Source organism: Shewanella sp. S1-49-MNA-CIBAN-0167 (assembly GCF_040310145.1).
GTDB classification, from domain to species: domain Bacteria; phylum Pseudomonadota; class Gammaproteobacteria; order Enterobacterales; family Shewanellaceae; genus Shewanella; species Shewanella psychromarinicola.
On the sequence record NZ_JBEOPO010000019.1, the window covers coordinates 1 to 57,671 of the forward strand.

The window sequence follows — 57,671 nt, forward strand, 5'->3', positions numbered from 1 at the left end:
TTCATAGCAAATCTCACTTCTAGTCTTGATTTATACTATAAGAATAAGCCAAAACTGACTCAGATGCATAGGCATGTAAGTTTTTATTGATGTCTGCCATCGACAAGCCTTGATCTTCAAGTAACACAATTAAGTGATACATTAAATCAGACGCTTCATTGACCAACTCTTCTTTATCATGGGTGGCTGCAGCAAGGGCGGTTTCAAGGCCTTCTTCACCGACTTTTTGTGCAATACGCTTTGTACCACGTTCAAATAATGATGCTGTGTAGCTTGAATCAGCACTTTGACCTTTACGTGAAATAATCAGCTTAGTCAGGTTATCGATAAAAGGATGGGCGTTGCCATCTGGCCAGCAGCTTTCTGTGCCGGTATGGCAAGTCGGGCCGTTAGGAATAACTTGTACTAAAAAGCTGTCATTATCGCAGTCTTTATCGATAGCAATTAAATCAAGTGTGTTGCCAGAGGTTTCGCCTTTGGTCCACAAACGCTGTTTTGAGCGGCTAAAAAAGGTGACTTGGTTAGTGGCTAAGGTTTTGGCTAAGGCGGCTTTATCCATGTAACCTAGCATAAGCACTTTACCGGTCAGGTGATGCTGCACGACCGCTGGAACTAATCCCGAAGTAGCGCCTTGTTGTTTGTCCCAGTCCACGCTTGTGCTATCAAATACAATATCAGTCATAGGTGTTCTCTTTTTTTTGCAAAATTATAAACGAATTGCGATGCTATTGGCGTGCAGATATTGCTTGAGTTCACCAATATCAATAATGCCTTTATGGAATACGCTTGCCGCTAATGCAGCGTCGACCTTGGCAAGTTCGAACACTTCTTTGAAGTGCGCCATGGTGCCAGCACCGCCAGAAGCAATTAACGGTACATCGCATATTGCCCTAACCATGCTTAATTGCTTGATATCGTAACCGCCGCGCACGCCGTCTTGGTTCATGACGTTAAGTACTATTTCACCACAGCCACGCTTTTGCACTTCTTCAACCCAATCTTGAGTATACCATTGGGTGTCTTTAGTGGCGGCTTGATCACCGGTAAACTGTTTGACTTTATAGCTGTCACTGGCAGCATCATAAAATGAATCAATACCAATAACGATACATTGGCGGCCAAACTCGTCTTGCAAACGGGATATCAAGCTAGGGTCACTTAATGCTGGCGAGTTTATCGAGATTTTATCGGCACCAAAAGCCAATTTTTCACGTGCTTGTTCGATGGTTTTAATGCCACCGGCGACGCAAAAGGGGATATCAATTTGCTCCGCGACGCGGCTGATCCAAGATTTATCAATCACCCGATCGTGAGCACTGGCAGTAATGTCATAAAATACTAATTCATCAGCACCTTCAAGGGCGTAACGAGCCGCCAGCGGCACTATGTCACCGACAATTTCGTGATTGCGAAATTGTATTCCTTTAACCACTTTACCTTCGCGTACATCAAGACAAGGAACTATGCGTTTGGCCAACATTGGATTGCCTCCTTAACGGTAAATTGGTTAATTAGCAGTGCTTTGCCGATAATAATCCCCGATGCTTTACTGTCGCGTACTGCGGCGACATTGTCTAGCGTGGCAATACCACCAGAGGCTTGCCAAAGGATGTCAGGATACGTGGAAGCAAGTTCAGTATAGAGTTCAGTGTTAGCGCCAGTTAGGGTGCCATCACGGCTAATATCGGTCACTAAAGCATGTTTAAGGCCGACAGTTTCAAATTCAGCCACCAGTGATTCTAGTGACTTACCGCCACCAGACTGCCAACCCGATACCGCAACGATTTTTTCACCGGCGTCGTTAATGTTGACATCTAGCGCTAAACAAATTGCCTCAGGGCCGTATTTGTTTAGCCAGCTTTTAACCCGTTCAGGCTCTTTAACGGCAAGCGAGCCAATGACCACGCGCTTAACTCCGATAGCTAATAATTCCGCGACTTGCTCTTCAGTTCGAATACCGCCGCCGACTTGAATATCAACATCAAGCCCCGCAGCAAGTTCAGTAATTAATTGGGTTTGACGATTATTAGGATCTTTTGCACCCGTTAAGTCAACAATATGCAACAATTTTGCCCCTTGGGCTTGATAAGACTGCAATTGCGCCAATGGGCTTAAGTCAAAGGTGGTTTGCTTGTCGTAGTCACCTTGGTATAAACGCACCACTTGGCCGTCAATTAAATCAATGGCAGGAATAATCACTGTGGTGTCCCCATATTTAAAAAGTTTTGTAAAATCTTTGCACCCACTTTGGCACTCTTTTCTGGGTGGAATTGCACCCCAAAAAAGTTACCTTTACCAATAGCGGCACTGAATGATTCGCCATAGGTGCTGCGGGCTAAAGTGTATTCACTGATTGGCGCGCGGTAGCTGTGAACAAAATACACGTAGCTGCCATTTTCTATCCCAACAAACAAAGGATGATCGCTGACCTCAATTTGATTCCAGCCCATGTGAGGTAAAGGCAAGCCTTTGCTGTCTAAGTCGCCGATGTCAGTGGGTACTAGGCCTAAGCAAGTGATACTTTGCTCGCTGCGACCGCCATGTTCATTCGATAAAGATGCCAGCATTTGCATGCCAAGACACACGCCCATCACAGGTTGAGTTAAGCTTTTAATCAGCTCGACTAAGTTTTTTTGTTTTAAGGCGTCCATGGCCGCACCTGCGGTGCCAACACCTGGCAATACCACTCGTGCCGCGCTGCGAATAACATCAAAGTCAGCACTGACAATGACATTAGCGTTAAGACGCTCAAAGGCAAACCGTACTGAGCTTAAATTGGCGCAGCCGGTATCTATAATAACGGTAAGGTCATTGGCCATGCTTGTCGAAGCCGTAGTAGACGTGCTTGATGAAACCGATAGTTCTGTCATATGAACTCCTTACAGCACGCCTTTGCTTGATGGCAGTATGTCACCTTCGACCTTCACCGCTTGGCGAAGCGTACGACCGAGTACCTTAAACAGTGCTTCTACTTTGTGGTGATCGTTATCGCCTTTGGAGCCAATGTGTAAGGTGCAGCGCAGGCCATCGGCAAACGAGCGGAAAAAGTGTGGCACCATCTCAATGGCCATTTCGCCGACCATTTCACGCTCAAAATCAGCATTAAATTTAATAAATGGGCGACCTGAAATGTCCATTAGGCATTCGCCGCTGGCTTCATCCATGGGTAAACTGAAACCGAAACGGGCGATGCCGCGCTTGTCGCCTAATGCCTGGCGAATAGCATCACCAATGGCTAGGGCGGTGTCTTCCACGCTGTGGTGATCGTCGATGTCTAAATCGCCATCAACGTGCACGTCCATTTTAAAATTACCGTGGGTTTGAATTTGATCTAACATGTGGTCAAAAAATCCAATGCCAGTTTCAATCTTACCCTTAGTTTGACTGTCTAGGTCAATGGTGACTTTGATGTCTGTTTCTTTGGTGGTGCGTACCACAGTTGCAATACGGCCTTTGCTAAGCAATACATTAGCAATGTCATCCCAATTCAGCGTTTGACGATTGTATTTATAGCTTTTAATACCCATAGCATTGGCAAGCTCAACGTCGGTTTCGCGATCGCCAATCACCGCTGAAGTGGTAAAGTCCACTTTGCCTTGAGTCAGGTAGTCTTTTACTAAGCCCAGTTTCGGTTTGCGGCAGCTGCAATTTTCATCATTAAAGTGCGGGCAAATCACCACATCGTCAAACTTCACCCCTTGGCTTGCAAATATTTGCATCATCATATTGTGCGGAGCATCAAAGTCAGCTTTTGGAAATGAATCGGTACCCAAACCGTCTTGATTGCTGACCATCACCAAGCGAAAACCCGCATTTTGTAATTTAAGCAGCGCTGGGATCACTTGTGGCTCAAACACTAATTTAGCCAAACTATCGAGTTGTTTATCGATTGCCGGCTCTTCAACTAAAGTGCCATCACGGTCGATGAATAATATGTTCTGTTTCATGTTCAATGCCTTCAATAGGGTGTAATTTTATTCGTTTTAATCTATTAATGTTAATCTATGTGCCTATCAATTTGTTCATCAGGTTATCTATCGAAGCGACTTTTGGCCCACTTCTGCTACCGACTCAGACAGGTTTTTTGTAAACAAAGAGATAATTAAATTTGTTTGTTGTTCATTGGTAAAGCTAAAGCGAATGGCATCAGCAAGACGCGGATCTTTATAGGCGCGGGCGACTACACCTGAATCACTTAAGCGTTTAGCGGCAGCGCTGACATCGGCAAATTTAGCCAGCACATAGTTACCGTTTGCCGGTAACACTTTGGCGCCATAGGCTGTAAGTGCATTGCTTAAGCGTTTTCCTTGCTCAACTAAGCTAGCCACTTGGGCTTGCATAGTGTCGATACCCGCTGCGCTTAAGGCTTTTATCGCAAGGTCTGATACTGGCAATGGCACCGGATAAGGGGCGATGACTCGCATCACTAAATCGATAATGTCATCACTGGCAAGCATAAAACCACAACGGGCGCCCGCTAAGGCAAACGCTTTTGATAGAGTGCGCAGCACGACAAGGTTAGGGTACTTACCCAGTAAATCGACCACGCTGTAGTCAGGGCAAAATTCAATATAGGCTTCGTCTACCACCACAATTGAATTTGGCGCCGCTTGAATTGCTTGTTCAATTTTGTCTTTCGCTATCACAGTGCCAGTTGGGTTATTTGGGTTACAAATAAACACAATTTTGGCATTGCCGATTTGTGCTGGCCAATTTTGAGGTAACTGATAGTCATCCGTTAAGCTTAGTGCGTTGACGCCAACATTAAAGGTCGCCGCGCTAATGGAGTACATGCCGTAAGTCGGTCCAAAACAAACAATGTTGTCGACACCTGGAATACAAAAGGTGCGGATCAGTAATTCAATCGCTTCATCAGCGCCACGACTGGCAATAATGTTACTTGCTTTTACGCCTGAATACCGGCTGTAAGCATTGATGAGTTCAGGTGGCTGGCATTCTGGGTAACGATTCACTTTATCAAGCGGGCTATTATTAAATGGCGACTCGTTGGCATTGATCCAAATATCCCCTCTGCCGCCGATACGTCTGGCACTTTGATACGGTGTTAACGTCAGTAACTCGGGTCTGGCCAACGTGTTTGGATCAAAAGGCGCTACTTGGGTCTGACTCATGGCTGTGTTCTCTACTTTCTACGCTATAAAGGTGTTAACTCATCACTTCTGTTCTAGATCAAAGCTTAGACAATAACAACTACTGCAAACTGGCTAAACGAATGGCGATAGCATTTTTATGCGCATCTAACAGTTCATTTTCAGCTAATACCATTACACTTTGGCCTAAGGATTGTAGTCCTTGCTTGCTGAGTTCTTGCACCGTAAAGCGGCGGCTAAAATCGGCCAATGACAAGCTGGATACCGAACGACTATAACCATATGTCGGTAACACGTGGTTGGTGCCACTGGCATAATCACCGACAGATTCTGGTGTGTAAGCCCCTAAAAACACAGACCCCGCACCGCGCACATGTTTCAGTACTTCACGAGGCGCTGCAGTTTGAATAATTAAATGCTCTGGACCATATAAGTTAGACACCTTGGTGGCTTGCCCCATATCACTGACAATAATACTGCGGCTGCATTCTAGTGCTTGCGCGGCGATGTCTTTACGACTCAATTGGGCTAATTGTTCAATTAAAGCTTGGTTTACATCTTCGGCAAGAGTTAATGAGTCAGTGACTAACATCACTTGTGAATCAACGCCGTGTTCAGCTTGCGACAGTAAATCGGACGCCACAAAAGCAGGATTAGCATCTTTGTCGGCAATCACTAGCACTTCAGACGGGCCTGCTGGCATGTCAATAGACACGCTAACACGGCTGTCTTGTGACACTAAGCGCTTGGCTTCGGTCACATAGCGATTACCTGGACCAAATATTTTGTCTACGTTTGGTACTGATTCAGTACCAAACGCCATTGCCGCAATAGCTTGGGCGCCGCCGACTTGGAAAATATCGGTAATGCTGCACACATTGGCTGCATAAATAATCGCATCATTAATTGGCGGTGGGCTGACCAATACGCGTTTGCCACAGCCGGCTATTCTTGCTGGCAGGGCGAGCATCATTACCGTTGAGATTAATGGTGCTGTGCCGCCAGGAATATATAAGCCGACACGCTCGATAGGTTCGCTTCTAAGCTCGCAACGAATTCCCGCTTGAGTTTCAATATCTACACCCTGAAACACTTGCGCCTTGTGAAAGGTTTCAATGTTATTGACTGCTTGCGCTACAGCTTGCTTAACGTCGTCACCCACTCGCGCACAAGCGGCGGCAATAGCGTCAGTTGATAACGCTAACTCTGTCAGTTCAACACCGTCAAATTTTTTGTTATAAGCCAATAACGCGCTATCACCTTGAGCGTTAACTTGCTCAATAATGTCGCGAACACCTTGCTCTACACTGGCATCACCAATCAATGGCGACCGTGCTAAGGTTTGTCGTTGCTGCTTGGTCGATAAAGAGGCCCAATCGAGAATTTGCATTTGTGTTACCCCATCATTTTTTCAATAGGCATGACTAGAATTGAGCTGGCACCTAATGCCGTTAGCTCTTCCATTGTGTCCCAGAATAAATCCTCTGTACTCACTGCGTGAATGGCAACGCGATTAGTGTCGTCATTAAGAGGTAATACTGTTGGGTTTTCTGCGCCTGGGAGTAGGGCCACGATTTGATCTAAGGTTTCAATTGGGGCGTGCAATAAGATGTACTTACTTTCACGGGCACGGATAACGCCATTAATACGCGATAAGATTTTGTTGATGAGTGCCTGTTTTTCAGTAGATTGAGTTTTACTTGATTGAATGATGCAAGCCTTTGAGCGGTAAATCACTTCGGTTTCATACAAGCCGTTAGCTTCAAGGGTGGCTCCGGTCGACACCAAATCACAAATGCCGTCAGATAATCCAGCTCGTGGTGCTACTTCAACTGAACCTTTTAACATACAGTCGCTGTAGTTAATGCCTTTTTCTTGCATAAAGCGGCGCAGTAAGTTGGGGTAAGAAGTGGCGATACGCAGACCTTCAAGTGAGTTAGCATCTTGGTATTTAAACTCATTGGGTACCGCTAATGATAGACGGCACGAACCAAAATCTAATTCACGTAATTTAGTACATTCAGCGGGTTTGTTTGCTAGTTGGCGCTCAATTTGCTCTTCTTCTAGCACGTTCTCACCGATAATCCCGAGGTCAACAACACCATCCATTACCAAGCCTGGAATATCATCATCACGAACACGTAATAAGTCGATTGGCATGTTGTCAGCGTGGGCAATCAGGCGTTGCTCATTAACGTTAAATTTAACGCCACAGCTTTTCAATAACTGTTGAGACTCTTTTGATAAACGACCTGATTTCTGGATGGCAATACGTAAACGCTTTGATTCACTCATGTGATACTTCCTTAATGTATTAACTATAAAATAGTGTAAATTTAACAGCTTAAATAAAAATATAAATTTAGAACAACAAAAAACCCCTGAAATTCCTTCCAGGGGTTTATGTGAAATATTGTTCACCACCAGAAGGATATCGTCCTTCGGCAGTTAGCATCCGAAGGCTACCGCATATGGTGATGATGGTGGATTGTAGTCACTTGGATGTTCATGGTAATTCTCTTTATGTAATCTTATTTAATTAGTTTAATGAGGAATTATACTCTCATTGAATGTCGTGTGTATCGACTTGCAATTAACTTAACCGCATTTATGCTAGTTTGCAAGCGCGGATAAAGCATTTATATTATTTAATGAGCATATTAATGGCATAAGTTATGCTTTGTTATTTTTTTATGCTCAATAAAGCCAACAACATGGTCATGGATTACGGATAAATTATACTCTATAAAGTGAATGGTACCTTGGCTTAAATGATAATGTAATATTTTTTGCTTACCACTGAAGCATTTAATTCGTTCGAGGGCTGCACATCTATCATATTGACCCTAAACATTAACGGTTTGAATAACAGAGTCTAATGACATCGCTGCATCGGTTATTTCCTCAGCAAGGCTGAACGCTCGATCCGCATCAGTATGACTCGTTCGAGCTTCGCTTTGTCTGTAGGCGATGTTTTTATGGTCGTGAGCAGAATGCTAATAGAATAAATCACTTGTGCTGTTTGTTCATTCAATGGATAAACTACACTATAACTAATACAAGGTTAATTCTCAGGCCTTTCCTCATCGATATGAATAAATGATATTCCCATAAGTCGTTGAGTTTATTTTACTCTGCTTATAAGCTGGCATATATTAGCCTTTAACAATAAATCTAACTTCTCGAGGTATGCACTGTATGAAGACCATTGACTTAGTGGCGCTTAGAGATGTTATGGATTTAATGCTTGATGCAGTTTGTGTCGTTGATAGAAAAGGCTGTTTTGTGTTTGTCAGTGCTGCGTTTAAAGATATTTTTGGATATTCTCCTGACGAAGTGATAGGCAAACCAATGATTGGCTTTGTCTATCCCGAGGATGGCATAAGAACGCTTAACGTTGTTGACACACTAATGAGTGGGAAACTTCAACCTCGGTTTGAAAATCGCTGGGTCCGCAAGGATGGAGAAATCGTCGACATTCTTTGGTCTGCTCGATGGTCAGAGTATCACCAATTTAGAATCGCGATTGCTCACGATATTACTGAACGCAAGCAAATGGAACGGCAACTGCATTACATATCAGGACATGATCCATTAACAGAATTGCCGAACAGGACATTATTGTTTGGGCGCTTACAAACTTCACTTGGATTAGCGCGCCGCGAAGGCACTGATCTTTCCTTGTTATTTATCGATATTGATGGGTTTAAGCATGTAAATGATAGTTATGGTCATCTTGTCGGTGACAAGCTACTCAAGAATATAGCTCAACGTTTGCGCGATTGTGTCCGTAAATCGGATACGGTTGGGCGCTTTGGTGGGGATGAGTTTCTAGTTGTGTTAAATGGAATTGATTTATTTGATGATGTGCTTGTTATTGCTGAAAACATACGTATTGAGCTTGAGAAACCTTATCAATTTGACAGTCTTAATTTGCAACTGTCACCGAGTATTGGCGTTGCTCGTTACCCTGAAAACGGTGATGATGAGCAGCAATTAATTCAACATGCAGATCAAGCAATGTATAGAGCAAAAAATGCTGGCGGAAATCGAGTCAATGCAAGTTGAGATAATCTAAAGTCGTTTTATTGCTTAGCCATTGTCTTAAACTTGAACAATGCTCTTGCTAGTAAAATAGTGGGTTATAATTAACCCCGATTGAGATAATAAGGTTAAGTAGTGTCATTGTTTCCGATATTTTATCTGCATAAAAACAATGCGCTAAATATGTTTTAACAAGATGATTTATTAGCTTAGCCTCAACTCGGGATATAGAGATGGGATAGACGGATAAAAATCAGTCTATCGTTAAGTCATCAATATCAAGCTGGTCTTTTGTGTTGCTATCGAGGCGTATTGACGCGTCAATAGCTGGCCTATTGAACGTTAATGTAAGGCAGATAGAGAAACAAAAGGCTGTTTGATAACCGCTTATTATCCCGAGATGAGGTTAGTTATACTGACTTAGGAAGAACATTTTTAGTATGCGTAAAATTGACAAAAAAAGAGACAATCAATTAAGAGAGGGATTAACCTCTGTATGCCAACAAGCAATAGCGGCCTATCCAGGTTTTGCGTGGATTACCCATATGGTTGATTATGCTATATTTCCTAAAGGTTTACGGATTATTTGCATATTTGATACTGAATCACAGCTAATGCAATTTAATCAACGCGGTGATAAAGCGATATTGTTAAGCTTAATTCAACGCACCCTTGCTCAATACGATATTAACCTCAAAGACATCAATCAGCATGTTAGCTTTGATACCGAAACTGCCTGCGAGCAGCAACATCAGGGTAATTGGGCGTTGCGGTTAAGTGAAACTAATAGCATGGCAAACAATGGTCGCTCTAAGCTGCACTCAATGTCGCGTGGAGGCTGATTTAACCTGCTAATACTTATCTCGTTCTAAATTAACGAATCTCAACTGGGGATGTGAGATAGAATAAGTAATTTAGAATCATACTATTACACCTAATATTATATCAAAGTTGGCATTGGTTTTGTTCGTAAGTCAATACAAGATAATTAACAGGGAAAGGCTGTTTGATAACCGTTTATTATCCCAAGCAAAGATTAACGACTAACTGACTTAGGTAAAAGTTTGCTGGTGATTATAAAAATGTAATACATGGGCAAGTTCGTATTCTGATTTAGTTAATGCGCCATAAGCAAAGTGTGGCTTGAGTTCACCCTCATATTGCTGAAAATCACCTAAGGATTGTATCAAACGGTTCAAGGCGACGTTAACGTCGACATGTTCATCTAGTATTGGTGCCGCGGGAATAGATTCACTTAAGCTATGCGACATCGCCCCTTTAGTGGCAAAAACCGCAAACGCTAGTGTGCCAACCGTGTGCTTAAATACGGCAGATTTATGTTGCGGAAACCCGGTCATCGAAAACTCAACACTTTGGGCACAGTGGCTGAATACCTGGGCAGTGTTCCATTGGCCAGTACTTAGGCTTGCTAATTGCTCTGGCGGTAATAATGACATTTTATTCAGGATCGATAACAATGCGTTTAAATTAAGTAGCTTAGTATCCTTGCCTTGGTTTAACCACATCACACTCGCCCCCCCTAAGCCGATGGCTGCGCTCGCTACACCCACTTTTAAAAATTGTCTACGTTGCATTGTTTAGCCTCAATTTTTGATAGTTGCATGTGCATTATTGACGTTTAAGACAACCCAATTAGGATCTTTGTTGTCGATACATTTTTATAAAATATTCAATCTTATTTCAATAAGTATAACAACGACAAGCTGCTCATGATCTTTTATAACGATCTGTAGCCTAACTAATTCGTTGCTATTCATTGGCATATCAGGAAATGAAATTTGATCCATTTCTGTTTCAGCTTTGCATATCGCTGTTTAGCGCTCACGGTTATTTGTTCGCAAATACTAATGTGGTTATGTTTACTCAGTAATGCCTCATTAACTGAAATTGGGTGACCTGAGTTGATCATTAATGCAGTCTCGATAAAATCGAGATCTATGTCTTAAATTTTATCTGAAAAATCAGTTATCTTAAGCTTAAGCGATTTCTTGAGTATTTTATTTATGTTTCAAATCTTTTCTGATTTGGCATCTTGGCTTATTTACAGTGTATTGGGCTTGTCGGCAGAGACAAAGCTCGGTGATGCGCTGCATTTCTTTGTTGAAGATGTCACTAAAATTTTTGCATTGCTCTTAGTGATGATTTATCTCATTGCCCTAATGCGGGCGTCGTTAAATGTGGAGCGAGTCAGGGATTATTTAGCCGGTAAACATCGAGGCGTAGGTTACTTGATGGGAGCTGGATTTGGTGTCGTCACCCCATTTTGTTCCTGTTCGAGTATTCCGGTGTTTTTAGGCTTCACGTCTGCGGGGATCCCTTTGGGGATCACCATGAGTTTTTTGATCACTTCGCCCTTAATCAACGAAGTGGCAATATTACTGCTGATGAGTTTATTGGGGATAAAGTTTACTCTTTTGTACGTCGCCGTCGGCATGAGTGTGGGCATGTTAGGAGGGTTATTTCTTGACACGATTAAAGCGGAACGTTGGTTGCAATCGTTTGCGGCAGAAGCGTTAAAACGTGGTCAACAAAAGGGCGGCGAAGATAAGGTTGATGATGGCGTCAGTGCAGACCCCTTGTCTTTGCCACAAAGGCATCAATTTGCCAAAACTGAGATGCTGGATATTTTTGGCCGGGTATGGAAATGGGTCATTATTGGTGTCGGTTTAGGTGCTGCATTACATGGTTTTGTTCCCGACGGTTGGATTGCGGCGCATTTGGGTGACGGACAATGGTGGTCTGTTCCTGCCGCTGTGTTGCTGGGTATTCCTCTTTATTCCAATGCGACAGGGGTTATTCCTGTGATGGAAAGCCTGATTATCAATGGTCTACCTATAGGCACCACATTGGCATTTTGTATGAGTACAGTGGCGGCAAGTTTTCCTGAATTTATTTTGCTAAAACAAGTTATGCAATGGCGCTTACTGGCGATATTATTCTGTCTTTTATTAGTCGCGTTTACACTGGTCGGTTGGATTTTTAATGCACTAGCGCCAACCTTGTCATCTTCAATTTAAAAAATTAATTATTAAGGAATAAAAATGAAAATCATTAAAGTATTAGGCTCTGGTTGTAAAAAATGCCTTGAAACTGCCGAATTGGTCCAAGCCGTTGCAGATGAAAAGGGTGTCGCAATCAAAATCGAAAAAGTGACCGAGATGGCGCAAATTATGGCTTATGACGTTATGAGCACGCCAGCGGTGGTGGTAGATGAAAAAGTGGTTCATAAAGGCAGTAAACCCACTAGAGATCAAATAGCCGAGTGGATATAATTTGCCTCTGTAGCGATAAGTTGCTTGGGGCTATTGGCAGTAAATAAGCCGATAGCCTCTTTGGCATTGTGCTAGATTGTTATTGACTCTAGCGGACAGAGACATTGAAATCTTGCCAGTAACGTTTCTTTCCTCATGTTTATCTAAAAGCTTAAGGGTCATCAGTTCGGATCCTTCGCAATCGAGTGCCATTTGAAATAATAAAAGGGTGGACGAATAAGTCGCCGACAGGCTTTTATTGTAATGTTAATGCACCCTCAGTGCATGTGATCATGTCGATGATGACATTAATGACATCATCGATTGCTGAATTTAACCACCATCGCGTTGAAATCATGACTCAAACATTAGCAAAGGTGCAATTAAAGGATAATAAAGGCTTACGCCCATAAAAGGACTTATGTTTTCATTGGGCGACGGTTATCACAATCCTGATACCGCATCTCAGTTGATTGTCATCGGGCGTTTTACTAGTGATCGTAAGGTGACGGATTGGACATTCTCGTTTGATTTATTTGGTCAATCGCCAGCAGGAAAAGTCATCAGTATGACGGAAAAATGTAAAGCGACAGACCCCAAAAGGGTGTTTCAACTCTCCTTTGAGAATGCTAGGCAAATAATCCTTCCCAACGAGTTTCCCCCAATAACCATAAAGCAATGATCCCTTTATGTTGCTCGAATAAATGCTGAGTCACACAGGTTCCAGCATATTTTAATGCTCGGTTTACAATAATTGAATCCAGTCGTCATTGCTGTTACATCGACATCCTTTTGTACTTTTGATGATAAACAGTTGGAACATGAAGCTGTTATAAGCATAATAGCCCAAACCATATCACATCAGCATTAGCGCGATAATTTGAGGATGCTTTGAGCTCGACACTTACCCAATCCGTTACCCACGAATTTAGCGAGCGCGGTGCGTTAGCAAAACATGTACATCATTATCACAATCGCCAGACCCAAACAGATATGGCGGTTGCGGTGAGTGAGGCTATTGCTAAAAAGCATAATCTGATTTTAGAGGCGGGTACGGGCGTGGGCAAAACCTTCGCGTATTTAATCCCTGCCTTGCTCAGTGGTAAGCAAGTGGTCATCAGTACTGGCAGTAAAAATCTTCAAGAACAGTTATTTCTCAAAGACTTACCTGCATTGCTAACCATGCTTGATATTCATGTCCCTGTTGCATTACTCAAAGGGCGTAATAATTATTTATGCCAATTACGCCTTGAAAAACAGATGCAAATGGCCAATAAGTTTACTGAATTTTACATTGATGATTTATTAAAAATTAACCAGTGGGCACATTTAAGTAAAGATGGCGATATCGGCAATTTAACCTCGGTGGCTGAACATTCTGAAGTGATCCCCACCGTCGTCAGCACCAAAGAAAGTTGTACCGGTAAAAAATGTGATCATTATGATGTGTGTTTTACCCGTAAAGCACGCATTAAAGCTATGGACGCTAAAGTGGTAGTGGTCAATCATCATTTATTTTTTGCAGACCGATTATTGAAGGACTCTGGTTTTGCGGAGTTATTGCCGGACCCAGATGTTGTCATCTTTGATGAAGCCCATTTAGTGCCTGATATCTGTATCAGTTACTTTGGCAGCCACATTTCAAGTCGCGAAATTGATAAACGACTCAATGCGGTGATCAAACTGCATAAAGAAGTGATCCGCGACAGCATTCAACTTGAACAACTGGCTCAGCGTGGCTTAATTGCCCTCAGTGAATGGCACAACTTGATGTTTGAACATCAAGTCTCTGATTGGCGCAAAGTGCTTGCCCATAAAACACTTGCCAGCACATCTTGGAGCTTACACCAGGCGCTTGTCGATTTAGCCAATAATATGCAATATCATCTGGGTCGAGATGATCAACTCGATATTGCCTTTGAGCAATTACAGGCGCTGGCTGAGACATTACGTCATTATTTTGAGTGCCAAGACCTGCAAGCGGCTTACAGCGTAGAACTTGGCCCTCGGTTTATTATGCTTCGCATGAGCCCGATTAATGTCGCCAAACAATGTCAGCAATTGTTTGTTAAGGATACGCGTTGGATATTTACTTCCGCGACATTGCAAGTGAATCGCAGCTTAGCGCATTTTGCTAAAGAGTTAGGCTTGGCTGACTCAAAGCAACTCATTTTAGACAGTCCATTTGACTATCCCAATCAAGCCGTATTTTGCGTACCTCGTCATTTAGGCAAGGTGGGGCAGTCGCAACATTCAGCAAAACAACTGGTTGATGTGTGTGTTCAAGCCATTAATGCCGCACAAGGACGGACATTTATTTTATTTACCAGTCATCATATGCTGCAACAAGTCGCCGTAATGTTGCAAGGTAAAGTCAAGTATCCGCTTTTAGTGCAAGGGCAGGCCAGTAAACAAAGTTTATTGAATAAATTTCGACAACTCGGTAATGCGGTGTTGTTGGGAACCAGCAGTTTCTGGGAAGGAGTGGATGTTCGCGGTAAATTACTCAGTTGTGTGATTATTGATAAATTACCGTTTGTGTCTCCAGATGACGCATTATACAAGGCTCGAGCGGCTAATGCTGAGCGTCAAGGACTCGATCCTTTTGCCACTATTTCATTGCCGCAAGCGGTGATCAGTTTAAAGCAGGGCGTAGGGAGATTAATCCGTGATGAAAAAGATCGTGGTGTGCTTATCTTGTGCGATAATCGGATTGTGAATCGCGCATATGGGCAAGCGTTTATTAATTCATTGCCGCCAATGCAGCGAACTCGCGACTTAGAGCACGCATTACAATTTTTAAAACAGATCCCTTAAGCTTTTTAAAACATCGCCCATCAGTTATCATAATGGGCTTATTTGTCGTGATTACCGAGTAACCCATCAAAATGCCTAAGCAGTTACATATCCTCGCGCTTGATACTTGCACTGAAACTTGCTCAGTAGCATTAACCATTAACGGCGACGTTTATGCTCGTATTGAAGATGCTCCGCGCGAACATAGCCAACGTTTGTTACCTATGGTCGACGCCGTCTTAGCTGAAGCTAAAGTGACACTAGCCGATATTGATTTAATTGCTTATGGCCGCGGCCCCGGCAGCTTTACCGGTATTCGTATTTGTACTAGCATGACCCAAGGTTTAGCACTGGGGCTAGATTTACCCGTTATTGGTATTTCTACGCTTACTGCCATGGCGCAAATGGCGATTGAGCTCGGAGCTTCACAGGTATTGTGTTGTATTGATGCCCGCATGAAAGAAGTGTATTGGGGACAATATATTGCCAAAGATGGTATTGCCACCTTAGTGGGTGAAGAACACGTTAGCGCGCCAGAAGCGATTGAATTGACACTCGATACTCAACAAACCATTAGTGTTTGTGGCACAGGATTTGAAGCCTATCCACAATTATTGAATATTGCGCCGCACATTACTCCATGCAGTCAAGCAACTTACCCAGATGCAAAAGCCATGATCGTGCTTGCGCAGCAAGGTTACCAACAAGGTTTACATACCTCTGTCGATGAACTTTCGCCAGTGTACCTTCGTGATACGGTTACATGGAAAAAACTTCCTGGCCGAGAATAGCCATTCGGCGTTATTTGACATAAAGTATAAGAGACAAACATAGGTAAACGGTATCGTTAATGACGATAAATGCAGCATTATTAATGGTCAATAATCAATCAGGCCCTATCAGTCTGAGTCAAACTGTTGCCGGAAATCGACCGATCATTGCGGCCCGCGAACCTATTATTATCAACCCTTTTGCTTCAGACCGTGAAGTTAAAGGCATTGAAACCCGTAACTTGGTCATTGTTGATGATTTAACCTTGTCGGCTAAACAGCAGGCACGTGTTGAATATGATCGTGATACCCATAGTCAACGTGGTGCCATAGCGCAATATTTGTCTACACAGCATTTTGTTAAAAGAGACGAAATTCAACAAATGGTTGGTATTGATTTATATGCCTAATGTATCGTGGTCTGCAATACCCAGTCGCAGCCGTTTTATGATTGAATTACTGCTGGCTTTTTTATTAACTCGATTTCCGTATATCTCTATTCCTTTTAAATGGTTTGAAAGCTATTTCCATGAATTATCTCATGGCATCGCGACGTTAATGACGGGTGGCTCGGTCAGTCATATTCAATTATTTCCAAACGGTGCAGGCCTTTGTTTTAGTCAAGGCGGCAGTAGCATATTAATTGCTTATGCCGGTTATTTTGGTGCCGCATTGTGGGGATATACAATCTTCCTCATGGCTACTCAAAAACAGACTATCCGGTTTACACTCACCCTGTTAGCCATAACAGTGGCGGCTTCGTTACTTTTCTGGGCTCGTGATCTGTTAACAATTATTATTCTTAGCGTCTTGATAATACTTTTTTTGTTACCACTTAAATTAAAAAATAGTAGCCTATTAAACACCTTGCTGCGTATATTAGGCCTGATGATTATTTTAAACGCCATGGCCAGTCCAATGGTGTTATTGGGGTTAAGCAGCCAAGGCGATGCGGTTTTGTTAGCTAAAATGACTTGGCTACCAGCATGGTTGTGGGTAATGTCATGGCTAGCATTTAGTGGCTATATGTTGTGGCTCTGCTGGCGTAAAGTGGGTCGAAAAAAGGGAGTGTCAAAATGAAACGTAACATGATGTTAGGAGCCTTAATTGGCTTATCAAGTTTAGGTATGTCGACCGCAATATACGCAGCCGATAGTATGCCCGATAAAAAAGTGACGGCGCCGCAGGTCAATGCTGCGCTTGCTAAGGCGGTGGCCAGCGAATTTCGGTCTACAGAAAATAAACTGCGTGATCAATATCGTCATCCTGCAGAAACATTAGCTTTTTTTGATGTAAAGCCTGAACAGACGGTTATTGAGTTATGGCCGGGTGGTGGTTGGTATGCTGAAATTCTTGCGCCTTATTTAGCCTCAAAAGGTCAATATGTTGCCGCCAATTTTGAAACTAAGCCTGCAGAAGATAACCGTCAGACGGCTTATTATAAATCAGCCGGTGTTAAATTTGAAAAATGGGTGAGTGACAACAAAGCGAGCGTTGGCAATGTTCAGTTTGTAACCCTCGATCCACCGGCTAAATTTTCATTAGGCAAAGATAACTCTGCAGACCACGTATTAACATTCCGTAATTTGCATAATTGGGCCATGAAAGGTGAGTTAGAAGGTGTATTTAAAGCCGCTTATGACGTGTTAAAAGTCGGAGGTTCATTAGGGGTCGTCGAGCACAGAGCAAACGTGGGGATGGCTGCAGAAAGTGGTTATATGGAACAAAATCAAATGGTTGAACTTGCCAATAAATACGGTTTTGAACTGACTGCGAACTCAGAATTAAATGCCAATCCTAAAGACAGCAAAGATTATCCCAAAGGTGTGTGGACATTACCACCCCGTTTAGCGATGGGCGATCAAGATAAACAAAAATACCTTGATATTGGTGAAAGTGATCGTATGACACTTAAGTTTACCAAAACTGCGGCTAAATAATCTGAACACGAAATAGTAAACGCATCTAAAATAGCACTTTGAGTCATATTGAATGTACATGCAATAGATTCACTATTGTCATGGTAATTCGGCATGTTAGCGGTACAAAGTGCACGTTTGCTGTGAAAAGCTGACCTGTAAGTGGATAGTTAAGCAGATGATTAAGCCATGACCCCGTCTCCGCTCTCAATTTAGATCAATTCGTTTTGTAAAGTGAGCCCATCATGTTGAACGTTAACGTCGCCGAGATTCAATTGCCGTTGGCTCATATAACCCTTGCTGCGAAACGCTATGGTGATGCTAGTAAGCCGATGATATTGGCTTTGCATGGCTGGCTTGACAATGCAGACAGTTTTATTCCCTTAGCACAGGCTTTTGCCGATCAAGGTTTGTTCGATACATTTCAACTAATGTGCATTGATTGGCCTGGACATGGATTATCAGATCACCGTCCAGGGCGCTATCCATTGCATTGGGTCGATTACATTTATGATCTGCAAGCCGTGATCCATGCTATCGCACAAGATACCGGGCCGATTATTTTATTGGGTCATTCGCTTGGCGGCATAGTGGCGTCAGCTTATAATGCTTGTCTTGCTGAAAACATCCATAAACTTATATTAATAGAAGCACTTGCACCATTATCAGAGTCTTCCAGCCAAGCTAAAGATCGCTTACGTAAAGGTTTACTGCAACAACAACGTTTTAATCGTCAATTAGCCAGACCCGCTCCGACATATTCCTCTATGGACGTTGCGGTTCAAGCTCGGCATCAACTGACTGGATTGGCATTGCCATGGTGTGCACTGATCACCAAGCGTAATATGGCGCTCACTGATGGACAATATCATTGGCGCAGTGACCCTAGATTAAAGTTAGATTCGCTGAACCGATTTACGTTTGATCAGGTAGATGCGCTGATGACCACCAGTGACACGCCTTCTTTACTGATTATTGGCCATGATGGCTATAAACAATTAACCGCATCAACAGATCAAGCCAATAAATGGTTTACCCATATTGAAATAGTACATTTATCCGGAGACCATCACCTTCATATGGGAAATGCCCAACAGGTGGCCGAATCGATTGGAGCATTTATTCTAAATAGCCGTTAACACTGGTTGAAATCGCTATTATTTTTCGATTATTTATGTGACTATAGTCGAAAATTAAAACGCTTGTATGATTTCGGTCACGATAAGCATCATAATAAAGCCTGCGATAACAATATTAATGATACGCAGACAATAAAATATTTTACCACTGACGGGGTATGCACGTCTTAGCACAGTGGGTATTATTAGGAGACACTTGTGGACCAGCCTTGGATTAATAATTTACCTGAACATGTTCCGGCCGAAATTGACCCATCTCAATTCAGTTCCTTAGTACATATGTTTGAAGATTCAGTAGCAAAATATGCCGACCAACCTGCGTTTATTAACATGGGTGCGACGATCACATACCGTAAACTCGAAGAACGCAGTCGAGCTTTTGCAGCTTATTTACAAAACGAACTGCATTTAAAAAAAGGTGATCGTGTTGCCCTGATGATGCCCAATTTGTTGCAATATCCTATTGCTCTGTTTGGTGTTTTACGCGCGGGTATGGTGGTGGTTAACGTTAATCCACTTTATACTCCGCGGGAATTAAAGCATCAACTAGTCGATTCAGGTGCGAAAGCTATTGTAGTGGTGTCAAATTTTGCTCATACCTTAGAAAAGATTGTCGTTCAAACACCTATTGAATCGGTCATTATTACCAATCTTGGTGATCAACTTAGTGCACCGAAACGCACCTTAGTGAATTTTGTCGTTAAATACATTAAAAGATTAGTACCCAAATACCATTTACCTCATGCATTATCGTTTCGCGATGCCTTATCAAAAGGTCGTCGTCTGCAGTATATTAAAGCGGATATTACGGGTGCTGATTTAGCCTTTTTACAATATACCGGTGGCACAACCGGGGTATCTAAAGGCGCAATGCTAAGCCATAAAAATGTGGTGAGTAATGTTTTACAGGCCAATGGTGCTTACTCTCCAGCCCTTGATAATGGCACTGAGTTTGTGGTGACAGCCTTGCCGCTGTACCATATTTTTGCCCTTACGGTTAACTGTTTGCTGTTTTTGCACAAAGGCAGCAAAAATTTACTTATCACCAATCCTCGCGATCTTCCCGCATTTGTGGCTGAATTGAAAAAGTACCCGTTTACCGTATTGACCGGTGTTAATACCTTATTCAATGCTTTGGTGAACAATGAAGAATTCACCCAACTTGATTTTTCTGGCTTAAAACTGTCGATTGGCGGTGGTATGGCCGTACAACGCGCGGTCGCCGATAAATGGCAAAATCTGACTAAGACACGTTTATTAGAAGGTTATGGTTTAACAGAAGCATCGCCTTTAGTGACTTGCTGCCCATATAACCTCAGTGGTTATAATGGATCGATTGGTTTTCCTGCACCATCGACCTTTATTCAAATCAGGGATGAAGACTCAAAGGTATTGGCTCAAGGCGAAACTGGCGAGTTATATGCTAAAGGCCCTCAAGTCATGCTGGGCTATTGGCACCGTCCGGAAGAAACAGCTACTGTAATTGATAAAGATGGTTGGTTAGCAACAGGCGATATTGGTTACATGGATGAAAAAGGTTTCTTTTTCATTGTTGATCGTAAAAAAGACATGATTTTAGTGTCAGGTTTTAACGTATTCCCGAATGAAGTGGAGGAGGTCGTTGCCTTACACCCTAAAGTGATTGAAGTCGCTGCTGTTGGCGTTCCCAATGATGCCAGTGGCGAGTTAGTAAAGATTTTTGTGGTCGCAAAAGACAAATCATTAACCGAAGAAGAGCTGATTAAGCACTGCCGTCATCATTTAACGGGATATAAAGTTCCTAAGCTGGTAGAATTTAGAGACGAATTACCGAAAACCAATGTGGGTAAAATTTTACGCCGACAACTTCGAGATGAAGTTACCAAAGCGTAAAATCAAAGCCGGCAACTGAGCCGGCTTTTTTTATGCTTAGCTATTCTCAGTTGACTGCCATGGCCCACATCTCTTTTTAGCGGAGCCTATTTTGTTAACGTTTGAATATATCAATGATGATGCCAGCTTATTGTCATTAGTTGAACAATACCAACAAAGCACCTTATTGGTGCTCGATACTGAGTTTGTCCGCACTCGAACCTATTATGCTAAATTAGGTCTTATTCAAGCCTACGATGGCAAGACCTTAGCATTAATTGATCCGGTCGCGATTACCGATTTAAGCCCTTTTTGGCAATTATTAACTAACCCGAATGTTGTTAAGTTAGTGCATTCATGCAGTGAAGATCTTGAGGTGTTTGCTCATTACGGTGAATGCCAACCTAGCCCATTATTTGATAGCCAAATAGCTGCTAGTCTTGCCGGTTTCGGCCACGGTTTAGGATATGCCAAACTAGTCGATGCATGCTTGCAAGTTGAAATAGATAAAGGCGAGTCACGTACCGATTGGATGAAACGTCCACTCACTGAAGCACAATTACACTATGCAGCCAATGATGTGTTTTATTTGTATCAATTATATCCACAGCTCCAAGAGAAACTTGCGGCAAACAATCGTATTGAATGGTTGTTTGAAGAAGGTCAGCGCATGACTGAAGGGCGTTTGTCATTGCCAGAAGGCGACAGCGTTTACCTTAAAGTAAAAAATGCCTTTCAGCTATCGAGTCAGCAATTAGCCTATTTAAAAGTATTGGCTAAATGGCGCTTAAACAAAGCGGTAAGCCGTAATCTTGCGCTCGGTTTTGTGGTAAAAGATCATGCATTAATTGCATTAGCCAAAAAACAACCGACCACGTTAGCAGAATTAGCTCAATTAAATGATTTAACGGATCAAGAAAAACGTATTCATGGCAAAGACTTATTAACGGTAATGGCGACTGCAGATTTAGTTAATCTACCTGAAGAAGTTGATATTGTTGCGCTTAAATCTGGTTATAAATCAGCTTTTAAAGAGGTTAAGAACGTCTTGACTGAATTATGTGAGCGAGAAAATGTTGCATTAGAATTTGTTGGTTCTAAACGCCATATTCATGAGTTTTTGTTATGGCTTTTCAATAATAAAACGACCTCAACACCTTTGCTACTAAGTGGTTGGCGAGGAATGTTGATCGGTGATTTGCTAGCGCGAGTACGTTTCAATTAATGCAATAAGATCATCAAACTAAAAAGGATACTTGCATTGCTGCAAGTATCCTTTTTGTTATTTTGTCCTAGCGATTTAATCTCAACCAGTGATAGTTACTTAGTATCAGGTAAGGTGACGTTAAGCTCTAAAACCGATAAATTGTCGTCATTTTGGTCTAACTGCACAGACACTTGGTCTTCTGATATTTGGACATATTTTCGGATAACTTCGATGATTTCTTGTTTCATCTTTGGAAAATAATCAGGTATACCGCGTTCTCCACGCTGATGAGCCACAATAATTTGTAATCGTTCCTTTGCCAATGATGCGGTATTGGGCTTTTTACTGCTTCTAAAATAATCAAGTATCGACATAATTAGCTCCCAAATATCCTTTTAAGGAATCCCTTTTTTTCTTCTGTGATAAATCGAACCGGCACATCGTCACCTAATAAGCGCGCAACGGTATCGCCGTATGCTAAACCTGCATCACTTTCTTGATCAATAATGACTGGTACTCCTGAGTTTGATGCTTTCAGTACCGATTGAGATTCAGGGATCACACCTAGCAATTCAATGGCTAAGATTTCCTTCACATCTTCAACGCTGAGCATTTCACCTGTTCTGACTCTGGCAGGAGAGTAGCGAGTTAACAGTAAATATTCTTTAATCGGTTCCAGAGATAATTCAGCACGACGTGAGCGACTCTGTAGCATACCTAAAATACGGTCAGAGTCACGTACTGAGCTAACCTCTGGATTGGTGGTCACAATCGCAATGTCAGCAAAGTAAAGTGCCATCATTGCACCTTGTTCAATCCCCGCAGGGGAATCACACACAATATAATCGAAATCTTTTGTTAAATTGTCAAGTACTCGACCCACGCCTTCTTTCGTTAGCGCATCTTTATCGCGTGTTTGAGACGCGGGTAAAATAAACAGTTTATCACAGCGTTTATCTTTAATTAATGCTTGGTTTAAATTGGCTTCACCATTGATAACGTTGACAAAATCATATACAACTCTGCGTTCACAACCCATTATCAAATCAAGGTTGCGTAAACCGATATCAAAATCGATAACAACGGTTTTTTTTCCTTTTAAGGCCAATCCGGTGGCAATTGCTGCACTGGATGTTGTTTTACCCACACCGCCTTTACCTGATGTGACAACAATAATTTGTGCCATTTATTTTTATGTCCTTGTATTTGCCGATTATTGGGGCAATGATTCAACAGTGAGGGATGCGCCATCAAGGCGAACACAGCCTCTTTGGCTTAGATCGTATTGTTGCAAATGTTCAGTCAACCAATACTGTCCAGCAATCGATACTAATTCTGCTTCTAACGAGTTAGCGATAATCACACTTTGATTATCTCCCGCTGCGCCAGCCATGGCCTTGCCACGAAGAGCGCCATATATATGAATGCTACCATCTGCAATGACTTCTGCGCCATTACCAACCGCACCAAAAATGATTAAATCAGCATTTTGTGCGTATATTTGTTGTCCAGAACGCACATTTTGCTTAATAATTTTGGTTGCCCGTTTAGGCAACTCTGCTTTACGGGCTTGTTTGCCCGACTTTACCACGGCAATAGCCATGCACTTTGCTTGTTCAATTTGCGCTGGGCTTGCGTCGGTAATGCCAACAATAATAAGATTTCGGTCAATTAATAATTGTTTTAGCGCATTGAAATCTATGTGGGAATGCTGAATGGCAGATAAATTTAATACCAAGGGTGCGCCCAAAAAGAACTGAGGAGCTTGAGCCAATTTTGAGTCTAATTCAGATGCTATGATATCGAGATCGTTATGATTAATATGCAGCACTGACAATGTAAAAGACGTGGCCTTTAATTCGAGATTTTCTTTAGCCATCTCGGCGTGATTCTCCAATACTTCAGTGATAAACTGATTTACAATTATTTTCTTGTCTCACCATGTTATAGTGTGCTCAGTTGACTATCAAGTTTGAACCTTTGGAAATTTACACTAAAATGATATGTGCAGTATATAAAAGTGGTCGAAGAGCAGATACTTACCTTTTTGTTAAAAAACGTGATGTTTTTGATGAGGTTCCTGAGTCGTTAATGGAAATGTTCGGCACGCCTACATTAGTAATGATTGTCCCATTATCTAAACGAACTCACTTAGGTATCGCTGATATTAACAAAGTGAAGTCTGCATTGGCTGAACAAGGCTTTTACTTACAAATACCGCCACCGCAAGTTAATTTACTCGAACAACACAAACAAGAATTAGCTCTTAAGACAGTAGCCCTTAAGAAATAAGCTCATTCTCAAAGGAGTAATCAAGACTAATATGATTCAAAAAATCATTTTAAGCGTATTTTTTTACTTCTTTTGTTCTAATATCTTGATGGCTGAATACAGCCATCGTGAATTTACTGACTACCTGTTACAGCTTCAACAGAAGTCGATAGCCGCTGGCGTTAATCAACTTACAGCAGAACGCTATATTGCTAATATTAAAATATTCAAAAAAGCCAATTTCAGCACCGACTTACAACCATCGACATCCTTAGAGTACTTTATCCCCCAAGCTGTTCCAGAAATTACTGTCAGCACCGCTAGAGCGATGTTTCAGCAGCATGAACCCCAAATAAATGACTTGAGTCGAACTTATCAAGTTCAGCCTCGTTTCCTTATGGCGTTATGGGGCATGAACTCTCGTTTTGGAGAGCGTCCGGGTCGTTTCCCTGGACTATCTGTATTAGCCTCACTCGCATATAAAGGTGATAAAGAAGCATTCTACATTAACGAATTTATTGCTGCGCTTAAGTTAATCGAGCAGACAAATATAACTGAGGATTTATTGCTCAGTTCCTCATCTGGGGCGATGGGACAGATGCAAATAATGCCGAGCCAATTACTAAAGTACGGTGTCGATGCCGACAATAACGGTATAATCGATGTCTGGAACAGCATGGATGATGCCTTTGCATCAACGGCGAATATGTTGCACCAACAAGGGTGGCAATATGATTCTACATGGGGGCGACAGGTAAAAGCCACCATGATGTTAGATCCTAATTTGCATGGTTTAAGCACTCATCACACATTCCCACAGTGGCAAGCCTACGGTGTCAGACGCTTCAATGGTAATGACTTACCGCAACGAAACGACATGGATGTGTCATTAATTGTGCCTGATGGACCGAAAGGGCGCTTATATTTGGTGTACGATAACTTCCGTTTATTGCATCAATTCAATGACACTTTGTACGATACCTTAGCGATAACTTACCTCTCTGAGAGAATTAAACAGTAAACTGAGGTGTTTTCGGTGTAAAATGCGGTCAAATTTCGATAAAAAGTTACTATAGATAGAAAATGATGACTCAGTTTTGGACAACCACACCTTTAGAAAACATGACACCCGAACAATGGGAGTCACTTTGTGACGGCTGCGGTAAATGCTGTTTAAATAAAATCATCGATGATGATACCGATGAACTTTATTACACTAAGGCAGCATGCCATCTATTAGACAACGACACCTGTGGTTGCCGTAGTTACCTTGATCGCTTTACTTATGTTCCTGAATGTACAGCTATTACTCCAGAAAATATCGCTGAGTTGACTTGGTTACCTGACAGTTGTGCATACCGTCGCTTGCATCTTGGTAAAGGTTTACCGAGTTGGCATCCGTTGCTGACAGGAAGTAAAGAGGCCATGCACAGCGCTGGTATTTCGGTACAAGGCAAAACCGTCAATGAAATGAAAGTGAAATATTTAGAAGACTGTATTGTATTGTGGCCATTATTGGACATTGAATAATAAGTGCAATAAAACACCTGTTCGGGATATAAATAGCTGAAATAGTCCGGTTATAACCTAATCCGCCCTATCTTAAGCCCAGCAAAGGCTATAAAAGCCAAAAGACCTCAATGAGGTCTTTTGATGCTTAATTTACTCTTCACGCTTACTTTTGCTGGTTTATCTTGCTGGTTTAAGCGCCGGCAACAACATTAATAACCAGATTACACAATAAACAGCAAAACCAACCATCATCCACTGGGCCATGCTAACAGAAAGCCATGACCATGGTGAGTCACTGCACATGCCTGTCGGCGAGAATACTGAAGGCAACCATGTGTCCAATGGCATAAAGCTGGGGAACTCAGGGTAAAAAGAGCAAGTAGCAAAAGGTGACGGATTAACCTGCATATCATTTAATTCATACGCTAATTGTAAGCCCCACACAGCAGAGATTGCCCAACCGACCATACCTACTAGGCGTAAAAACCACACTTCAGGTTGTAGCATGCCTATAAGCCCAGCCAGAAAAATACCGAGTACCGCAACTCGGATGTAAATGCACATCACACAAGGCGCTAGATCCATGCCATATTGAAAAAATAGGGCCGCTAACTCTAGCCCAATAGCGGATAATAACAATAAACCCCAAGAAATACGGCTACGACAAAACTGCTGTAATTGCGACAATTTCAGTTCCTAATAAACGTTGTGATAGAAAAAAACACCCTCAAATGAGGGTGTTCTAATAGACTGTAGAGACTTTAAGATAATTTAACTGCTAAGTCCAATAACGAGATTTAATTAATGACCCATTGCAGCACCAGTGATGTCTTTGGCTGAGTGGTGGATTAATAATTGAGTTTCATAGAGCATATTAGTCATATCGACTAAGAAACCGGTTTCAATAGCCAATACACCGACAATAGATAATACAATGGTATAAGGTAAAGCCATCCATACCATACGGCCATAAGACAAGCGAATTAACGGTGCTATAGCCGACGTTAACAAGAACAAGAATGCAGCTTGTCCATTCGGCGTTGCTACTGAAGGCAGGTTAGTACCGGTATTAATCGCCACCGCAAGCAAGTCAAATTGGTCTCGAGTGATTTGGCCACTCATCAATGCAGCTTTTACTTCATTAATGTAAACAGTACCCACAAACACGTTATCACTGACCATAGACAATAAGCCGTTAGCAATGTAGAAAATCACTAACTGCATATTTCCTTCATAACCTAATGCCCACTGGATAACTGGTGCAAACAGATCCTGGTCAATGATCACACCAACAATGGCAAAAAATACCGCTAATAATGCAGTGAAAGGCAGTGCTTCTTCAAAAGCTTTTCCGAGCGCATGTTCATCAGTAACGCCATTAAATGCAGTGGTTAAAATAATAACAGATAAACCAATGAGGCCAACAGAAGCTAAGTGAAGTGCCAAGCCTGCAATTAACCAAACACCAATTAAGGCTTGGACAACCAGTTTCATTTTATCTTGATCTGTTCGGTGCGAGTCTTCATGGGCTGCATAATCAGATAAAATACGGTGTACAGCGTCGGGTAATTGAGCGCCATAACCAAAAACTTTGAATTTTTCGACAAGAAAACAAGTCAATATACCCGCAACCAATACAGGCATGGTCACTGGGGACATTCGTAGAAAGAATTCGCCAAATTGCCAATGGGCCTGCGCAGCAATGATCAAGTTTTGTGGTTCACCAACCATGGTACATACACCACCTAACGCGGTACCAATACCTGAGTGCATTAATAAGTTACGTAAAAAGGCTCGGAACGCTTCCAATTCATCGTGGTCAAGCTGTCCAGTTGTTTCAGAAGTATGGTCATGACTAGCATCGTCACTGTTACCATCACTAAAACTCTTGCCTGACGCGACTTTGTGATAGATAGAGTAAAAACCTACTGCAACAGCAATAATAACCGCGATGACCGTTAAGGCATCTAAAAACGCAGACAAAAAAGCTGATGCAATACAAAACATCAAGGACACGATAATTTTAGAACGCACTTTTGTGATCATTTTGGTAAATACGAACAGTAGTAACTGTTTCATAAAGTAAATACCGGCGACCATAAAGATCAAGAGTAATAAAACTTCTAAGTTGGCTTCAATTTCATGAAGAACCTGTGAGGCAGATGTCATACCGATAATTACGGCTTGTATGGCTAACAAACCACCGGGTTGCAATGGATAACATTTAAGCGCCATGGCAAGGGTGAAAATAAATTCAACCACTAAAACCCAGCCGGCGAAAAATGGACTGACATAAAAAAACAGCAGGGGATTAATTACTAAAAACGCCAAAATTGCGTATTTGTACCATTTAGGTGATTTGCCTAAAAAATTGACAAACAACGCCTTACCTCTGGTTACAGGCATAGTAGCCTCTCCGATATTGTTATTGTGACGGTATGGATACCATATTTGATAGCTTACAACACATCATTATGTTTAACAGATTCGGAAGAATAGAGGCAACTCACATTCGAAAACTTGATAAAAATCAATTTTTGGTTAATTGAGTTAAAATGCCATTCGATAAATAGAGGATTATGACCCATTATTTTCTGTTTAATAACGATATCTTGATATAGCAAACAATGAGTTAGTACAAGAATGTATGTGGCTAACGCTGCATGGCTGTTATTTTATCGATAGTGTAGCCTAAAAAAAATCGAATTGTAACGTTGTTATTTGGTAAAAAAAACAACATAAAGATAATAAAATATCTACATCAGTATATACTAAATCTGTTTGGTTTTATGACTTAAATTGCTGATATGTTCATGATTACAGTGGTTTAATGTGATGTGCATTCAATTAATGACATTTGAATAGACTAGAGTTGTTCGAAAATCAATCGTTAAGAGAGTGGTGATTAAACAATGGTTTTTATTTTCCACCGCTCTGGTATGATCAGTAATAATAGTTTCGTCATTGTTTAGCAATAGGATATGAAGGCTGATGATCATCAATGCCAAAGGGCCAGCAAGTTTTGCCGAGAAATATATTGTTCGTTCCATTTGGGAAAACAAATTTCCACCTGGTTCCATTTTACCTGCTGAACGTGAGCTTTCTGAACTTATCGGTGTTACTCGCACGACGTTAAGAGAAGTGCTACAACGTCTTGCTCGAGATGGTTGGTTGAAAATCCAACATGGTAAACCTACCCAAGTGAATAACTTTTGGGAAACGTCTGGGTTGAATATTTTAGGGACGATTGCTGATTTAAATCCTGATGGTTTTCCATTATTAGTCGATCAACTAATGGCTGCTCGTGGTAACGTCAGTAACATATATTTTCGGGCATCAATCCGTCACAATCCCGAAAAAGTGGTTGAAGTCTTGGCCGGTATTCACAGCTTAGAAAATGAGGCTGAAGCGTATGCTGAATTTGATTATCAGTTGCATCATACATTAGCCTTTGCATCAGGCAACCCATTGTATGTTTTGATTTTAAATGGATTCAAAGGCCTTTACAATCGTGTTGGACGCTATTACTTTTCAAGCCAAGAAGCGCGTGAATTAACCATGCGTTTTTATCTTAAACTTGAAACGCTAGCTAAAGACAAAAATTATACTGATGTGCCTTCGCTAATGCGTATTAATGGTATTGAAAGTGGCAAAATGTGGCAAAAGCTGCGCGATGATTTGCCCGCTGAAATGGGTCATGATAATAGCTAATTAACGTTAGTTGTGAATCATGATCCTTGCTTAATCCGCTTGGGATATCGAATCATAGATATAAAAAAACCAATCACATTGATTGGTTTTTTTATCTGTTAATTATGGCTCAATATCTGTGCTTAGTTAGGTCAGGTGGATATGCTGTACTCTTTTGTTTCAGGGCAAGTAGAGAGTGTGCTAACGTCGCCTGAGTCATCAATTTGTTCTAATGTGACGTTAAACCCCCATAACCGATGCAAATGTTTTAATACCTCTTGATGGTTGTCTGCGAGCGGAATGTTGTCAAATGGAATGTACCGTAAGATAATAGATCGATCACCGTCAACTTGCACTTTCTGCACCTGAATATTGGGCTCTATATTCGACAGGTTATATTGTTGCGATAAAATGTTGCGAATGTCTTGATAACCTTGATCATCATGAATGGCTGATATTGAAAGTTGACTGCGTTTTTGGTCATCTAAAACGCCAAATAATTTAAAGTCACGGATCACTTTGGGTGATAAATATTGGCTAATAAAACTCTCATCTTTAAAGTGCTCCATGGCAAAATGAACCGTAGTGAGCCAATCGCTACCTGCTATATCTGGGAACCACTTTTTATCCTCATCCGTTGGCGTTTCACAAATTCGTTTGATGTCGATAAACATTGCAAACCCTAATGCATAAGGATTAATTCCGTTGTAAGAAGGACTATTGTAGGCCGGTTGTGCGACTACCGCGGTGTGATTTTGTAAAAATTCGAGCATAAAACGGTCGGTGACTTTACCTGTATCATATAAGTGATTCAGGATAGTGTAATGCCAAAAAGTCGCCCAACCTTCATTCATGACTTGGGTCTGCTTTTGTGGATAAAAATACTGTGCCATTTTACGTACAATGCGCACTAATTCACGTTGCCAAGAGGCTAATAATGGCGCGTTTTTTTCAATAAAATATAAAATATTCTCTTGGGGTTCGCTGGGGAAAATGGCTGTCGTTTTAAGGTTGTCTTTTTGTGGTGATGTCGGCAGCGTTCGCCATAAGTCATTTACTTGGCTCTGTAAATAATTCTCTCGCTCTTGTTGTCTTGCTTGTTCTTCTTTAAATGACACTTCAGCAGGACGCTTATAGCGGTCAACACCGTAATTCATTAATGCATGGCAAGAATCTAAGATCAGTTCGACTTGTTCAACACCATAACGTAATTCACATTCACGGATATAATTTTTAGCAAATACTAAGTAATCGATAATAGAGCTTGCATCAGTCCAAGTGTTAAACAAATAGTTATTTTTAAAAAAACTATTATGTCCATAACAAGCATGAGCCATAACTAACGCTTGCATGGTGATGGTATTTTCTTCCATTAAATAGGCAATGCAGGGGTCTGAATTGATAACAATTTCATACGCCAAGCCCATTTGACCACGTTTGTAGCCTTGTTCTGTTTGGATAAAACGTTTTCCAAATGACCAATGAGTATAACCAATCGGCATCCCAATACCTGCATATGCATCCATCATTTGTTCTGCAGTAATGATTTCAATTTGATTCGGGTAAGTATCAAGCTTAAAAAAAGCCGCTGCTTTTTCTATTTCTTGTTGATATTGTTTTAGTAAATCAAATGTCCACTCGGGTCCATCATCTAACGGGTTACGTTTTTTTTGAACCATGATAGCCCCCTATATAGCTTGTTTTTTAAAAAGTTCGCGAAATACAGGGTAGATATCTTCAACTTGGTGAATATGCTGTACCGCAATGTTATCAAACTGCTGTTGTAGTTGTTCATACTGGTCCCACAGCGTCTGATGAGCTCGATGGCTTATCTCTATATAACTGAAGTAACGCACTTTTGGTAAAATATGTTTCGCCAGTATTTCATGGCAAGTTGGGGAGTCATCAGACCAATTATCGCCGTCAGATGCTTGAGCAGCATAAATATTCCATTCAGTTTCGGGGTAACGTGCTTGTTGTATTTCGTGCATCAGTTTTAACGCACTTGATACGATAGTTCCACCGGTTTCTTGTGAGTAAAAAAACTCGTGTTCATCAACTTCTTTGGCTTGTGTATGGTGGCGAATATAGACCACCTCGAGGTTTTGATAACTGCGAGTAAGAAATAGGTACAGCAGAATATAAAAACGCTTAGCCATATCCTTGGTTGTTTGATCCATAGAGCCAGATACGTCCATTAAACAGAACATTACCGCTTGGCTGGAGGGGATTTCACGTTTGGCATAGTTGTTATAACGTAAATCAAAGGTATCAAGAAAGGGCACTTTAGCGATTTGCTGCTTGAGTACTGATATTTGTTCTTTAATGGCTAAAATTATCTCAGCTTTGGCCCCTGGCGTATCTTCAAGTAACGCTAATTCGGCTTCTAATTGTTTGAGCGCTTTCTTTTTTCCACCACTCATGGCAATGCGCCTTGCAAGTGATGAACGTATCGATCTGACAATATTAATATTGGCTGGTACACCATCATTGGTGAAGCCTGCACGGTAAGTTTGGTACTCTATCAGTTTATTGAGGCGGTTTTTTTGCAAGTTGGGCAATTCTAAATCTTCAAATAACAGTTCCAAATATTCATCTTTTGATATTTGAAACACAAAATCGTCATCTCCCTCACCAGAGTTTGAAGCTTCGCCCTGTCCAGATCCATTTCCTTGTCCGCCCTTAGGGCGTTGAATTTGATCACCGCGATTAAATTGATCATTACCCGGGTGAACACGATCACGCTTCCCGCCTTGACCTTGTCTAAACAGCGGTTCACTGAGATCTCGAGTCGGAATACTGATCTCTTCTCCTTTATCAATATCAGTGACACTGCGACGTGTTACCGCATCACCGACGGCTTTTTTGATTTGTTTTTTGTAACGTTCAATAAAACGCTGCCGATTAACGGTGCTCTTGCCTTTTGCGTTGAGTCGTCTATCAATAAAATTAGCCATACGCCTCTCCCAAGTCATATTTCTGCCAGAGTCATTGACTATCTACTCTGCCAATATTGGGTTTTTACGATGATTTCCGCACTCGTAAATACCATTCTGACAATAATCTGACTTGTTTTTTGGTGTAGCCTTTTTCCATCATGCGATTAACAAAATCGTCATGCTTACGCTGATCATCATTGGATGTTTTGCCGTTAAATGAAATAACCGGTAACAGATCTTCTGTATTAGAAAACATTTTCTTTTCTATGACAATGCGCAGCTTTTCATAGCTGGTCCACAACGGATTATTGCCTTCATTATTGGCTCTCGCACGTAAGACAAAATTGACAATCTCATTACGGAAATCTTTTGGATTACTTATCCCCGCTGGCTTTTCTATTTTCTCTAGTTCAGCATTGAGTGCTCCACGATCAAATAATTGTCCGGTTTCAGGATCTCGATATTCTTGATCTTGGATCCAAAAATCTGCATAGGTGACATAGCGATCAAAAATGTTTTGTCCGTATTCTGAATAAGACTCAAGATAGGCGGTTTGAATTTCTTTACCAATAAATTCAACATATTTAGGGATTAAATAACCTTTCAGAAACTCTAGATATTTTTCGCTAATGTCATTGGGAAATTGCATTTGTTCAATTTGCTTTTCGAGTACATAAAATAAATGAACCGGATTGGCCGCTATTTCTGCACTGTCAAAATTGAATACTCTTGATAAAATCTTAAAGGCGAAACGAGTCGATAAACCTTGCATGCCTTCATCTACGCCGGCGTAATCTCGGTATTCTTGGTAGGATTTGGCTTTAGGATCGGTGTCTTTTAAGCTTTCACCGTTATAGACGCGCATTTTTGAATAAATCGATGAGTTTTCAGGTGCGATCAAACGTGATAACACGCTAAATTGAGCCAGGGTTTCAAGTGTGCCTGGTGCGCAAGATGCAGTTGATAATTCGGAGTTGGCTAACAATTTTTGATAAATTTCCATCTCTTCAGAAACCCGTAAGCAGTAGGGCACCTTAACGATATAGACGCGATCTAAAAACGCCTCATTGTTTTTATTGTTTCTAAACGTCGACCATTCGGATTCATTGGAATGGGCCAAAATAATGCCGTTGTACGGTAACGCAGACAAGCCTTCAGTGCTGTTATAATTGCCTTCCTGTGTAGCGGTCAATAATGGATGGAGCACCTTAATCGGCGCTTTAAACATTTCGACAAACTCCATTAATCCTTGGTTGGCTCGACATAATGCTCCAGAGTAGGCGTAGGCATCGGCATCATCTTGTGAGAAATGTTCTAACTGACGAATATCAACTTTACCCACTAGTGCTGATATATCTTGATTGTTTTCATCCCCGGGTTCTGTTTTGGCGATACCAATTTGGTCTAATATCGACGGATAAACTTTAACCACTCGAAATTTAGCAATATCACCACCATATTGATGTAAACGTTTTACCGCCCAAGGAGACATAATTGTTTTAATATAACGGCTGGGAATGTTGTATTCGTTTTTAAGTAATTCGCTATCTTCTTCTGGGTCAAACAAGCAAAAAGGATGGTCGTTGACAGGGCTGCGAATGCCATCGGCACTTAATATATAAATGGGCACTTGCTGCATCAATGCTTTGAGTTTTTCGGCTAGCGATGATTTACCGCCACCGACAGGGCCTAATAGATACAATATTTGTTTTGATTCTTCTAAGCCTTGAGCAGAATGTTTTAAATAGGCCACAATTTGTTCAATCGCGTCCTCCATGCCATAGAAATCTTTAAACGATGGATAGCTTGCAATAACACGATTAGAAAATATTCGACTTAAGATCGGATTTTTTGCTGTGTCGATGATCTGCGGTTCACCAATGGCCATTAATAAACGTTCAGCAGCAGATGCAAAGGCACTTTTATCTTGTTTACAGATAGCGAGAAATTGCTCTAAGGTATATTCTTCGTCGCGTTTTTTTTGATAACGTTGTTGATAATGCTCAAAAATGCCCATAGTAACCCCTTAAAAACGTGCAGTTGTATTGCTTAAAAAGCCAGAGTGATTAACGCGATGGTCTATAATGTGGTGATGAGTCGGTGGCGCAATATTAGGCTTTACGACTAAAGTGTAGGACAGGAAAAATAACTTGGCGAAGTTTTAATGAAAAATAAATTAAATAAAAACAAAGACAAACAGTAGCATTTGCAATAGTTGCAAAAATAAAGCTGTCAGAGTCGTGGTACTTTTGGTGGATTTTAATGCATAAAAAAGGAGCCTTAACGGCTCCTTTGATTTTTGCTATTAATTAACATTAAGCAGCAAAGTTGTTGTTAACAAATTCCCAGTTAACAAGTTGCCAGAAGTGAGCTAAATACTCTGGACGTGCGTTACGGTAATCAACGTAGTAAGCATGTTCCCATACGTCTACCGTTAATAGAATGGTAACTGATTCGTCAGTTAATGGAGTAGCAGCATTGCTAGTGTTAACAATCGCTAATGAACCGTCAGCTTTTTTCACTAACCATGTCCAAGCGCTACCGAAGTTGTTTACTGCAGAATCGGTAAATTTAGCTTTGAATTCTTCAAAAGAACCAAAAGAAGCATTGATAGCAGCAGCGATATCGCCAGTTGCTTCGCCGCCAGCGTTAGGTGCTAAGCAGTTCCAGTAAAAAGTGTGGTTCCAAACTTGAGCTGAGTTGTTGAACATACCACCAGTTGAAGTTTTAACAACTTCTTCTAGTGTTTTGCCAGCAAATTCAGTTCCTTCAACTAAACCGTTTAGTTTTACCACATAGGTGTTGTGATGCTTACCATAATGGAACTCAATGGTTTCTTGAGAAATGTGTGGTTCAAGTGCGTTCTTTGCATAAGGTAATGCTGGTAGTTCGAAAGCCATTAGTATTTCTCCATGGATTCAGGTTATCGTTTTGTTTACCCATCAGGTAACATTCATTTAGGACCATTGTACTGATTATTTTTGTGATGTGAATCATTGTTTAGGGAATTATGTGGATTGCAGTAATCGATTTTATCGATTTTAAAAAAACCCTACAAACTGTGGCATTTTGTTCTTTGTCTAGGTGTCGTACAATAGTCACTATATGTTCAGTCGTTGTAATTAGGAAATCAAATGGAAACTGTAGAAAAGATTAAACAGCAAATTAGCGAAAACCCAATTATTGTGTACATGAAAGGTTCGCCTAAACTACCAAGCTGTGGATTTTCATCTCAAGTTGCTCAAGTGATGATCAACTGTGGTGAACAATTTGCCTTCGTAGATATTTTACAGCACCCAGATATTCGTGCTGAATTACCAAAATTTGCTAATTGGCCAACATTCCCACAATTATGGGTTGAAGGCGAATTGATTGGTGGTTGTGACATCATCACTGAAATGTTCCAAAAAGGTGAACTTCAGCCAATCATCAAAGCGACAGCTGATAAGTTCCGTACAGAAGATGCTGCAGAATAATTGCTATTGATTGAGTGCGTTAAGCGTTCAATAAAAAGCCCCAATGCTAATCGCTATTGGGGCTTTTTTATTTTACATTTTATATGTGTTTACTTAACGATGCTGTAAAAGGATATTACTCGTCTGTTTGTGGCTTTCTCACGGCAGGTAAAATCAGGTTCATGAAAATAGCCACGATACCGCACAAGCTGATACCTGTTAAACTGAACGAGCCAATACCAAAAGCCATTCCGCCAATACCAAACACTAATGTTACCCCGACAATACTCAGATTGCGTGGTTCTGATAAATCGACTTGATTACGAATTAATGTATTTAATCCCACCGCTGCAATAGAGCCAAACAGTAAGCACATAATGCCACCCATGACCGGAACGGGAATGGTTTGCATCATAGCGCCCAGTTTGCCGATAAAGGCTAAGGTAATCGCGGTGATAGCAGTCCAAGTCATAATGCGCGGGTCAAAGCTTTTAGTCAGTGTAACTGCGCCGGTGACCTCGCTGTATGTTGTATTAGGAGGACCGCCCAGTGCCGATGCAGCAATCGTAGCAATGCCATCGCCGATTAGGGTGCGATGTAAACCAGGCTTTTTGAAAAAGTCTTTTCTAGTGACATTTGATATCGCTAAAATATCGCCAATATGTTCTACCGCGGGGGCAATAGCGACTGGGATCATAAATAATATCGCGTGCCAGTTAAACTCAGGGGCCACAAAGTTTGGCATCGCGAACCAAGGCGCTTCACTGACAGGCGTAAAGTCGACAATACCATTAGCTAAGCTGACAGAATAACCCACTAAAATACCGGCGAGAATAGGCATTAAACGGACTAACCCTTTGGCAAATACCGCGACTATGATAGTCGTCATTAATGCAGAAAGAGAAATGATTAATGCGATATTTGGCTCGACGATGATGAGACTGCCATCACCGCTTTTGCCTAACGCCATATTGACCGCAACCGGTGCCAAGCCTAAACCAATGATCATGATGACTGGGCCAACGACAACAGGAGGCAATAGAGTATGAATAAATTTTGTGCCACGTAACTTTACTGTTAATCCAAGTAGCATATACATACCACCTGCAGCCATTAATCCGCCCATGGTGGCAGGAATACCCCATGTTTGTACGCCATATAAAATCGGCGCGATAAAGGCAAAGGAAGAAGCGAGAAAGACGGGGACTTGACGTTTGGTGACTAATTGAAACAGTAGGGTACCGAAACCGGCAGTAAACAAGGCAACACTTGTGTCTAGGCCCGTTAATAACGGCATTAGCACTAGTGCACCAAAAGCGACAAATAACATTTGTGCGCCTTGTAGCGGAATTAACACGCGTTTCATATTTTTCTCCATCTTTGATTAGAAAGTTAGCGTGTGATTAAACGGCGCGAATTGTCACATAAAAGCGATCATATGCATAACAACTTATAGGGCGCTGTAGCGATTATTGTTATTCGATATGGCTACAATACCCAGGTCTTGTTGAACTCGAGCTGTCAAAATTTTTTCGCGATAAGCGAGTTAGCTCTTTGCTTAAAATGATGCGGCGCAAGTGTTAGAGACAAAGTCTCTAAGTAAGCCTGTCTCTTGTAACAAAGACCCTAGCTTACAAAGACACTTGCTTAACATCATTACCGCGGTTTAGCCGAACCCTCCGGCAGCGTTTGTGGCTTCTTTCTACTGCATTATCACTTATTCATCTCGAACATCGACACACCATAAACGTTGCCTTGGATAAAACGGCCATAAACTGTTGTAAAATTTATCTCAAAAGATCAATCACTTCCTTTCAATATGTTTGTGCAAAAAAGAGTTTTCGTTATCTATTACTCGATGAAATTTTATTATGATATAATTTGCCTACTTTTATTTGCTGCGTTTATGTTATCAGATGCTGAAAAAACTAATTAATCTCATTGTGTTACCCCTGTTTGCGCTTACCTCAATCGCGCTCGTGCAAGCTGCAGAAGTCGGCAAGCTTGATGAAGCGGATATTGCGGTAAGCTCACGCGCAAACGATGTTAAAGATCACGGCCTCAAAGAGGCATTAGCTGCCGTTTTCATAAAAAATTCTGGTCTGCCTAGCGTGGTGTTAAATCCATTGGTTAAGGCTCAAATTAATACACCAGAAGTCATTTTGACTCAATATGGTTATTATGAAAAAAATGGCGAGCTAATGCTCAAGGCCAGTTTTGACCATCAACGGATTATTTCAACGTTACGTCAAGCAGGTTTACCTGTTTGGGGTAGTCAGCGACCCTTGACCCTGTTATGGATGTCTGTCAATGAGAACAATGAGCCGACTGTGTTAGCTGATGCTTCTTCGGCAGATATTCGTATTGAGTTGGCTCAAGAGTCTACTAATAAAGGCATACCATTATTGCTGCCGATTATGGACTTGGATGATGTTATGCAAGTGAGTATCACTGATGTACGAGGGATGTTTACTGATGTATTAGCCAATGCATCTGCGCGTTATCAAGCGGATTACTTTGCCGTTGCGAATGTGGACACTCAAGGCGGTAATGTCCATTTCTCCTTTAAATTATTTGATAAAAATAGAACTAATGGCGTGTTACAAGCATTAATTTCACAACAAGGTAATGCTGCTGATTATAAACAAGCGACTAAACAAATGATGAACATTCTGGCCGATTATTATATTAGCCAGTATGCAATCGCCTCTACAGGTAGTGATGTTGCAACACAAGTCAGCTTTACTGGGTTAAATAACATGATTCAAGTGGTGCATGTTGAGACCTATCTTCGTCAGCTCAGTGCAGTAAAGTCGATTAAGCTTAGCCAGTTCAAGGGTGATTCTGCTACTTACTCGATAGCGCTGTTTAGTAGTGTAGACGATTTACAGCGGCTGCTTAATATTGATAGTCGGCTATCACAATTAGATACAAAGGGCAGTGTAGAGTCATTTTATGAGTCTAAGACTGACGACACCAAACCCAAATTGATTTATCAATGGTTAGGCTAATAAGTATTACTGGTGCGCGGTACATTGTAATAGTGCAGCGTTAAATACTGTACCAAGACTCGTTATGTGCAGGTTTGTCGTTGAAACTCGCATAATTGAGCGACTTAGGTATATAATAGTGTTAGTTCGTTTATGATTTTGAGACCTATCTGAGTGACACAAAACTCACCAAGACAATTATCTTTACCCGTTTATTTACCTGACGATGAAACCTTCCAAAGTTATTACCCGGCTTCGGGTAACGACGAGTTGATCCAAAAACTTCAAGCCAGTGCTGAGGGGAGGTTGGCTTCTTCTTTATATGTCTATGGTCCTGAAAAATCAGGCCGAACACATTTAATGCATGCTGCCTGCGCCCATGCTAATGACTCGGAACGCCGCACTCTCTATATTCCATTAGGTATCCACGCAAGCATTTCACCGGCATTATTTGAGGGCCTAGAATCTCTTGAATTGATTTGTATTGATGATATAGAAGCGATAGCGGGTAACCTTATATGGGAAGAAGCGATTTTTCATTTGTATAATCGTATTGCTGAACAACAAGATTGCCGCCTGATTGTCAGCGGCAAAGCTTCACCTTCTGAAACGGGTTTTTTGTTGCCAGATCTGGTTTCTCGTATGCAGTGGGGCTTAATTTATCAACTTCAACCGATGGCAGACGACGAAAAACTAGTTGCTTTGCAACGCCGAGCGGCAATGCGAGGACTGCAGTTGTCAGATGACGTAGGACGATTTTTACTGACTCGAATGGCGCGTGATTTACGTTCTTTGTTTGATGTACTCGATAAATTAGATAAAGCTTCGATGGTGCACCAACGTAAGTTAACCATCCCGTTTATTAAAGAGATGCTTAGCCTTTAGTGCCTTAGGGTTTAATTCATTAGAAATAAAATTATCGCCATCAGTCTATCCGATTAGACAATAAAAAACGCCAAATGCATTCATTTGGCGTTTTTTATTGCGTGAGTCAATGGCTTATTGCTTCACGTGATCACTGCCACTAAATTGCAATGGTCTAGTGTCAACAGAATTTTTTTCAGTTTGTGATGAAATTTTCTGTGAAGATTTTGATGGATCAGTTGTTAGAAGCAAGTTTTGTGCCCAGGTTTGGCCTTTAACTAACGCTACTGGTGCAGGTAAACCATCCATCACTTGTCTTACCTCTATTTCAGGTAACATTTGGCTCAAGACGTAACTAGCGCGATCGTATAACTCAGGTTGACCGACTCGGCCGCGTTGGCCCCATTCAACCACAATCGTCGAGCTTGTCTCAATTTCTGGTTTGTCAGTAATGGCGATATCACGCAAAATACCATATCGATGGCTCAACATCACTTCTTCAAATAGCATGGCAACATCTTCTCGTGTTGATGAATAAGCATAATCATCGTTGGCGAGGTCACTTGAGAAAAATAGCGCTACATCACTTGGAGTATAGGCTTTTTGGGTGTTATTTGCAGATTCACCGGCATGATTTACTTTTGCAAGACCATACATCTCATTACTGGTTAATGGATAGCGTATATTGAGTTGAGCTGATGTCATGGCATTCGATTCATCACGACGCTGATATTCGTCTATTAAGGTAGGTCCTTGAATATTGGCATGCATGCTTTGTGGATAATAATCATTTGCGTGAGCCAGTTCATGATAGAGCAAATCAGCTAAATCATAAGACATGCTGTCAATCGTGCGGTTGATGCGATTACCTTTTTCTATGTATTCACTTGCATAAGCATTATCTTTAACATAACGATAGGGAGATAAATAATTCAGGTCTTCACCAAAGTTGCTGCGATAATCAGGCGTTTCATTAATCGTATCTCGCTGGGCAGAAGTTAGCCACAGGTATTCAGGATCAAGATATATTGCTCCTATAAAACCAGTATAAAAGGCTGGTCTGATATCGTAACTGATGACGACAGCAGTCACTGATTGCAACAATTCTACAAAATCATTATGAGTTTGTGTACGTAAATAGGCTTCAAAGTTTGCCCCCATCCAGTCGTGCGACACGACCACTCTGTCCATAATCGTATCGATAGGATCGAGATTGGTATCTTGGCTAATAAAGGGCAACTCATTAATGATGTTGCATGGATCAACGAATTGGTTCGAGTAAACACAAGAGATTAGTTGGTTTGCATATGGTGAGTCAGGCTTGTAAGGGTGCATTCGTGCAATGGGGTAGCTGAAGTAGGCGTCCGATGGGGTGGTTTTTTCTTTGGTTACGAGTAAATTGACGTCATCACTAATGGTTTGGCCGTCAAATGTGGCAGTGGCTTTAAGACTGAATAGTTGATCGGTATCGACGTTTGGCGCAACAAAAAACGGCCTATTTATGTCACTTAAATCCACGTTGGTAAAGGCTTTATTATTAGCACTCGGATACATGCACCAACTGATATTTTCAGGTACTTGGCCGTTTATATTCTGTATACGCAAACTCGCATCAGTTCTATTCACCATTTGATGATCGCTATTAATGCGTAAAAGATTGTCATTAGAATCGGCAGTAATTGATACCGTTTCTTCAATGTTGATGTTATCGCCAGAGACCGTCACTTTAAAAGCGTAATCTTGGTTACTTGTGGGTGTGAATGCTAATACTTGGCTATTAACTGCAGCAAGTTCAAGACTGGGTCCTGAAATCTGCTGCCACAAAAATGTTTTTCCAATACTGTCTTGTTCATTGATACTGGCAATAATGCTACCTGGTTTGTCTTTGGCATAATCGTGTTCAAGAATAAAAGTCAGTTGAGAGTTTGTGTCGGCAATGGAATAAGTAATATTTTCACTGCAGATTTCGAAAGTGGATGAGGTAGGTACACCTGGATTGTTATTGTCTGAATCTCCTCCGCAGGCGCTAACTAGTATGGCACTGGCTAAAAGACTGTAGATCCCTAAATTTTGCGATAACTTCATTAAACCTCCCTGTCTATTTTATTATTATTTAAAAATACATTTTTATAACATCCTGTTAGCAAAATAATGTAGCATGCTGTTTTGTATAAATGCAACTAACAAAAAAGCGCCCGAAGGCGCTTAGTGAGGCAACAAAAATGAAGGTTGGTTATTGTTGCTCAGATTTTTTCTTTAACCCTAATCCCAACTCTCGGCCACGTATGCGGGCATAAAACGGAAAACTGACAAGTAGTACGCAAATAAGCACCGATTCAATTAGGGCAAAAACAAGGGCGTCAGTGGTGACATAAGCTAGGGTTAATCCATGTAATAAATACAAACACAGAATAAAACTCGCCCATGCATAAGTGTATGGGTTACCCGTTAAAATACCTTTTAGCGGCAACAATAAAGGTACAATCCATATTAAGCTGAATCCTAGCGAGTAAGTTCCATTTATACCTTGTTGAATAAACCAGCCGCTGAGCAACAAGAGTAATGCAAGGTAACCAATTCGACTTAGTTGAAACAAGGTTTGTGAAGTCATTATTTTACTCGTTAAAGAATAGACAAAACATTTTCAGGTGGACGACCAATGGCAGCTTTGTTGTTCGCTAACACAATAGGGCGCTCAATTAATTTAGGTGTTGCTACCATTGCAGCGATAAGTTGAGCTTCCGATAACGATGTATCCGCCAAATTCTGAGCTTTATATTCGTCTTCTTTGGTGCGCATAAGTTGGCGAGCCGTTAAGCCAAGTTGCTGTAATATTGTATGGATTTCTGCGGTAGTGGGTGGCGTCTTTAAATATTCAACAACAGTGACATCGGCATTATTTGCTTGCAGCAATGCCAATGTTTCACGACTTTTTGAACAGCGCGGGTTATGTAGTATCGTCGTTTTTGTGGTTGTCATGGTCATAGTCCGTCATTAAAAAAATGGCAAACAATAAGTGGGTTTATTGTTTGTCATTATTCTATCAAAGAATTGCTTATAAGGTTAGATTATCGCAGCTATTTTAATGCCTCCATAGCTCTATCCGCTTGTCTAAACTGCCTTATTCTCGCTTCAATTCGCGCCAGTTGTAAGGTTTGGCCATCGGAATAGCGATAGGCATAATTGAGTTGGTCAATCGCACCTTTATAGTTCGCCGATAAGGCCATCAGTTCAGCATTGCTGTAATACTCAAGTGCTTTGTTGTCTAGCTTACGGTATGCATCAGCCATAATTTGATATGGCAACATGTTCTGTTTATCGAAAAATATCAGTTCTTCTAACAGCGGGATAGCTTTTTTAGGCTGATCTGCCTGAACATAAATATTGGCTAAGTTAGCGTTGACCACTTGTGAGGTCGGTTTTAATTTCCGTTGAGCTTCTAATAATGCTATCGCCCCCGCAAAATCTTTTTTCTGATCTAATAAGTCTGTTTTGGTGTCGATGTAAAACAGATTATTGTCATCTTGTTTAAGTAACCCATCAATAATGACTTCAGCTTGATCAAATTTCTCTAAACGGAAAAGTGCTAAGGCTTTGCCATAGAGTGCAGCCTCTTTAAAAGAGTATTCGTTCTTTTTTAGTTGTTGATCAAACAAAGATAACGCTGCATCATCACTAAAACTGGAAAAGCGTACTTGGATACGGGCTTTAGCTAACTGAAAGTTTAAACTATTAGGAACATTATGTTTAGGGTACTGAGCCGCGCGATTACGCGCCTCGGTAATACGTGATTCTGGTAACGGATGTGTCAGTAACATTTGCGGTGGCGTCGTGGTAAAGCGATAGCGAATAGCAAGTTGACCAAAAAATGTAGCGGCAGCATTGGGATCAAATCCAGCATCTACAAGAATTTGCATTCCAATACGGTCGGCTTCTTTTTCATGTAACCGAGTATAGTTAATTTTAGATTGTGTGGCTAATGCTTGAGTTGTTGCTAGCGCAGCCATACCGGCTTGAGGTGCGGCAATCGTTAATAAAATAGCCCCTAACATCCCCACAATAGTCGCCGTCGAACTCTTTTCTTGTGCTTCAAGTGAGCGAGCTAAATGTCGTTGGGTGACGTGAGAAATTTCGTGGGCTAATACCGATGCTAATTCACTTTCGGTATCGGCATTTAAAAATAATCCGCTATGTACTCCAACATGACCACCAAAAAAAGCAAAAGCGTTGATTTCATCATTGCGCAGTAAAAAAAAGTAAAAGGGTGTTTTTACTCCAGTGGCATTAGCAACCAGCTTATTTCCCAGTTCTGATAAATATTGATTCAGCACCGGGTCACTGAGCACGGGTGCCGAAGAACGTATAACGCGCATATAGGCATCACCGTAAACGGTTTCTTTTTCTAAACTAAAAGTATTGACCGCTGCGGTGCCAAGATCAGGAAGATCGTTATTGGCAAAGCTGTGGCCAATACTGGCAGCAAACAAAACGCTAATAGCACTAGCGGCCAGTGTTTTTGAAAAGGTCAATAATGATAATTTACGCAAACGGAACCTTTATGATGATTGAATCGAAAATTTAATCTTAACCAACAAGAATGCTTAATTTACATTGCTTGTGGTTTATTGTCCAAACTAGGATAATAGCCCTAGATTGTTTAAAGCAAGTTGATAATGATTTTAATTGATTTAACACCCTATGTTTGTCCTTATCCTTTGGTAAAAGTAAAACTTTTACTGAAGCAAATGGATCTGGATGAAAAATTACATGTACTCTTGTCTGACCCTGGTTCACGCCGAGATGTTCCCTTGTTGATAAAAAAAATGGGTTTTGGTATTGAAATCATTGCAGATCAATCGCATTGTTTGTCATTTATCATCACCAAAACAAATTGATATTGTTTATATAAAAGGTTTTTCAATGCTGGAATTTTTAACTGATTGGTACAAAACCCGTTTTAGTGATCCACAAGCCATAACGTTAATGTTTATCATTATTGGGATAGGTCTTGCATTGTACTTTGGTGCCGGATTACTTGCGCCCTTGCTCGTTGCTTTGGTGTTAGCCTTTTTGCTTGAGTGGCCGGTGGCACAAATGTCGCGGCTGAGGATCAGTCGAACCGCCGCCGCAACGATAGTGTTGGTGGTTTTTTTAAGTTTGATGCTCATTTTGATGTTAGGTTTGGTACCCAGTATTTGGCGTCAAGGGGTGTCATTGGTCACTGATTTACCCTCTATGATCGATAAGGGAATGCTAATCGTTAGAGAGTTTAGTGCAGATTATCCTAAATTTGTCAGTGCATCGCAACTTGATTCGATGATGGAAGAAATCAATAAAATGCTAGATACACAGCATCTTATTGATTTAGGTAAACAAATTCTGGGTTATTCTGCGTCATTACTAGTGTTAATGGTGTACGCCATTTTAGTGCCATTATTGGTTTTTTTCTTTTTAAAAGACAAAGACCTTTTGCTGAGAGGTAGCAAACGTTTCTTCCCTACTAACCGCGGTTTAGCGCGAAAAGTATGGTTTGAAATGGACCAACAAATCTTCAACTATATTCGTGGTAAAGTGATTGAAATTGTCATTGTAGGCGTAGCCAGCTATATCTTTTTTGCCATCATGGGGCTGCGTTATTCTACGTTACTAGGTGTGTTGACTGGATTGTCTGTATTGATCCCGTATGTTGGTGCCACGTTGGTTACATTACCAATTGCGTTAGTGGCTTTTTTTCAATGGGGTTTCAGTGCTGAATTTGGATACTTAATATTAGGCTATGGCATTATTCAGGCGTTAGACGGCAATGTGCTGGTACCGCTATTGTTTTCTGATGCAGTGGATTTACATCCGGTAGTGATTATTGCCGCTGTGTTGGTATTTGGTGGCTTATGGGGCGTGTGGGGAGTCTTTTTTGCCATACCGCTAGCGTCGTTAGTGAAAGCGGTGATAAATGCTTGGCCGAATAACCAAGAGCAACGACGAGTCAAGTTCGACTCTGAATAGCGCTTGCGAATGGGGGCATTAATCCTGATACAGTAGCCTAACCCGTTGTATAAAAATTAAAGCTAACCCTATTATGGTGTTAGCTTTTTTATTATGTGGTTTAGGTGTGAGATGTATAAGTGTTTATATGTACAATATGCTATTTGTACAGTGCTTGCTGAGGCATACGACAATCGGCCACTATAGTGTTTTGTCTTTACTGTCTTTACTGTCTTTACTGTCTTTACTGTCTTTACTGTCTTTGCCTTCTTTGGTAGAAGATTCTTTATCAAGTTCTTCTGAACTATTTTTTTGCTCAGGGTTAAGCTCTTTGCCTTTATGCTCACCAAATTGAGGCATTTTAAATTTGGCCGAATATTTCAACACTGCAATATTACTCGCGATAACACCTAGGACTAAAATGATAATTAGCCATACTTCATAGCCTTCTAAACTCATTGTAAACTCCTGTTTAATATTGATATTTTATAGCCTTGCTGTTAAGCCAGCGCAGGCTAGATCCATATCTATTGCTTAGTCGACGGCCAAACGTAGCTCACACTTGCGAATATCTTCTGGGGTATCAACTTCTGGTGAGTCAAATGCACTGATGGCGATTTTAATTTTGTAACCATATTCCAGTGCGCGTAACTGTTCTAATTTCTCGATGTCTTCAAGTTTACCTAAAGGCAACTTAGCAAAGGCATTCACAAAACGCTTAGTGTATGCATAAATACCTAAATGTTTGTAAACAGGGTAGTCGTTAGTATCTCGACCAAAAGGAATGCGGGCTCGTGAGAAATATAATGCATTATGGTGATTATCGAATACCATCTTAACGTGCAATGGATCGTCTAACTCACCTTTATCGACAATTTCAAAACCTAAGGTCGCCATGTCAAACTCATTAGGGTGACGTTCAAAAAGCGTAATGATTTGTTCAATTGATATTGGATCAATCAGCGGCTGATCGCCTTGCAAGTTAATCACTAAATCGTCATTACTAAGACCAAGTTGCTCGATGGCATCGTTAATACGGTCGGTACCTGAAGCCGCATCTGGGCTGGTCATTACCACTTTACCACCAAAAGATTCAACCGCGTCTTTGATCCGGTCGTCATCAGTAGCGACATAAATATTATCTACCCCTCTTGCTAATGAGGCTCGTTCATAAACGTGTTGGATCATGGGTTTACCATTAATCGGGGCGAGTGGTTTACCCGGGAAACGGCTTGAACCATAACGTGCAGGGATTAATAGAGTAACGTTCATTAATATGACCTACTTGTGGTTGTGACAATGGTGTAGACAATAAATAAAAGGGCTCATAAGAGCCCTTTATGACTAAATGTATCGTTTATTATATACGACGGAATAACGTCGTTAGCATTTCATCAGTAACTTTTTCTTCCCAGCCTTTACCGTACACATTGTCCCAAAGTGGGCCCATGCTCTTGGTGACGGCAACCATCTTAGCGATAGTTTCATCTGGTAAATCTTTACAGATATTTTTCGGCAGAGTGATGTTGTGAATTTTCATCATTTTACGGAACTCAGTCACGCCTTCAGGGTAGAACTCTTCTAACACATCAAAGGCTAAACAGTTACCAATACCATGGTGATAACCCAGCACATACCCGAGACCGTAAGATACAGCATGACATGCACCTACTTGGCTATAAGCAATGCTCATGCCGCCCATGTAAGATGCCATCATTAATTTGTCATCTTTTTCTGGGTGGTCGTTTAAGAACACTTGACGACATAAATCCATCGATTTTTCAGCGAAGGCTTTAGCAAACTCGTTAAGATAAGTACCTTGTAATGACTCTACGCAGTGGATAAAGCAATCCATACCGGTATAGAACCACTGATCTGTTGGAACCCCTGCAATTAATTCAGAGTCCATAATGATTTGATCAAATACGGTGTAATCAGAGTTTAACCCTAGCTTACGTACCGGTCCGCACAATACCGCAGTACGTGACGCTTCAGCACCAGTACCCGATACCGTTGGAATACCAATATGATGTATCGCAGGGTTTTTAATCAAATCCCAGCCTTGGTATTCAGAAGAACTACCAGGGTTAGTTAGCATTAACGATACCGCTTTAGCCAAATCCATGGTTGAACCGCCACCTAAACCGACGACGCTCACAGGTAATTGGCTGTTAAATGCTTTAACTTGTGCCGTTAAACCATCAACTTGTTCTGTGGTTGGCTCATCATCTACGTTAACGTAGATAACTAAGTCGTGTGCTTTAGTTGGCACGCGGTCAGCCAGTGGTTTGCCCTGGTGGACATCATCGACAAGAAAAACAACAAAATCGTTTACGTCTTGTCGTTCTTGACCTAATACAACATCAAGTTGTACAAATGAACCACGACCAAAGATCATTTTTGGTACACATTTAAAATTTTTAAAACTCATTACAAGTGTCTCCATTGAGATAAATTCTGTAAAAAGTGCTCTCAGCTATCACTGACCAAGAGACATTAATGCTAGGCGAAAGCACGTTTAATATTCTCAATACGCTCAGCAATTTGCTCATCGGTCCAAGATAATTTTATCAGCATCGAAATGGTGCGGCTGATGATAGCGTCAGACTTAGGCGTTAGCACCTTAGTGTAATCTGGGCGATCGGCTATTAACATAATGGGTAACGCAGCAGGAGCGTTAAGCTCTTGGATGTGCTTCCAATTTTTAAGATAATGCCAATTGTTAACATACCAGTAAAAACAACCATCAACTTTGTTGGCTGCGAGCTTTTTATTAATTTCTTGAGTGCGAGCTTCCGTTGGCATCATAAATGTTAAGAAGCCTGCTGAATCACCTTCTGGATCAGGAATTTCACGGAATGTAATTTCTGCGATAGAAGCCATAGCATCTTTGATGGTTTTCTTGTTTTTACGTTGAATAGCAATGATTTTATCAAGCTTACGTAACTGTGCTAAACCCATTGCCGCATTCATTTCAGAAATACGGAAATTCAACCCCATCATTGGGTGCGATTCTGCACCGCGATCATTGCCTACATGGTCATGACCGTGATCTGAAAACATATGTGAATGGTTATAAATCTCGCTGTTGTTGGTCACAATCGCGCCACCTTCACCACAGGTAATGGTTTTGACTGAGTCAAAAGAGTAACAACCCACATCACCAATTGTGCCTAATGCTTGGCCTTTATAACTGCCACCGATGGCTTGACACGCGTCTTCTAAAATCACCAAGTTATGCTTTTTACATACTGCTTTGATTTCGTCCATCTTAGCCATTGAACCACACATGTGAACCAGGTTAATCGCCTTGGTACGTGGTGTGATTGCCGCTTCAATACCTTCTGGAGATAAACACAATGTTTCATCAATTTCAGCAAAAATGGGTACAGCACCGGCCATAAACACGGCTTCAACAGAGGCGACAAAGGTAAATGGAGGAACAATGACTTCATCGCCAGCACCAATGCCCGCTGCTGCCATTGCCGTTTGTAATGCAGCGGTACCGCTTGATACTAGATGAGCGTGTTTAACGTTCATCTTTTCGCAAAGTAATTGCTCCATGTCGCGGGTTTTCCAGCGATCATTGCGCATATGGTCAAAATTGTAACGGAAGGTAAAACCGTTCTCCATCACGTCAGCAACTTCCTGCTTTTCTTCAGGACCAAATAATTCAAAACCAGGCATGGAAATCATCTCCTAAAAATTCTGCGCATAGTAGCGCTAAATAAACGGGATGATTATAACGTCCTTCAGTGGTGGTTCGCGACTTTTATTGCATATTTTTAATAACAATAAACAAAGGCCTACTAAATAAACGACCTATTGATAAAGTGTAAAAGCAGATAGAAGGAGCCGTTATGCGAAATTTCGGCCATGAAGACGGTCAATGGTCACGTCTAAATCGGTGAGTAATCCGTTATTAACCCCGTAAATCCAACCATGTACTGCTACATCCTGACCGCGATCCCATGCTTCTTGGACTATGTTGGTCGACACGACATTTGACACTTGTTCTATAACATTAAGTTCGCAAAGACGATCAAAACGCCGTTGCTCAGTCATGGGTTCAAGTTCTGCACAATGAAAACGATGAATATCACGCAAATGCCCAAGCCAATTGTCAATCAGCCCCAATCGCTCTTGATTCATTGCCGCACGCACACCACCGCAGCCATAATGCCCAACGACCATAATGTGCTTTACTTTCAGCACATCAACAGCGTATTGCAGCACCGATAAACAATTTAAATCAGTGTGGATCACCATATTAGCGATATTACGATGAACGAATACTTCACCCGGTAATAAGTCGATAATTTGATTAGAAGGCACTCGACTGTCAGAGCAACCAATCCACAGGTACTCAGGATTTTGTTGTTTTGCTAATTTTTCGAAAAAGGTGGGATCTTCTTTGTTGATCCGTTCAGCCCAACGGCGATTATTTTCAAATAAAGGTTGAAGAAGTTTCATTGGTGCTCAAATTAGGTCGTTTTCGCCGGTAACGCATTACAGACTATATGTCATTTGTCTCGATTATATCAGCAATATCGGTGGATCTGGTCTATCCATTTAAGTGATTAATTAAAATTAATTTTACTCAAAAAATCAATAAGATGCTGATTAAAAATAGTCGGTTTTTCGATGTTAGCTAAGTGACCCGTTTGTTCTATGTGGACTAATTGACTGCCATCGATGGAGTCATGCATTAAATAACTTTCCAGTGCGGTACGCAAATGGCCGCTTAATCCAACCGTCACTAATGTGGGTAATGTTAGCGATTCGACAAATTCGAGGGTATCGCGTTTAAAGATGGCCATGTTGGCAAATTTAAGTAACGCGGCAATTTGCGCGCTGGAATAAGTGGTTAATTCAGTGCTGAATTGCTCTATCTCGGCCGTAAGCGTGGCATCTTGGGTGATTAATTGCTCAATGTCTTTACTGAAAAATAAGCCGCTAATAGTCTGTGCAAGCTCCGATGATATTGCTTGTTTGTTGGCTATTTCAGCCATTAACCCTTGATATTTAATGCAATTGACTTGCGGTTCAAATCCAACAAAACTGTTTAACATCACCAGCCCATTAATACGAACTGGGGCATGTAAAATCAGTTCTGCCGCAATGGCGCCGCCACTGCCATGGCCTATGATGGCGGCCGAATGAATATTGAGCATATCCATTAGTGTTAATACATGTTGGGCCACATCTTGCAAATTTTGAGTCGTCTCTGGGATAGTCGTCGTTTGACCATGGCCCCAAAAGTCGATGGCGATACAACGATACTGTGTTGATAATTCATCGATCTGTGCTCGCCACATATGACTGTTTGCGAGTAAGCCATGACAAAAAATAACCACAGGTCCATGGCCTTCATCCGAGTAATACAGTGGCTGATTATCAATTATTTTATGGGGCATTAAAGTGGACATAACAGACTCATTCAAAGGGAACGTACGCACAGGCATTAAGCCGGAGAGGGCGCAACAAAAAAAACGTAATGATTAACTAACTCGGTTAGTCGTTCAAGTAATGATGATTTTAACGATATTTCTGCAGCAGACAACACTTTTGCTAATTCAACCGCGCTAAATTGCGCTAACAATTCATTAGCAACGGGGAAATAACTTATATGCCAAGGCTCTGGGCTAACACCGCTTAAATGAGGCTGATACGGGAAATAAAACCCAAATTGAGCAGCGTGTAAATTGAGCCACTGGTGCAATGGAGCACAAGGACCATTGCCTGAGTATTCTGCTGTGATTAATTGTAACGCTTGCTGGGTAATACTATTGGCATCATATACATCAATATCTGTACCCCAATGGTGCCTCGAGGCACCAGGTAATGCAGACCATATCAAAATAGTATCAATTAGTTGCTGTGGCGTGAGGGTAGTAAACTCTACGGGATTTGAGGTTTTATCGAGTAAAGGACGTTGGCCACAAGCTTTTGCATTCCAAATACTCAATTGGCGATCAAATGGTCGATATGCCGAGCATATTTGCAAATCAAACCCTGCCGCTGATGCCGCATTTTGCAGCTGGTTAAATGCAGCTGCAGTGCGCTGTTCCAGTAAATATTGCCCAATAGCAACTAGATTTTCATCATCTAAACCATAAAGTGACGCTTGCTCGCAAGCAATATCGACCAAGGGCTGCCGTGGACTTATTTGCACAGTAGTTTTTCCAAAATGCGTTCATAACAATTGGCCAATATCTCTAAGTCGGCCACATTTACGCATTCGTTGACCTTATGAATAGTGGCGTTTACGGGGCCTAATTCCAACACTTGTGCGCCCGTTGGGGCGATAAAACGTCCATCTGAAGTACCACCTGTGGTTTGTGGATCGGTTTGATAACCTGTGACTTCACGAATTGCCTCACGCGCAGCGTCAAGTAATGGACCGTCACCGGTTAAAAACGGTAAGCCATTAAAAATCCAGTTGATATCATAATCTAAGCCATGTGCATCAAGAATACTCACTACCCGTTGGATCAACTCTTCTGCGGTCACCTCAGTGGAGTAACGGAAGTTAAACATGACGGCTAGCTCACCTGGAACCACATTTGATGCGCCCGTACCGCCATTGATGTTAGCGATTTGAAAACTGGTGGGTGGGAAAAACTCATTGCCATTGTCCCAATGCATTTGTGCGAGTTCAGTTAGTGCAGGAACCGCTTTATGAATAGGATTATCGGCTAAATGTGGATAGGCTACATGACCTTGAATACCATTGACGGTTAAGTTGCCTGTTAAGCTGCCTCGGCGACCATTTTTGACCACATCACCCAATTTATGCGTTGAAGAGGGCTCGCCGACTAACGCCCAAGTCATTTTTTCATTACGGGCTTCGAGGGTATCAATCACGCGCGTAGTACCGTTAATAAACGGACCTTCTTCGTCACTGGTAATTAAATAAGCAATAGAGCCATTGTGATCTGGATGTTTGGCGATAAATCGTTCGGTAGCAATAATCATCGCCGCCAATGAGCCTTTCATGTCGGCAGCGCCGCGACCATGTAAATAATTATCAATAATGGTGGGTTCGAACGGTGGAGTGTGCCAACGATTGAGATCGCCTGTTGGTACCACGTCGGTATGGCCAGCAAAGCAAAAAACAGGGTCGCTATTGCCACGTCTTGCCCACATGTTAGTGGTGTCTTCAAATACCATTGGCTCAATGTTAAAGCCAATGGCGGCAAGACGATTGGCCATCAACGTTTGGCAACCTTCATCTAATGGCGTTACCGATGGGCGTGAAATCAGATCTTTTGCTAATTCAACTACGTCATTATTCATTATGCGAACCACATTTGATATTCTGCTGCTTTAAAGCCAATCAGCAATTTATCCTTGTTAACTAAAACTGGGCGCTTGATCAGCGTAGGGTGTTGCACCATCAATGCGATAGCCTTGTCTTGAGTGAGATCGTTTTTTTCGGCATCATTTAAGCCACGAAAACTGGTACTTCGTTTATTAAACAGGGTTTCCCAACCGACGATATTAGCCCACAGCGCTACCGTGGTTTCACTTAGACCGTCTTCCCGAAAATCGTGAAACGTGTAATCAATTTTTTCGGCTTCAAGCCATTTGCGCGCTTTACGAACAGTATCGCAATTTTTTATGCCGTATAAGGTCAAAAGAATACTCCATTAATGTCGATTGGATTGTAATAGTAAGGTTTGGCTTTCAAAATAAGCCTGAAAAGTGCCTTATGTAAGATGGATATCAGTGAATGCATTTAACAACATTGTGGCATTGTGAAGCGGCTTGAACAAGCCTAAGACGGCGTTTTGGGGCGATTTCATAATTTGCAACCTAGGCTAATTTAAGCGTGCGGTTGCATATTAATGTGTCGCTAACCATTAGCAATAACCATTAGCAATAACCATTAGCATTATCGGTTAACTATGGCAGTTAACTATGTCGGTGAACTATGTCGTTAAAATAGATCGGGCCAACATGATGTTACATTTGCACAGTAAAAATAATATCTTTACCGGCAATGACACTACCTTGGGCTTTATCTAATTGCTTAATATCTTCCATATTGGCCAACACCACAGGGGTCAATAGACTGTCGACTTTATCGCGCAAATAGGCCAGATCAAAAGCCAAAATGGCTTCACCTGCTTTGACTTGCTGACCTTCTTCGGCTAAACGTTTAAAACCATTACCCTTGAGCTCAACGGTGCCAACACCAAAGTGAACAAACAATTCTAGCCCCTGGGGTGACTCGATGCTGAACGCATGATTGGTTTCAAAAATTTTACCAATGGTGCCATCAATTGGGGCAACCATAAATTCGCCCTTAGGGTCGATAGCAATACCATCGCCAACAATTTTTTCAGCAAATACCACGTCGGGTACTTTTTCAATTGCAACAATATCACCCGATACTGGTGCATAAATAGCTATACCGCCCGTCAATGGTGGTTGGCCAGAAATCAATCGCCGTATTCGGCTTAAAAATCCCATAAGAACAAGCCCCTGTTAGTCATTTTTTTATGCGGTTAAGTGTAAACGGCTCTGCCAGCTTTACCTACTTTATTCGTGTGATTGGTCGCAATCGAGTGAAAAAGCGTTAATGGCTTCACGAATATCAGTAATGCGAGTTAACAAAGCGATGTGTTGTGCATGGTTAACAAAATGGGTGTAGTTACCTTCAATCAATGCCACTTTTACGTCTAATAAATTAGCAGGATTGATACTCAACTCATCAAGCCCAAGTCCTACCAATAAGGGCAGAACTTGTGGATCGCTGCCAAGTTCACCACACAATGAAACACTGACATGAGTGTGTTTACAGTGGGAAATCGTTAAGGCAATAAGTTGTATTACTGCCGGTGACAGTGGTGGGTATTGTTTAGCTAAATGCGGATTGGTGCGATCGGCCGCTAAGGTATATTGGGTTAAGTCATTGGTGCCGATACTGACAAAATCGAGTAATGGCAACATACTTGGCAGGTTCAGAACTGCTGCTGGGGTTTCAACCACAATGCCGTAGCTGAGAGCCCCAAAACCTTTTTCTTGCTCGTTCAACTCGGATTTAGCGCGTTCAATTAACAAAAAGGCGGCGTCAAGTTCTTCTACCTGGCTTACCATCGGAAACATTAATCGAACTTGGCCATGATTAGCGGCGCGAAGGGCGGCTTTCACTTGAGTAATAAAGGTCTCTGGGTGTGCCAAACTATAGCGAATGCCACGAATGCCAAGGGCAGGGTTATCTTCGTTGTTTTGAGGCAAGAAAGGAATTTCTTTATCGGCGCCAATATCAAACGTTCGAATGGTAAGCACTTCACCTTGTAAGCTATGAAGGGCATCGCAATAAAGTTTATATTGTTGATGTTCATCTGGCAGAGCTTTGGCATTCATCAGTAAAAATTCGGTACGAAATAAGCCAATACCTTGGGCTCCAACATCGGTGACATGAGATATTTCACTCAGGTTGCCCACATTGGCCAGCAAAGTGACCTTATGACCGTCGCGAGTTTGACTGGGTTTATCTTTATAAATCATCAATGCTTGGCGACGCAGCAATTCTTGTTGTTGTTTCTGCTTTAATTGATCAAAAACGTCAGCTGACGGGGCAACATGTAATTCACCTGACATACCATCTAAAATAAGCTGAGTGCCATCGTCAATGACGTCTTTGGTTTGTGAAAATTGATAATTGAGTAATGCAGGTATCCCTGCTGCCCGAGCCAAAATAGCAGTATGGCTTGTTAGACCTCCAGACTCTAGGATCAGCCCGGTGATGTGAGTTAGTGGCAATATGGCAAATTCTGCAGGGGTTAAATCATCAGCCAGTAATATGGTGTCTTCGGCAAGGGTCGATAAATCCCATTGTAAGTGCCCGTGCAACGCACTGGTTAAGCGCTTAGCCAAACACATAATATCAACACTGCGATTAGCCAAATAAGGGTCATCTAATGCCGACATTTCTGCTGCATGTTGATTAAAAATGCGATCAACAGCAACGGCGGCACCGACTTTAAATTGACGAATATGTTGATGAAGTTGCTGTTGTAGTTCCTCATCTTCAAGCAACATAATATCGCTATCAATAAGTTGGAAATTATCACCATCTGGGTACAGGTGATGTTGGCAGTGTTGTAAATGAGCAATAAGGTGATTAATGGCTTGTGTTAGCTGTTGTTGCTGCTGGTCAATTTGTTCAATAGAGAGAAGTTTAAAATCCAGTGGTGGCAGTTGAGTGGTGATAGTCAGTGCTTTACCAAAAGCGATGCCTGCAGATACTACTATTCCGTTGATTGACATATCGCTGTCCTATTAACTATGGTTGTCCTAATTAACTCTAATTAACTCTAATTAACTCTAATTAACTCTAATTAACTCTAATTAACTCTAATTAACTCAGAGTCATCAGCAGTGAGGCAATTTTGTCAACGGCTGCTTGGGCGTGTTCACCGGAAGCAAATACCGTCACTGACACACCTTGGTATAGACCTAATGTTTGTAACTTGAATAAACTTTTGGCGCTGGCCTGCTTACCATTGCATTCGACTATGACGTCGCAATCAAACTCTTTTGCCTCTTTAACCAGTAATGCCGCTGGGCGGGTATGAATACCGTGAGGAGCAACAATGGTGACCGTTTTTTGATACATAGACAACATACTCTGTAATGAATGACAACTAAATACTCATCGGATTAAATATCAATATTTCAATAAGCTAGTCGAAATATCCACTAGCTTATTGGTTAAATGATACCTTGTAGAACTCAGCTATTTAATCTAATAGGCATAATATACCCTAAAGTCATAATAGCTAAAAGCGATGTTCGACTCGAAATGAGCTGTGATGTTGATATAGACCATGGCTATAAGCCAATATTGTTTGTCGATAAGACGGCGAGGGTGAGGGTAGTAACATTAAGGCTTTCCATGCTGATGGGTATAATATCAACCGTGGAAAGCCTTTGTTTGTGTAATGAGTTGATCGAATTAAATTATATTTTAAATTGTCCTAGTGTCTGACTCATATCTACACTAATAGTTTGCAACGATTGTGCTGCCTGACTGTGGGTTTCGTTAGCTGTTAACGATAGTTCGGTGAGTTCAGAAATCGTACTGACATTAATGTTAATGTCTTCGGTGACGAGTGCTTGTTCTTCTGTGGCGCTGGCGAGTTGCGCTGTCATGCTACTAATATTTTCGATAAGCGCTAAAATTGCGATAATCGCATCACTTGATTGCACAGCTTTTGATTGCAGCTGAGCAGAATGTTGCTGTGTGTTAGTAATACTGTTAATAACCGATTGAATACCTGTCTGGATCTGGTTAATAATTTTATTGATTTCATTGGTTGAAGACTGAGTCCTGTTTGCCAACGCACGCACTTCATCAGCGACTACAGCAAAACCTCGGCCATGTTCACCTGCGCGTGCAGCTTCAATGGCGGCATTCAGTGCAAGTAGATTAGTTTGATCTGCAATGCTACCTATCACGTCAAGGATGCTGCCAATCTCAGCAGATGATTGACTGAGGGTTAACGACACCGTTTCTGCTTGTTGTAGCTCACCGACTAAACTTTCTGTCTGTTCAACTGTTTGTTGCATCAATTGTTGATTTTGTTCGGCTTGATGTTTCACATTGCTGGCACCGTCTGCCGCATCTTGAGTGTTTCGAGCCATTTCTTGGCTCGTCGATAGCATTTGGTTAATCGCAGCGGCGACACTTTGAGTTTCGCTGTGCACTTGGTTCGCGCTTTGATTCGATAATTTTACAGTATCTAATAAATGCACAGCTTCATTATTTAAGGTATGCCCAAGAGGTTGTAAATTAGCAACCATATTAGCTATTTTAATCACAAATTGATTGAACGCATCGGCTAG

Annotated in this window: 58 protein-coding genes (1 of these 58 running past the window's edge); 22 read left to right on the top strand and 36 right to left on the bottom strand. The window is 41.4% G+C overall.

Annotated features, from left to right (window positions below):
* Positions 1–19: 19 nt before the first annotated feature.
* From hisIE to hisG, 8 genes are all read right to left on the bottom strand, one after another.
* Positions 20–682, bottom strand: coding sequence for a bifunctional phosphoribosyl-AMP cyclohydrolase/phosphoribosyl-ATP diphosphatase HisIE (gene hisIE, locus AAEZ00_RS10490; RefSeq protein ID WP_351088628.1), 663 nt, complete (start codon positions 680–682; stop codon positions 20–22).
* 24 nt (positions 683–706) lie between these two features.
* Entirely contained in the window at positions 707–1,480 is a 774-nt protein-coding gene (gene hisF, locus AAEZ00_RS10495) for an imidazole glycerol phosphate synthase subunit HisF (RefSeq protein ID WP_101031949.1), read from the bottom strand.
* Complete coding sequence (gene hisA / locus AAEZ00_RS10500) at positions 1,462–2,199, bottom strand: 1-(5-phosphoribosyl)-5-[(5-phosphoribosylamino)methylideneamino]imidazole-4-carboxamide isomerase (protein ID WP_124011679.1); 738 nt, start codon at positions 2,197–2,199, stop codon at positions 1,462–1,464. Before hisA ends, hisF begins: the two co-directional genes overlap by 19 nt.
* Positions 2,196–2,870 carry an imidazole glycerol phosphate synthase subunit HisH gene (hisH, locus tag AAEZ00_RS10505; RefSeq protein ID WP_198554734.1) on the bottom strand — a complete coding sequence of 225 codons (675 nt, stop codon included), beginning with the start codon at positions 2,868–2,870 and terminating at the stop codon, positions 2,196–2,198. The genes hisA and hisH overlap by 4 nt, the downstream gene beginning before the upstream one ends.
* 9 nt (positions 2,871–2,879) lie before the next feature.
* Positions 2,880–3,947, bottom strand: a complete 1,068-nt coding sequence (gene hisB / locus AAEZ00_RS10510) for a bifunctional histidinol-phosphatase/imidazoleglycerol-phosphate dehydratase HisB (RefSeq protein WP_101031947.1) — start codon at positions 3,945–3,947, stop codon at positions 2,880–2,882.
* A gap of 87 nt (positions 3,948–4,034) precedes the next feature.
* Positions 4,035–5,132 carry a histidinol-phosphate transaminase gene (gene hisC / locus AAEZ00_RS10515; RefSeq protein WP_351088629.1) on the bottom strand — a complete coding sequence of 366 codons (1,098 nt, stop codon included), beginning with the start codon at positions 5,130–5,132 and terminating at the stop codon, positions 4,035–4,037.
* A 79-nt stretch (positions 5,133–5,211) separates the two neighbouring features.
* Positions 5,212–6,501, bottom strand: coding sequence for a histidinol dehydrogenase (gene hisD / locus AAEZ00_RS10520; protein ID WP_124011677.1), 1,290 nt, complete (start codon positions 6,499–6,501; stop codon positions 5,212–5,214).
* Positions 6,502–6,506: 5 nt separating this feature from the next.
* Positions 6,507–7,406, bottom strand: a complete 900-nt coding sequence (gene hisG / locus AAEZ00_RS10525; RefSeq protein ID WP_124011676.1) for an ATP phosphoribosyltransferase — start codon at positions 7,404–7,406, stop codon at positions 6,507–6,509.
* 903 nt (positions 7,407–8,309) lie between these two features.
* On the opposite strand from hisG, the gene AAEZ00_RS10530 reads away from it, so the two are divergent.
* Both AAEZ00_RS10530 and AAEZ00_RS10535 read left to right on the top strand, forming a co-directional pair.
* Complete coding sequence (locus AAEZ00_RS10530; protein WP_124011675.1) at positions 8,310–9,179, top strand: sensor domain-containing diguanylate cyclase; 870 nt, start codon at positions 8,310–8,312, stop codon at positions 9,177–9,179.
* A gap of 416 nt (positions 9,180–9,595) precedes the next feature.
* Positions 9,596–9,997: a Fis family transcriptional regulator gene (locus AAEZ00_RS10535; protein ID WP_124011674.1), complete on the top strand. Its 402-nt coding sequence runs from the start codon at positions 9,596–9,598 to the stop codon at positions 9,995–9,997.
* 210 nt (positions 9,998–10,207) lie between these two features.
* Here the strand turns inward: AAEZ00_RS10535 and AAEZ00_RS10540 are convergent, their stop codons facing one another.
* The gene (locus AAEZ00_RS10540; protein WP_124011673.1) at positions 10,208–10,750 is read right to left on the bottom strand and encodes a DUF1569 domain-containing protein; all 543 of its coding nucleotides are present in this window, start codon (positions 10,748–10,750) and stop codon (positions 10,208–10,210) included.
* A gap of 429 nt (positions 10,751–11,179) precedes the next feature.
* On the opposite strand from AAEZ00_RS10540, the gene AAEZ00_RS10545 reads away from it, so the two are divergent.
* From AAEZ00_RS10545 to rnd, 11 genes are all read left to right on the top strand, one after another.
* Positions 11,180–12,193: a permease gene (locus AAEZ00_RS10545; protein WP_124011672.1), complete on the top strand. Its 1,014-nt coding sequence runs from the start codon at positions 11,180–11,182 to the stop codon at positions 12,191–12,193.
* Between the two features lie 24 nt (positions 12,194–12,217).
* Positions 12,218–12,448: a thioredoxin family protein gene (locus AAEZ00_RS10550; RefSeq protein WP_351088630.1), complete on the top strand. Its 231-nt coding sequence runs from the start codon at positions 12,218–12,220 to the stop codon at positions 12,446–12,448.
* Positions 12,449–12,848: 400 nt separating this feature from the next.
* Positions 12,849–13,109 (top strand): hypothetical protein, encoded by a 261-nt coding sequence (locus AAEZ00_RS10555; protein ID WP_124011670.1) that lies wholly within the window; start codon positions 12,849–12,851, stop codon positions 13,107–13,109.
* A 209-nt stretch (positions 13,110–13,318) separates the two neighbouring features.
* Entirely contained in the window at positions 13,319–15,244 is a 1,926-nt protein-coding gene (gene yoaA / locus AAEZ00_RS10560) for a DNA repair helicase YoaA (RefSeq protein WP_124011669.1), read from the top strand.
* Positions 15,245–15,315: 71 nt separating this feature from the next.
* Entirely contained in the window at positions 15,316–16,014 is a 699-nt protein-coding gene (gene tsaB / locus AAEZ00_RS10565) for a tRNA (adenosine(37)-N6)-threonylcarbamoyltransferase complex dimerization subunit type 1 TsaB (RefSeq protein WP_124011668.1), read from the top strand.
* A 59-nt stretch (positions 16,015–16,073) separates the two neighbouring features.
* Positions 16,074–16,403: a hypothetical protein gene (locus AAEZ00_RS10570; protein ID WP_124011667.1), complete on the top strand. Its 330-nt coding sequence runs from the start codon at positions 16,074–16,076 to the stop codon at positions 16,401–16,403.
* Positions 16,396–17,073: a M50 family metallopeptidase gene (locus AAEZ00_RS10575; RefSeq protein WP_124011666.1), complete on the top strand. Its 678-nt coding sequence runs from the start codon at positions 16,396–16,398 to the stop codon at positions 17,071–17,073. Before AAEZ00_RS10570 ends, AAEZ00_RS10575 begins: the two co-directional genes overlap by 8 nt.
* On the top strand, positions 17,070–17,933 hold the full coding sequence (locus AAEZ00_RS10580) for a class I SAM-dependent methyltransferase (protein ID WP_101031935.1): 864 nt from the start codon (positions 17,070–17,072) through the stop codon (positions 17,931–17,933). Before AAEZ00_RS10575 ends, AAEZ00_RS10580 begins: the two co-directional genes overlap by 4 nt.
* A 224-nt stretch (positions 17,934–18,157) precedes the next feature.
* Positions 18,158–19,051: an alpha/beta hydrolase gene (locus AAEZ00_RS10585; protein ID WP_124011665.1), complete on the top strand. Its 894-nt coding sequence runs from the start codon at positions 18,158–18,160 to the stop codon at positions 19,049–19,051.
* A 198-nt stretch (positions 19,052–19,249) separates the two neighbouring features.
* Positions 19,250–20,923: a long-chain-fatty-acid--CoA ligase FadD gene (gene fadD / locus AAEZ00_RS10590; RefSeq protein WP_124011664.1), complete on the top strand. Its 1,674-nt coding sequence runs from the start codon at positions 19,250–19,252 to the stop codon at positions 20,921–20,923.
* 91 nt (positions 20,924–21,014) lie between these two features.
* Positions 21,015–22,127, top strand: a complete 1,113-nt coding sequence (gene rnd, locus AAEZ00_RS10595; RefSeq protein ID WP_351088631.1) for a ribonuclease D — start codon at positions 21,015–21,017, stop codon at positions 22,125–22,127.
* Positions 22,128–22,222: 95 nt separating this feature from the next.
* Here rnd and minE read toward each other — a convergent pair whose 3' ends face one another.
* From minE to minC, 3 genes are read right to left on the bottom strand one after another with little or no spacing between them, the layout of a single operon-like run.
* Positions 22,223–22,483, bottom strand: a complete 261-nt coding sequence (gene minE, locus AAEZ00_RS10600; RefSeq protein ID WP_101031931.1) for a cell division topological specificity factor MinE — start codon at positions 22,481–22,483, stop codon at positions 22,223–22,225.
* Between the two features lie 2 nt (positions 22,484–22,485).
* Complete coding sequence (minD, locus tag AAEZ00_RS10605; RefSeq protein ID WP_101031930.1) at positions 22,486–23,295, bottom strand: septum site-determining protein MinD; 810 nt, start codon at positions 23,293–23,295, stop codon at positions 22,486–22,488.
* Positions 23,296–23,322: 27 nt separating this feature from the next.
* Entirely contained in the window at positions 23,323–23,988 is a 666-nt protein-coding gene (minC, locus tag AAEZ00_RS10610; RefSeq protein ID WP_101031929.1) for a septum site-determining protein MinC, read from the bottom strand.
* 119 nt (positions 23,989–24,107) lie between these two features.
* Here minC and AAEZ00_RS10615 point away from each other — a divergent pair, with 119 nt between their 5' ends.
* The 3 genes from AAEZ00_RS10615 (at position 24,108) to AAEZ00_RS10625 (ending at position 25,910) form a co-directional block, all read left to right on the top strand.
* Entirely contained in the window at positions 24,108–24,401 is a 294-nt protein-coding gene (locus tag AAEZ00_RS10615) for a YcgL domain-containing protein (protein ID WP_101031928.1), read from the top strand.
* A 31-nt stretch (positions 24,402–24,432) separates the two neighbouring features.
* On the top strand, positions 24,433–25,401 hold the full coding sequence (locus AAEZ00_RS10620; protein WP_124011662.1) for a lytic murein transglycosylase: 969 nt from the start codon (positions 24,433–24,435) through the stop codon (positions 25,399–25,401).
* A 62-nt stretch (positions 25,402–25,463) separates the two neighbouring features.
* Positions 25,464–25,910: a YcgN family cysteine cluster protein gene (locus AAEZ00_RS10625; protein WP_101031926.1), complete on the top strand. Its 447-nt coding sequence runs from the start codon at positions 25,464–25,466 to the stop codon at positions 25,908–25,910.
* A 159-nt stretch (positions 25,911–26,069) separates the two neighbouring features.
* On the opposite strand, the gene dsbB is transcribed toward AAEZ00_RS10625, so the two are convergent.
* Complete coding sequence (dsbB, locus tag AAEZ00_RS10630; protein ID WP_124011661.1) at positions 26,070–26,579, bottom strand: disulfide bond formation protein DsbB; 510 nt, start codon at positions 26,577–26,579, stop codon at positions 26,070–26,072.
* Between the two features lie 114 nt (positions 26,580–26,693).
* Entirely contained in the window at positions 26,694–28,298 is a 1,605-nt protein-coding gene (gene nhaB, locus AAEZ00_RS10635; RefSeq protein ID WP_124011660.1) for a sodium/proton antiporter NhaB, read from the bottom strand.
* A gap of 585 nt (positions 28,299–28,883) precedes the next feature.
* Here nhaB and fadR point away from each other — a divergent pair.
* The gene (fadR, locus tag AAEZ00_RS10640; RefSeq protein ID WP_101031923.1) at positions 28,884–29,603 is read left to right on the top strand and encodes a fatty acid metabolism transcriptional regulator FadR; all 720 of its coding nucleotides are present in this window, start codon (positions 28,884–28,886) and stop codon (positions 29,601–29,603) included.
* A gap of 131 nt (positions 29,604–29,734) precedes the next feature.
* Here fadR and AAEZ00_RS10645 read toward each other — a convergent pair whose 3' ends face one another.
* The 4 genes from AAEZ00_RS10645 to sodB form a co-directional block, all read right to left on the bottom strand.
* Complete coding sequence (locus tag AAEZ00_RS10645; protein WP_124011659.1) at positions 29,735–31,261, bottom strand: SpoVR family protein; 1,527 nt, start codon at positions 31,259–31,261, stop codon at positions 29,735–29,737.
* A 9-nt stretch (positions 31,262–31,270) separates the two neighbouring features.
* Positions 31,271–32,539, bottom strand: coding sequence for a YeaH/YhbH family protein (locus AAEZ00_RS10650; RefSeq protein ID WP_124011658.1), 1,269 nt, complete (start codon positions 32,537–32,539; stop codon positions 31,271–31,273).
* Positions 32,540–32,603: 64 nt separating this feature from the next.
* On the bottom strand, positions 32,604–34,538 hold the full coding sequence (locus AAEZ00_RS10655) for a PrkA family serine protein kinase (protein ID WP_101031920.1): 1,935 nt from the start codon (positions 34,536–34,538) through the stop codon (positions 32,604–32,606).
* Between the two features lie 298 nt (positions 34,539–34,836).
* Positions 34,837–35,421: a superoxide dismutase [Fe] gene (gene sodB / locus AAEZ00_RS10660; RefSeq protein WP_101031919.1), complete on the bottom strand. Its 585-nt coding sequence runs from the start codon at positions 35,419–35,421 to the stop codon at positions 34,837–34,839.
* 234 nt (positions 35,422–35,655) lie between these two features.
* Here sodB and grxD point away from each other — a divergent pair, with 234 nt between their 5' ends.
* Positions 35,656–35,997: a Grx4 family monothiol glutaredoxin gene (gene grxD, locus AAEZ00_RS10665; protein ID WP_011637214.1), complete on the top strand. Its 342-nt coding sequence runs from the start codon at positions 35,656–35,658 to the stop codon at positions 35,995–35,997.
* A 115-nt stretch (positions 35,998–36,112) separates the two neighbouring features.
* Here the strand turns inward: grxD and AAEZ00_RS10670 are convergent, their stop codons facing one another.
* Positions 36,113–37,342 (bottom strand): uracil-xanthine permease family protein, encoded by a 1,230-nt coding sequence (locus AAEZ00_RS10670; RefSeq protein ID WP_101031918.1) that lies wholly within the window; start codon positions 37,340–37,342, stop codon positions 36,113–36,115.
* Between the two features lie 550 nt (positions 37,343–37,892).
* Here AAEZ00_RS10670 and AAEZ00_RS10675 point away from each other — a divergent pair.
* Positions 37,893–38,987 carry a DUF2066 domain-containing protein gene (locus tag AAEZ00_RS10675; protein WP_351077316.1) on the top strand — a complete coding sequence of 365 codons (1,095 nt, stop codon included), beginning with the start codon at positions 37,893–37,895 and terminating at the stop codon, positions 38,985–38,987.
* A 153-nt stretch (positions 38,988–39,140) separates the two neighbouring features.
* Positions 39,141–39,851: a DnaA inactivator Hda gene (hda, locus tag AAEZ00_RS10680; protein ID WP_101031916.1), complete on the top strand. Its 711-nt coding sequence runs from the start codon at positions 39,141–39,143 to the stop codon at positions 39,849–39,851.
* Positions 39,852–39,965: 114 nt separating this feature from the next.
* Here the strand turns inward: hda and AAEZ00_RS10685 are convergent, their stop codons facing one another.
* The 4 genes from AAEZ00_RS10685 to bepA all read right to left on the bottom strand — a co-directional run bounded on the left by AAEZ00_RS10685 (position 39,966) and on the right by bepA (position 44,377).
* Positions 39,966–41,915, bottom strand: coding sequence for a hypothetical protein (locus AAEZ00_RS10685; protein ID WP_351077313.1), 1,950 nt, complete (start codon positions 41,913–41,915; stop codon positions 39,966–39,968).
* Positions 41,916–42,063: 148 nt separating this feature from the next.
* Positions 42,064–42,441 (bottom strand): DUF2069 domain-containing protein, encoded by a 378-nt coding sequence (locus AAEZ00_RS10690; RefSeq protein WP_101031914.1) that lies wholly within the window; start codon positions 42,439–42,441, stop codon positions 42,064–42,066.
* 11 nt (positions 42,442–42,452) lie between these two features.
* Entirely contained in the window at positions 42,453–42,809 is a 357-nt protein-coding gene (gene arsC / locus AAEZ00_RS10695) for an arsenate reductase (glutaredoxin) (protein ID WP_101034680.1), read from the bottom strand.
* A gap of 98 nt (positions 42,810–42,907) precedes the next feature.
* Positions 42,908–44,377, bottom strand: coding sequence for a beta-barrel assembly-enhancing protease (bepA, locus tag AAEZ00_RS10700; RefSeq protein ID WP_101031913.1), 1,470 nt, complete (start codon positions 44,375–44,377; stop codon positions 42,908–42,910).
* 126 nt (positions 44,378–44,503) lie between these two features.
* Here bepA and AAEZ00_RS10705 point away from each other — a divergent pair, with 126 nt between their 5' ends.
* A complete protein-coding gene (locus tag AAEZ00_RS10705; protein ID WP_101031912.1) occupies positions 44,504–44,725 on the top strand; it encodes a sulfurtransferase TusA family protein in 222 nt (73 codons plus the stop codon).
* Positions 44,726–44,750: 25 nt separating this feature from the next.
* The gene (locus tag AAEZ00_RS10710) at positions 44,751–45,833 is read left to right on the top strand and encodes an AI-2E family transporter (RefSeq protein WP_101031911.1); all 1,083 of its coding nucleotides are present in this window, start codon (positions 44,751–44,753) and stop codon (positions 45,831–45,833) included.
* Positions 45,834–46,013: 180 nt separating this feature from the next.
* Here AAEZ00_RS10710 and AAEZ00_RS10715 read toward each other — a convergent pair whose 3' ends face one another.
* From AAEZ00_RS10715 to AAEZ00_RS10775, 13 genes are all read right to left on the bottom strand, one after another.
* Positions 46,014–46,271 carry a DUF2897 family protein gene (locus AAEZ00_RS10715; RefSeq protein WP_124011653.1) on the bottom strand — a complete coding sequence of 86 codons (258 nt, stop codon included), beginning with the start codon at positions 46,269–46,271 and terminating at the stop codon, positions 46,014–46,016.
* Between the two features lie 75 nt (positions 46,272–46,346).
* Positions 46,347–47,084, bottom strand: a complete 738-nt coding sequence (gene kdsB / locus AAEZ00_RS10720; RefSeq protein WP_124011652.1) for an 8-amino-3,8-dideoxy-manno-octulosonate cytidylyltransferase KdsB — start codon at positions 47,082–47,084, stop codon at positions 46,347–46,349.
* Positions 47,085–47,172: 88 nt separating this feature from the next.
* On the bottom strand, positions 47,173–48,243 hold the full coding sequence (kdnB, locus tag AAEZ00_RS10725; RefSeq protein WP_351077307.1) for a 3-deoxy-alpha-D-manno-octulosonate 8-oxidase KdnB: 1,071 nt from the start codon (positions 48,241–48,243) through the stop codon (positions 47,173–47,175).
* A gap of 71 nt (positions 48,244–48,314) precedes the next feature.
* Positions 48,315–49,499 carry an 8-amino-3,8-dideoxy-alpha-D-manno-octulosonate transaminase KdnA gene (gene kdnA / locus AAEZ00_RS10730; RefSeq protein WP_124011650.1) on the bottom strand — a complete coding sequence of 395 codons (1,185 nt, stop codon included), beginning with the start codon at positions 49,497–49,499 and terminating at the stop codon, positions 48,315–48,317.
* Positions 49,500–49,670: 171 nt separating this feature from the next.
* Positions 49,671–50,285: a carbonate dehydratase gene (gene can / locus AAEZ00_RS10735; RefSeq protein WP_101031906.1), complete on the bottom strand. Its 615-nt coding sequence runs from the start codon at positions 50,283–50,285 to the stop codon at positions 49,671–49,673.
* Between the two features lie 107 nt (positions 50,286–50,392).
* Entirely contained in the window at positions 50,393–51,241 is an 849-nt protein-coding gene (locus tag AAEZ00_RS10740; protein WP_164839494.1) for an alpha/beta fold hydrolase, read from the bottom strand.
* 35 nt (positions 51,242–51,276) lie between these two features.
* Positions 51,277–51,987 carry a M15 family metallopeptidase gene (locus tag AAEZ00_RS10745; protein WP_124011648.1) on the bottom strand — a complete coding sequence of 237 codons (711 nt, stop codon included), beginning with the start codon at positions 51,985–51,987 and terminating at the stop codon, positions 51,277–51,279.
* Positions 51,978–53,111 (bottom strand): succinyl-diaminopimelate desuccinylase, encoded by a 1,134-nt coding sequence (gene dapE / locus AAEZ00_RS10750; RefSeq protein WP_124011647.1) that lies wholly within the window; start codon positions 53,109–53,111, stop codon positions 51,978–51,980. The genes AAEZ00_RS10745 and dapE overlap by 10 nt, the downstream gene beginning before the upstream one ends.
* A complete protein-coding gene (locus AAEZ00_RS10755; RefSeq protein ID WP_124011646.1) occupies positions 53,111–53,452 on the bottom strand; it encodes an ArsC family reductase in 342 nt (113 codons plus the stop codon). Before AAEZ00_RS10755 ends, dapE begins: the two co-directional genes overlap by 1 nt.
* A gap of 328 nt (positions 53,453–53,780) precedes the next feature.
* Positions 53,781–54,290, bottom strand: coding sequence for a PTS glucose transporter subunit IIA (gene crr / locus AAEZ00_RS10760; protein ID WP_124011645.1), 510 nt, complete (start codon positions 54,288–54,290; stop codon positions 53,781–53,783).
* 69 nt (positions 54,291–54,359) lie between these two features.
* Entirely contained in the window at positions 54,360–56,093 is a 1,734-nt protein-coding gene (gene ptsP / locus AAEZ00_RS10765; protein ID WP_124011644.1) for a phosphoenolpyruvate--protein phosphotransferase, read from the bottom strand.
* 91 nt (positions 56,094–56,184) lie between these two features.
* Positions 56,185–56,442, bottom strand: coding sequence for an HPr family phosphocarrier protein (locus AAEZ00_RS10770; protein ID WP_101031899.1), 258 nt, complete (start codon positions 56,440–56,442; stop codon positions 56,185–56,187).
* Positions 56,443–56,786: 344 nt separating this feature from the next.
* A protein-coding gene (locus AAEZ00_RS10775) for a methyl-accepting chemotaxis protein (RefSeq protein ID WP_124011643.1) crosses the window boundary here: on the bottom strand, positions 56,787–57,671 show its 3' portion. 732 nt of this gene lie beyond the right edge of the window; only the last 885 of its 1,617 coding nucleotides appear in the window; its start codon lies beyond the right edge, outside the window; the stop codon is at positions 56,787–56,789.

Coding starts and splice junctions, on each gene's coding strand:
- hisIE (WP_351088628.1), bottom strand. CDS start 682: ATGACTGATATTGTATTTGATAGCACAAGCGTGGACTGGGACAAACAA.
- hisF (WP_101031949.1), bottom strand. CDS start 1,480: ATGTTGGCCAAACGCATAGTTCCTTGTCTTGATGTACGCGAAGGTAAA.
- hisH (WP_198554734.1), bottom strand. CDS start 2,870: ATGACAGAACTATCGGTTTCATCAAGCACGTCTACTACGGCTTCGACA.
- hisB (WP_101031947.1), bottom strand. CDS start 3,947: ATGAAACAGAACATATTATTCATCGACCGTGATGGCACTTTAGTTGAA.
- hisC (WP_351088629.1), bottom strand. CDS start 5,132: ATGAGTCAGACCCAAGTAGCGCCTTTTGATCCAAACACGTTGGCCAGA.
- hisD (WP_124011677.1), bottom strand. CDS start 6,501: ATGCAAATTCTCGATTGGGCCTCTTTATCGACCAAGCAGCAACGACAA.
- hisG (WP_124011676.1), bottom strand. CDS start 7,406: ATGAGTGAATCAAAGCGTTTACGTATTGCCATCCAGAAATCAGGTCGT.
- AAEZ00_RS10530 (WP_124011675.1), top strand. CDS start 8,310: ATGAAGACCATTGACTTAGTGGCGCTTAGAGATGTTATGGATTTAATG.
- AAEZ00_RS10535 (WP_124011674.1), top strand. CDS start 9,596: ATGCGTAAAATTGACAAAAAAAGAGACAATCAATTAAGAGAGGGATTA.
- AAEZ00_RS10540 (WP_124011673.1), bottom strand. CDS start 10,750: ATGCAACGTAGACAATTTTTAAAAGTGGGTGTAGCGAGCGCAGCCATC.
- AAEZ00_RS10545 (WP_124011672.1), top strand. CDS start 11,180: ATGTTTCAAATCTTTTCTGATTTGGCATCTTGGCTTATTTACAGTGTA.
- AAEZ00_RS10550 (WP_351088630.1), top strand. CDS start 12,218: ATGAAAATCATTAAAGTATTAGGCTCTGGTTGTAAAAAATGCCTTGAA.
- AAEZ00_RS10555 (WP_124011670.1), top strand. CDS start 12,849: ATGTTTTCATTGGGCGACGGTTATCACAATCCTGATACCGCATCTCAG.
- tsaB (WP_124011668.1), top strand. CDS start 15,316: ATGCCTAAGCAGTTACATATCCTCGCGCTTGATACTTGCACTGAAACT.
- AAEZ00_RS10570 (WP_124011667.1), top strand. CDS start 16,074: ATGACGATAAATGCAGCATTATTAATGGTCAATAATCAATCAGGCCCT.
- AAEZ00_RS10575 (WP_124011666.1), top strand. CDS start 16,396: ATGCCTAATGTATCGTGGTCTGCAATACCCAGTCGCAGCCGTTTTATG.
- AAEZ00_RS10580 (WP_101031935.1), top strand. CDS start 17,070: ATGAAACGTAACATGATGTTAGGAGCCTTAATTGGCTTATCAAGTTTA.
- AAEZ00_RS10585 (WP_124011665.1), top strand. CDS start 18,158: ATGTTGAACGTTAACGTCGCCGAGATTCAATTGCCGTTGGCTCATATA.
- minE (WP_101031931.1), bottom strand. CDS start 22,483: ATGTCGATACTTGATTATTTTAGAAGCAGTAAAAAGCCCAATACCGCA.
- minD (WP_101031930.1), bottom strand. CDS start 23,295: ATGGCACAAATTATTGTTGTCACATCAGGTAAAGGCGGTGTGGGTAAA.
- minC (WP_101031929.1), bottom strand. CDS start 23,988: ATGGCTAAAGAAAATCTCGAATTAAAGGCCACGTCTTTTACATTGTCA.
- AAEZ00_RS10615 (WP_101031928.1), top strand. CDS start 24,108: ATGATATGTGCAGTATATAAAAGTGGTCGAAGAGCAGATACTTACCTT.
- AAEZ00_RS10620 (WP_124011662.1), top strand. CDS start 24,433: ATGATTCAAAAAATCATTTTAAGCGTATTTTTTTACTTCTTTTGTTCT.
- AAEZ00_RS10625 (WP_101031926.1), top strand. CDS start 25,464: ATGATGACTCAGTTTTGGACAACCACACCTTTAGAAAACATGACACCC.
- nhaB (WP_124011660.1), bottom strand. CDS start 28,298: ATGCCTGTAACCAGAGGTAAGGCGTTGTTTGTCAATTTTTTAGGCAAA.
- fadR (WP_101031923.1), top strand. CDS start 28,884: ATGATCATCAATGCCAAAGGGCCAGCAAGTTTTGCCGAGAAATATATT.
- AAEZ00_RS10645 (WP_124011659.1), bottom strand. CDS start 31,261: ATGGTTCAAAAAAAACGTAACCCGTTAGATGATGGACCCGAGTGGACA.
- AAEZ00_RS10650 (WP_124011658.1), bottom strand. CDS start 32,539: ATGGCTAATTTTATTGATAGACGACTCAACGCAAAAGGCAAGAGCACC.
- AAEZ00_RS10655 (WP_101031920.1), bottom strand. CDS start 34,538: ATGGGCATTTTTGAGCATTATCAACAACGTTATCAAAAAAAACGCGAC.
- sodB (WP_101031919.1), bottom strand. CDS start 35,421: ATGGCTTTCGAACTACCAGCATTACCTTATGCAAAGAACGCACTTGAA.
- grxD (WP_011637214.1), top strand. CDS start 35,656: ATGGAAACTGTAGAAAAGATTAAACAGCAAATTAGCGAAAACCCAATT.
- AAEZ00_RS10670 (WP_101031918.1), bottom strand. CDS start 37,342: ATGAAACGCGTGTTAATTCCGCTACAAGGCGCACAAATGTTATTTGTC.
- AAEZ00_RS10675 (WP_351077316.1), top strand. CDS start 37,893: ATGCTGAAAAAACTAATTAATCTCATTGTGTTACCCCTGTTTGCGCTT.
- AAEZ00_RS10685 (WP_351077313.1), bottom strand. CDS start 41,915: ATGAAGTTATCGCAAAATTTAGGGATCTACAGTCTTTTAGCCAGTGCC.
- AAEZ00_RS10690 (WP_101031914.1), bottom strand. CDS start 42,441: ATGACTTCACAAACCTTGTTTCAACTAAGTCGAATTGGTTACCTTGCA.
- arsC (WP_101034680.1), bottom strand. CDS start 42,809: ATGACAACCACAAAAACGACGATACTACATAACCCGCGCTGTTCAAAA.
- AAEZ00_RS10705 (WP_101031912.1), top strand. CDS start 44,504: ATGATTTTAATTGATTTAACACCCTATGTTTGTCCTTATCCTTTGGTA.
- AAEZ00_RS10710 (WP_101031911.1), top strand. CDS start 44,751: ATGCTGGAATTTTTAACTGATTGGTACAAAACCCGTTTTAGTGATCCA.
- AAEZ00_RS10715 (WP_124011653.1), bottom strand. CDS start 46,271: ATGAGTTTAGAAGGCTATGAAGTATGGCTAATTATCATTTTAGTCCTA.
- kdsB (WP_124011652.1), bottom strand. CDS start 47,084: ATGAACGTTACTCTATTAATCCCTGCACGTTATGGTTCAAGCCGTTTC.
- kdnB (WP_351077307.1), bottom strand. CDS start 48,243: ATGAGTTTTAAAAATTTTAAATGTGTACCAAAAATGATCTTTGGTCGT.
- kdnA (WP_124011650.1), bottom strand. CDS start 49,499: ATGCCTGGTTTTGAATTATTTGGTCCTGAAGAAAAGCAGGAAGTTGCT.
- can (WP_101031906.1), bottom strand. CDS start 50,285: ATGAAACTTCTTCAACCTTTATTTGAAAATAATCGCCGTTGGGCTGAA.
- AAEZ00_RS10740 (WP_164839494.1), bottom strand. CDS start 51,241: ATGTCCACTTTAATGCCCCATAAAATAATTGATAATCAGCCACTGTAT.
- dapE (WP_124011647.1), bottom strand. CDS start 53,111: ATGAATAATGACGTAGTTGAATTAGCAAAAGATCTGATTTCACGCCCA.
- crr (WP_124011645.1), bottom strand. CDS start 54,290: ATGGGATTTTTAAGCCGAATACGGCGATTGATTTCTGGCCAACCACCA.
- ptsP (WP_124011644.1), bottom strand. CDS start 56,093: ATGTCAATCAACGGAATAGTAGTATCTGCAGGCATCGCTTTTGGTAAA.
- AAEZ00_RS10770 (WP_101031899.1), bottom strand. CDS start 56,442: ATGTATCAAAAAACGGTCACCATTGTTGCTCCTCACGGTATTCATACC.